Origin of the sequence: Alteromonas sp. McT4-15 (assembly GCF_020515205.1) — a bacterium.
Taxonomy (GTDB): domain Bacteria; phylum Pseudomonadota; class Gammaproteobacteria; order Enterobacterales; family Alteromonadaceae; genus Alteromonas.
Genome location: NZ_JAJALG010000032.1, coordinates 1 through 47,763, shown reverse-complemented (window position 1 = coordinate 47,763; position 47,763 = coordinate 1). Strand labels below are relative to the sequence as shown.

The window sequence follows — 47,763 nt, the reverse complement described above, 5'->3', positions numbered from 1 at the left end:
CGAGAGGATAGGTTATATCCACGATGTGTTAAACCCAAACCAAGTAAGTACCCCGCCAAAAAGAAAAATGCCAGTCAGCTTAACTGACTGGCATTAGCCCGAAGGCCCTTTTAAAAACTTAGCTTTTAAACGCTAGTTCAAACGCTTATACACGCTCGAATACGGTAGCAATACCTTGGCCTAAACCAATACACATTGTCGCTAAGCCTAGGCTTACGTCTTGTGATTCCATTAGGTTGATAAGCGTACCTGAGATACGTGAACCAGAACAACCTAGTGGGTGACCAAGTGCAATCGCACCACCGTTAAGGTTAATCTTAGTATCTAGGTGATCCATCCAACCTAGTTGCTTAATGCACGATAGTGCCTGTGCGGCGAACGCTTCGTTAAACTCAGCAAGTTCAATATCGTCCATAGTAAGGCCAGCGCGCTTAAGGGCTTTTTGTGTTGCTGGCACTGGGCCATAACCCATAATTGCCGCATCACAACCTGCCACTGCCATCGAGCGAATTTTCGCACGCGGCGTTAGGCCTAGCTCTTTCGCGCGGTCTGCTGACATAAGTAGCATAGCCGACGCACCGTCAGACAGCGCAGAAGACGTACCCGCAGTAACCGTACCATTTACTGGGTCAAACACAGGGCGAAGTGCCGCCATGCTCTCAGCAGTGCTTTCTGGGCGTACTACTTCATCGTAGTCAATTAGCTTTAATACGCCGTTCGCGTCGTGACCTTCAACAGGCACAATTTCGTTGGCCCAGCGGCCTTCAAGGTGTGCTTTATGCGCTAGTTGGTGCGAACGCGCGCCAAATGCGTCTTGTTGCTCACGAGTAATACCGTTTTGACGGCCAAGTAGTTCGGCTGTCATACCCATCATACCCGACGCTTTTGCCGTGTACTTAGCAAGACCAGGGTGGAAGTCGATGTTGTAGTTCATCGGTACGTGACCCATGTGCTCAACACCACCAATCATGTAAATGTCACCGCGACCGCTCATGATGCCGCTTGTTGCATCGTGAAGGGCTTGCATTGATGAACCACATAAACGGTTTACCGTTACCGCGCCAGTTGTGCGTGGAATTTGTGTTAATAGTTGCGCGTTACGTGCAACGTTGAAGCCTTGTTCTTTAGTTTGCTGAACACAGCCCCAAATGATGTCTTCAATTTCCGCTGGGTTTACGCCAGGGTTACGCTCTAGTAGCGCGGTCATTAGTGCTGCAGATAGGTCTTCTGCGCGCACATTTCTGAAAACACCGTTTTTTGAACGACCCATAGGGGTACGTACGCAATCGATTACGACCACTTCTTTCATTAGTTTTTCCTCCGGGTCTTATGCGAAATAGGATTTACCAGCAGCGGCCATTTCACGAACGCCGTCTGAGATCTGATAAATTGGACCAAGTTCAGCGTACTTGTCTGCCATCGCAACAAAGTTCGCCAAGCCAATGGTTTCAATCCAACGGAAAATACCACCGCGGAATGGAGGGAAACCTAAGCCGTAAAGTAGCGCCATATCTGCTTCAGCTGCGCTATCTACTATGCCTTCTTCTAGGCAGCGAATTGCTTCGTTTGCCATAGGGATCATAAGGCGTGCAATAATGTCGTCAGCGTCAAAGTCTGTCTTTTCAGCTACGTGTGGCGCCATTAGTGCGTAGGCTTCTTCAGCAGGTGTTTTAGACGGCTTACCGCGCTTATCAACACCGTAGTTGTAGAAACCTTTACCGTTCTTCTGACCTAAACGCTGCTCTTTGTAGAACAGTGTTACTGGGTCGTTGTCTAGGCGAGCCATACGCTCTGGAATGCCCGCTGCCATAACGTCTGCTGCGTGATCGCCTGTGTCGATACCTACAACGTCCATTAGGTAAGCTGGGCCCATTGGCCAGCCGAAGATTTTTTCCATTACTTTATCAACGGCAACAAAGTCAGCACCGTCGATAAGAAGCTTACTGAAGCCCGCAAAGTATGGGAACAATACGCGGTTTACCAAGAACCCTGGGCAGTCGTTAACCACAATGGGGGTTTTGCCCATTTTAAGGGTAGCGGCTACCACTGCATTAATGGTTTCTTCTGACGTTTTTTCGCCACGAATAATTTCAACTAGCGGCATGCGGTGCACTGGGTTAAAGAAGTGCATACCACAGAAGCGCTCTGGCTTGTCTAGGCTTTCAGCTAATTGGTTGATAGAGATAGTAGAAGTGTTTGAAGTGATAATAGCGTCGTCAGCTACATTGTCTTCTACTTCTTTAAGTACAATACCTTTTACTTTCGGGTTTTCTACAACCGCTTCAATCACAAGGTCTGCATCTTTAAGCGTGCTGTACTCAAGAGTAGGCGTGATAGCGTTAAGTGTTTGCGCCATTTTAGTCGCATCAACTTTACCGCGCTGCATGCCTTTACCAAGAATTTTCGCTGCTTCTGAAAGACCAAGGTCTAGCGCACCTTGGTTAATGTCTTTCATGATTACCGGCGTGCCTTTCACAGCGCTTTGGTATGCAATACCGCCACCCATGATGCCTGCACCGAGTACCGCGTTAAGCTTAGATTGCTTGGTTGCCGCTTTCGCTTGCTTCTTACCTTTGCTCTTAACCAGCTGGTCGGCAAGGAAAATACCAATTTGTGCTTTCGCAGCGTCGGTTTTCGCAAGCGCTACAAAACCTTCGTTTTCAAGCTTAAGTGCGCCGTCACGGTCTAGGCCCGCTGCTTTTTGAACAGTCTCAACCATTTTGTGCGGTGCTGGGTAATGTTTGCCAGCTTGTGCAAATACCATAGCTTGAGCAGTAGAGAAGCTCATCATAGCTTCGTTTTTGTTTAGCTGTAGTGGGGCTTTCTTAACCGCACGACGAGCTTGCCAGTCAAATTTACCGTCAGCTGCGTCTTTCACCATTGAAAGCGCACCTTCAACTAGCGCTTCTGGTGCTACTACTGCGTCAACCGCACCTTCAGCCAAGGCTTTCGCGCCTTTTCTGTCGCGGCCAGTGGTCATCCACTCAAGGGCGTTATCTGCACCAATTAGACGAGGTAGGCGAACGGTACCACCAAAACCAGGCATAAGGCCTAGCTTAACTTCTGGCAAACCAATTGAAGCCGTGGTGTCTGCAATACGCATGTCACATGCCAATGCCATTTCACAGCCGCCACCCAGCGCGAAACCGTTAACTGCAGCGATGGTAGGGAAAGGTAAGTCTTCGAAGCGGTCGAATACTTGTGAAGTATTGGCAACCCAATTTAGTACTTCTGCGTCGTCCATGGCGAATAGGCCAGTGAACTCGGTGATGTCTGCACCTACGATAAAAGCAGGTTTTGCGCTACGTACTACTAAGCCTTTTACGTCGCCTTTGGCAAGTAGGGCTTGTGTTGCTTCGTCAAGCTCTGTCACCGTTTGGCGGTCGAACTTGTTTACTGAACCTTGGGCGTCGAATACCAGCTCAGCAAAGCCGTCATCTAACAGGCTGACGGAAAGACTTTTGCCTGTGTATATCATTATCATCTCCTTCGGCATTGGCCAGGATGTTAGTGAATTAAACCAACAAGTTTGTAGGGTCGTACTCAAAACACTAACGCGTTAGGGTGGCTAGATTCTTTACAAAGCCACACAAAATTTCAACGAAAAATTCAAACAGCTGTTTCAATCTGTCTTAAGGTAGTGGTCCGATGACTTAAATTCAAGAGTAAATAGTGAATATAAGCTTCATTTCGGTTTTGGTGCTTGTATAATGAGCGTTATTGACGCAAAGCGCCAATCCAGCATAAGAATAATCTACAATCATTACAGGCTATGTTTGTAAAGCATAGCTAACGATAGCTGGCACAACATCTTTATTGGCAAGGAGCCACGTTGTGTTTTTCCGCCGGTCAGTGCGCTTACCGCGGATACAACCATTCATGCAACTGCGTAACGGTTTAACGTTATTCGGTGGGTGACGTTATTCGGTATGAAGGATAAGGTAGGAGTTTTATTGTGTCTGGTTTAGTCTTTAAGTTTCAATTGCGTAAAAACGCATTAGCATCGCGCGTTAAAAAGCGCCTTTTCACACCGTACCTTTGTCTGCGTACTCAGCGCAGCCTGCCTTTGCAGTCGTTTTTGTTATTGCCCTTTATCTTTGCTTTTTGCAATACGTCGCTGGCGAATGCCCAAGAAGCGTCATTGTTGAATTTACCCGCTGATAATTACGCCGATGAACGCGAACGATTTTTAACGCTTGAGACGAAATTGCGCACTTATTCAAAGCGTCGTGTTGACGACCTTGAAGGTGAAATACATAGCCTCGCTGAATACCCGTTATATCCTTATCTTTTGCGTCTTCAAATTGAACGCACTATGTCGCTTAAAACGAAGCGCGAGGTAAGACAGTTTCTAGATGATTATGCCGGGCAACCTGTAAGCTACGGATTGCGTTATCAGTGGCTAAATTACTTAGCGCGTCACAATCACCAGCAGACTTTTTTGGGCGACTATCGCGAGGGCATGGGAGCAAAGCTTACTTGTACTGCGCTTAATTATCGTTTGAATCAAGGTGAAGAGGCCGCCATTGTTTTAAAAGAAGTGGATGCGTTGTGGCTTCACGGTCAGTCACAACCTGATGAATGTGACCCACTATTCGCTAAATGGAAGAAAGCGGGCATGATGACGCCTGATAATGTTATTCAGCGCATTGAAATTGCCGCGAAAGAAGGTAATCGTTCAATTATAAATTATTTAAAGCGTCAGTTGCCTCGCGATAAGCAATATATCGCAGATGCATGGCTAGCGGTTACACGAGATGTGAGTCGTGTCAGTCGCGCCAATTTGTTCCCGCTTAAAAACAAAGCGCAAGAGGCCGAGGTAATTGTGTGGGCCCTTGAAAAATTAGCCTGGCGCAAACCAGAACTGGCAGCAGGTGTGTATACGCAATATTTGAATAAGGGGCTTTTTAGTCAAGCTCAACAACATGTTGCTCTGCGTTCGATAGCATTAAGCTTTACATTAGACAGGCTTCCTCAAGCACATGAATGGCTTGAAAAAGCCGATACAGACGGCGCCAGCGAGGACATTAAGTTGTGGCACGTTGCGCATTTACTTCGCACACAAAAATGGCAAGAAGTGGTTGACGTTATCAACAGTGCACCTATTCACCTTCAGCAAGAGGAAAATTACCGCTATTGGAAGGCACGCGCATTGGAAATGCTTGGGCAATCAATGCAAGCAACGGTGCTATACCAAGAGCTAGCTGAAGAGCGTCACTATTACGGGTTTATGGCCAGTGCTCACATTGGTGAAATACCTTCGCTTTCGCATTCTCCCGCGCCAAAAGATATATCAGCCATGTCTGCTGTGGCACGCACTCCTGCCACGCTAAGAGCGGTAGAGTTTTTCAGGCTAGGCCGAAGTACCAGTGCGCGCCGAGAATGGTATTATCTCCTTTCTCATATCCCAGATTCTCGCGTGACCGATGCGGGAATTTTGGCGTACGAATGGGGATTGTACGACCAAGCCATTACCAGTTTTGCGCGCAGCGGTTATTGGGACGACGTTGAGCGTCGTTTTCCGCTGGCATTCGACGATGTGTTTAGCCAGAAATCACAAGCTCACAATATTTCTAAATCGCTCGCGATGGCGATTGCTCGGCGAGAAAGTTCGTTTCGCACAGACGCCATTTCTTCTGTTGGCGCAGCAGGACTTATGCAATTAATGCCCGGAACAGCACGTTATGTGGCACAGGAAAAAGTTACTCGTAACGCCTTATTCAACGCCAACGACAACATTGAATATGGTATGCAATACTTGCGTTATCTAATGGATAAGTTAAACAATAATCCGGTTTTGGTATCGGCCTCTTATAACGCAGGCTGGCGAAAGGTACTTGAGTGGCTGCCAGCTAATGAAGCTTTGCCCGTGGATATTTGGATTGAGAATATTCCTTATAAAGAAACCCGTGCCTATGTAAAAGCGGTTATGGCATACCAACATATTTACGATATGCAGTTAGGCAGCAACGAAAATATCTTCCCTCAGCTTACGCGGGATATGATCCCATCTGCAGAGGCGGTCAGTACACATCCTGTCACAGGTACGTTGCAACTGGCACCAAAATAATCGATGCAGGTCGAACATTTTTACCGTGCGTTGGCGCGACTTGCGACAAGTTGACACTTTAATAAGTGCATTGTGTAGCACACCCATGCAACAGGCAAAGGTGGCGTGCTACACTCACACCATAAGGCTTAACATCTAACGACAAAAAAGATAAGAGGGGCTATGCCGCAACATAAAGCAACCTACCAACAGCATATCGATGAACTTCAAGCGCGCACTCGTGAAGCGCTACTGCGCGAGGGTTTAGACGGATTAGTCATTCACTCAGGCCAAGGCAAGCGTCTATTTTTAGATGATAACCACTATCCCTTTAAAGTGAATCCACAGTTTAAGGCGTGGGTGCCGGTTATCGATAATCCAAACTGCTGGCTGGTGGTAAACGGTGTTGATAAGCCTACATTGATTTTTTACCGTCCAGAAGACTTCTGGCATAAGGTACCGCCTGAGCCTAATGACTTTTGGACAGACAGTTTCAATATCAAACTACTACAGCAAGCTGATGCAGTAGAAAAGTTTTTGCCTTACGACAAAACACGATTTGCCTATATTGGTGAGTATATTGAAGTGGCCAAGGCACTGGGTTTTGAGAATGTAAATCCAGATAGAGTTCTGCATTACTTACATTATCAGCGTGCGTACAAAACCGATTACGAACTAGATTGCATGCGTGAAGCGAATAAACTCGCCGTTGCAGGGCATAAAGCCGCAGAGCAAGCGTTTCGAGAAGGCAAAAGCGAATTCGACATCAACCTTGCATACGCACAAGCTTGTCGACAGGGTGACAACGACGTGCCGTATACCAGTATTGTGGCGCTTAACGAGCACGCTGCGATTTTGCATTACATGCAATGCGATACAGTCGCACCAAGTGAAAACCGTTCGTTCCTTATCGACGCTGGTGCAAACTACCACGGTTATGCGGCAGACATTACCCGTACTTATAGTCAAAACTCAACACTGTTCAGCGATTTGATCAAAGCAGTCGACAAAGTAACGCTAACCCTTGCTGATAGCCTTAAGCCGGGCGTTGCCTACGCAGATATTCATTTGTTAGCGCACGATGGCATTGCACAAATTCTTCACGACACTGGGGTAGTTAACCTAACACCGCCAGACATTGTAGAAATGGGTATCACGCGTACTTTCTTCCCCCACGGAATAGGTCACTTCCTTGGGTTACAGGTGCACGATGTCGGTGGTCTAGTGAATGATGATAGGGGGACGCCGAAGCCAGCGCCTGAAGATCATCCGTTTCTTCGCTGTACACGCATTGTAGAGCCTCGCCAAGTATTTACTATTGAGCCTGGGCTTTACTTTATCGATAGTCTACTACGCGACTTAAAGGCAACGCCGGCATCTAAGTATATTAATTGGGATACCGTAGACGCATACAAGCCATTTGGTGGCATTCGTATTGAAGATAATATCATTGTGCATCGAGATAAGAATGAGAACATGACAAGGGATCTCGACTTAAACTAAATTTTAGTAAAAAGTGTATATTTAAAAGAGCAGCTTAGGCTGCTCTTTTCGTTAGGGCATCTGGCCTTAATGGCAGCAAAATAACCATTAACAAAAGGACTAGGCATGGCGCAAGGTGATATTGTAGGGTTACTTGTAATGGCGACCGTAGCAGGTTTGGCAATGCCACTCGGTGCTGTTTTAGCCACCTACCAAGGCATTCAGCCTAAATGGCTTGAAAAGGAACTACGTCATGGCATTTTGGCTCTGGGCGCTGGTGCTCTGGTTTCTGCCGTTGGGTTGGTGTTAGTGCCGGAAGGCGTAAAAGACGTATCGATAGTAACGGCGTTAGTTTGCTTTGTTTCAGGGGCGCTATCGTTTATGGCGCTTGACATCTATTTAGCGAAGAAGAAAACGGCCGGTAGTCAGTTGGCAGCAATGCTTAGTGATTTCGTACCAGAGTCAATTGCACTGGGTACAACGGCAGCGTTAGGTGGTGGTACAATGCTACTGGGTTTGCTCATAGCAGTTCAAAATTTGCCTGAAGGGTTCAATGCCTATCGCGAGATGACCCCAAAAAACAAACAGCGCAGTACAAAGCTCATCATACTTTTTGCGTTGATGGCATTGTTAGGGCCGCTGTTTAGTCTTATCGGGTTTTATTTTCTGGCGCAGTTTCCAGTGATAACAAGTGCCATCATGCTATTTGCTGCCGGAGGCATCCTGTATTCTGTGTTTCAAGACATCGCACCGCAAATTCGCATGGAAAATCACTGGTTACCACCGCTTGGCGGTATCATCGGTTTCTTGGTGGGAATGTTAGGCTACATGCTTGAAGGGTAGGGCCATGCTGCCCTACCGCGTGCTATTAAGCTACTGCTGAGAGATTTAGCTCGTGCGTTCAACTGAAATATGCGCTAGCGCAATCAAGGCGTCTTTGTGATCTGACTCGGGAATAATGGCTAAGCTATCTATTGCCATTTGCACTTCTTTATTTGCACACTCTCTTGTGTAGTCCAGCGCCCCGGTTTCTTCCATAATCCCCTGAATACGCGCTAGATGAGGCAAGCCATTACTCTGCTCAATGGCTTCTTGAATTAATGCGCGATCCTCATCGCTCTTGGCGTGCCACATAGCGTAAAGCAGCGGAAGCGTCGGTTTTCCCTCAGCAAGGTCGTCACCGGCGTTTTTACCCATTTCTTCACTGTCAGCCATGTAATCTAAGATATCGTCTGCTAGCTGAAAGGCAGTACCTAAATGCTTGCCATATTCTTGCATGGCTACTTCTACGTCATTGCTTTGGTCGGTGAGAACGGCAGACAGTTGTGTTGCGGCTTCAAACAAGCGAGCGGTTTTGCCATAAATAACATCGAAGTATCGCGCTTCAGTTGTACTAGCGTCGTTGCAATTCATTAACTGTAGCACTTCACCTTCGGCAATTTGATTGGTGGCTTCAGACAGTATTTCCATAACGCGCATACGTTTTAGGCTAACCATCATCTGGAAAGAACGCGTATATAAGAAATCACCGACCAGTACCGATGCTTGGTTACCGAAAATCGCATTGGCGGTTTCGCGACCGCGACGCATGGTCGACTCGTCTACTACATCGTCGTGCAACAAGGTTGCAGTGTGAATAAACTCAACAATAGCCGCAAGAGTATGATGGTCGTTATTGTCAATGCCCATAGCACGCGCACTTAGCACAGTGAGGAGCGGACGCAATCGCTTGCCGCCACTGTTTACTATGTAAAAGCCAAGCTGATTAATCAGTGCAACTTCTGAGTCCACTTGTTGTTGAATCAGTTGGTTAACCGCCTGCATATCTTCATTCGACAGGGCGCGGATTTGATCTATATCCATAGGCATGGCAATAAAAACTTACTCTAACGTCTGGCAATAATTGGGGGCGATTGTACCTTAATCACACGTACTATCCACCAAATTGTCTTAAAAAATGACGGCTTAACGCATTTACACTTACTATGCATCGTTAATATTTCCACTTTTTGATACACGACCTCTTTCTATGTGTAATGACAAGTGCGGCGAGAATAAAGCAACGGTGTAAGTTGTGTGACGCTAAAACGCTATTGAATAATGTAATTATAGGTATACATTGTGATTTTCACTTAAGATTGGTATTTGTCACATTTATTTAAACTACTTGGTAACAAGTTGCTGTTAATTAATAGGTTTTAACTGTGTATTTCTGGCACCGAAAAAAGTTTATCAATGTTGTATATAAACGCTGCTAAAACGCTAATGTAGTGACAAATGAAATAGTGATAAATGGCGATCTGATGTGTGATCCAAGCTTGGATCGCTTTGCATCTTTACATTAAGCCAGTACGATCCGAAACTGATCATTATCAATCGAAAAACGGCGGGATCCGCAAAAGTGATCGCGTCACAACGCAGCTTTTTATCTGTTAATGAGCAATTATGAAACAGTGAAAAACGCTATTTTCTTCAAATTTTTTCTCTATTTATTGCTTTTAAAGCTGCATCAAATGGGCAATTCAGGCATAATTCCACCCATGTTGGAAAAATAATCATTTTTTCTGCGAATCGGGCTTGTGATTTACGGATGTTTCACGTACAATTCGCGCCCTGTTTTTTGAATTGAAGCGTCAGTGGACGCAGAGCGGAGTTAACTATGTACGCGGTTTTCCAAAGTGGCGGTAAACAACACCGTGTGGCCGAAGGCCAAACCGTTCGTCTTGAAAAAATCGAAGTAGCCCCAGGCGAAACGGTTGAATTTGACAAAGTTTTAATGGTAAGCAACGGTGACGACGTAAAAATCGGCACACCAATCGTTGCTGGTGGTAAGGTGACTGCTGAGGTTGTTACACACGGTCGTGGCGATAAAGTAAAAATCGTTAAGTTCCGTCGTCGCAAGCACTCTCGTAAGCAAGCGGGTCACCGTCAGTGGTTCACAGAAGTGAAAATCACTGGTATCAACGCATAATAGGAGCACGAACACATGGCACACAAAAAAGCTGGTGGTAGTACCAAAAACGGTCGTGATTCAGAAAGTAAACGCCTAGGTGTTAAGCGCTTTGGTGGTGAATCTGTTCTTGCTGGTAACATCATTGTTCGTCAACGTGGTACTCGTTTCCACGCTGGTGACAACATGGGTATCGGTAAAGACCACACGTTGTTTGCACTAAAAGACGGTAAAGTTCAGTTCGACGTTAAAGGACCGAAGAACCGTAAATTTGTAAGCATCGTTGCTGAGTAAGCGCGAAAGCTTCTCGCCGAACAGGCTTAGAAAAACCCCGCGCTAGCGGGGTTTTTTGTTTTGTGAAACCTTTCTTTTTTTTTCTGTTCTTATACATAGCGTTTAAATTCCTTGATGAGTTAGCGTTAGACAAGGTTTTACTTCTTAATTATTTTCAATGCTGAGCAGACTAAAAAGCGCCGATGGTCAATTTGGTGTAAACTTAGTATTCGCATTAATAAGTTAATAACCCACGGCATTACAGCCCGGAGTGATAAATGAAATTTGTAGATGAAGCTGAAATTCGCGTTGAAGCCGGTGACGGCGGCAACGGTACCATTGGCTTTAGAAGGGAAAAATACGTACCTAAAGGTGGCCCGGATGGTGGCGACGGTGGTGACGGCGGCAGTGTATTTCTACAAGCCGATGAAAACCTGAATACATTGATCGATTATCGCTTCGAACGTTTTCATCGTGCAGAACGCGGTCAAAATGGTCAAGGCGGAAACTGTATTGGTAAGAAAGGTAAAGATCTTACCGTTATGGTGCCTGTGGGTACGCGAGCTACAGACAGCGATACTGGTGAAGTGTTAGGCGACTTAACGCGCCATGGCCAAAAACTCAAAGTGGCACAAGGTGGTTTTCACGGTTTGGGTAACGCACGTTTTAAAAGCAGTACTAACCGTGCCCCACGTCAAAAGACCAACGGTACACCGGGTGAAATTCGCAATCTTAAGCTAGAGCTTATGCTTCTAGCCGATGTTGGCTTACTTGGTATGCCTAACGCGGGTAAATCAACGTTTATTCGCTCTGTATCGGCAGCTAAGCCTAAAGTGGCTGACTATCCGTTTACCACGCTTGTACCTAACCTAGGTGTAGTGCGTCAAGATTCGCAACGAAGCTTTGTTGTAGCTGATATTCCTGGTCTTATCGAAGGTGCTGCTGACGGTGCCGGCTTGGGTATTCGTTTCTTGAAACACTTAGAGCGCTGTCGTATTTTGCTACATGTAGTAGACATCTTCCCTGTAGATGAAACTGATCCTGCTGAAAATGCGAAAGCCATTATTGAAGAGCTTGAAAAGTACAGTCCAAAACTTGCAGAGAAGCCACGTTGGTTGGTGTTCAATAAAGTAGATTTGCTGCTTGAAGAAGAAGCAGAGGAACGTTGCCAAGCGGTTATTGATGCGCTTGGTTGGGAAGGTCCAGTTTACCAAATCTCTGCGTTCCAAAAGATGAACCTTGACCCGCTATGCCATGACATCATGGACTTCATCGAAACACTCCCAGCAGAACTGGAAGTGGAAGAAGAGAAGAAAGAAGTGGAATTCAAGTGGGATACGTACCACAAGAACACACTCGAAGCCCATGATGAATTCGAAGATGACGATCTTGATGACGACGATTGGGACGAAGACGACTACGACGTAGAAGTTGAGTATCGTCGTTGAGAAACAATCGCTGAGAAACAGTCGCTGAGAAACAGTCGCTGAGAAACAGTCGTTGAGAAACAATCGCTGAGCGACATAAGTATCAACGAATAAACTCGTTCAAAAAGCACGGTTCAGCCGTGCTTTTTTGTTTCTATAGGGGAGACCATGGTAATAAATCAGCCCAACGATACAGTACATCCTGTATGATAAACGCCAGTAAACGTGAGGTAATAAGTAGATGAAGTTAGCAATGATAGCCGCAATGGCTAAGAATCGTATTATTGGTGCTGATAACGATATGCCATGGCATTTACCTGCAGACCTAAAGCATTTTAAATCAGTGACCATGGGAAAAGCCGTTATCATGGGGCGTAAAACCTATGAATCTATTGGTAGAGCTTTACCCGGGCGCCCTAACATTGTGATAACCAGTAACAAAGAATACAGTTTGTCTGATGCCACAGTGGTCGATTCGCCAGAGTCGGCAATCGAAGTCGCCAAAGCACTGACACAAAACGCCGAAGAGATCATGATTATTGGTGGCGGCACTATCTATCAGTCATTTTTAAACGATGCTGATACGCTGTATCTTACCCACATCGATCTTGAGGTAGAAGGTGACACTCAGTTTCCTGACTATGAGGCGGCAGCAACGTGGCATGAAGTAGAGCGCGCATCCTTTGATGCAGACGATAAGAACCCTAATGGGTACACGTTTGTCACACTAGCGCGAGCCTAATTTAGCTTAAACGTTAATTGCATGATCATCTAACAAAAAAGCCAGCGTAGTTGCTGGCTTTTTGCGTTCAGTCGGCGAGCTAGTTCTATTTCATTTGATCAAATAAACTCTCTAGCGACAAACCTTGGTGACCAAGCATATCGCGTAAGCGACGCAGTGCTTCTACTTGAATTTGACGAACTCTTTCGCGTGTCAGTCCAATTTCTGCACCTACATCTTCAAGCGTAGAAGGCTCATAACCCATTAGACCGAACCGACGTGCTAACACTTCGCGCTGTTTAGGGTTAAGTTCTTCTAACCAAGTAATGATGTTAGTTTTGATGTCAGAGTCCTGCAGGCTCTCTTCAGGGCTAAACTCTTTTTCATCAGCTATAATATCAAGCAGCGCTTTATCGTTTTCGCCACCAATGGGTGTATCAACCGAGGTGATTCGTTCATTTAAACGCAGCATCTTAGTGACATCTTCTACCGGCTTATCAAGTGCCATTGCAATTTCTTCTGCGGTAGGCTCATGATCTAGCTTTTGTGAAAGTTCACGAGATGCACGTAAATAAACATTTAGCTCTTTTACTACATGGATAGGCAAACGTATAGTACGCGTTTGATTCATGATCGCACGTTCAATAGTTTGACGAATCCACCAAGTGGCGTAGGTTGAAAATCTGAAACCTCTTTCGGGATCAAATTTTTCTACCGCCCGGATCAAGCCCAAGTTGCCTTCTTCAATAAGATCAAGCAGTGCTAGACCACGGTTGTTGTATCGGCGAGCAATCTTCACTACTAGGCGAAGATTACTTACTATCATGCGTTTGCGCGAGGCTTCACAGCCTTTCAGTGAGCGGCGTGCAAAATAAACTTCTTCTTCTGCGGTAAGTAGCGGCGAAAAGCCAATCTCACCAAGATAAAGCTGTGTTGCATCCAAATTTTTAGGTTGGTCATCCTGACTGAAAATAGCATCATCGCTTTCCAGTTCAGCGTCGTTTTCTAAGGTTTCGCCGGCTTTCATATCAGCTGGCATATCGATGACTTCTATATCATCTTGAGGTTTTGATTCTAAGGCTTTCGTTGACTTACCCATCGTGAATCTCCTGCTACAAGGTTTACCTTATGACGTATCTCCTTTCTGCGTTCTTATTATTATTTATTGTTATTATTATCGTGGTGGCAGGTATTTCATCGGGTCTAACGATTTCCCTCGATACCTCACTTCAAAATGAAGCTTAACCGAACTCGTGCCGCTGTTACCCATGGTGGCAATTGTTTGGCCTGCTGACACCCACTGTCGTTCTTTAACAAGTATGGTGTCGTTATAGGCATAAGCACTTAAGAAGGTATCGGTGTGTTTTATAATTACTAAGTTACCGTAACCTCGAAGTGCGCTCCCCGAGTAAACAACTTTCCCATCTGCTGCGGCAACCACATTGCTGCCTCTTGCCCCAGCGATATCAATTCCTTTGTTGCCAGACTCTGCGTTACTGAAGGTCTCAACCAGCTTACCTTGAGCAGGCCACACCCACTTGTTAACTTTGCTTGGGAAGCTAGTCGGCGTTTTATTTTTGACGCTCGGTGTCGGCTTCTTGACAGTGGTAACATTTTGTGGGTTAACAACTTTTTCACTTTCACGATACGCCTGTGTTTTTTTGCGGTCAACCAAACTTTTGTCTATAGGGGGTGAGGTCGGATCTGTTGACTGTTTAGTCTTGATCTCAGGTTTTACGGGGGTTCTAGCGATTCGAGGCGGTGGTGAGATCCGCAAAGTCTGACCCGGATGGATCACATAAGGCGCTGATAAGTCGTTGTATTTTGCCAGATCCCGGTAGTCATTTCCGGTATACCATGCTACGGCAAAAAGAGTGTCACCACGCTGTACTTTATAGGTATCTTGGGTAAATTCTTCGCTACCATCTGCAACCTGGCTATTAAGCAGTACCACGGGAGCAGGGGCACTTCGTCCTGCACAGCCGTGCAAGAAGACGAAAACGAGTCCAAGTAACGCTATTGAACGTGGCGACGCTGACATATCATCGCAGGATTATGTATGCCGCAATGGCAAGAAGTACAACGCCCCATCCAAGAATTTCGACGTATTGACGAAGTTTTTGCTCCATTGCCGCACCGCCCCAACGCATTAATGCTGCAACTAGAAAGAAGCGTGCGCCTCGTCCAATAGCAGACGCGATAACAAAGGGCAAAAATGCCATCTGCAAAAAACCGGCGCTAACCGTAAATATTTTATAGGGAATAGGTGAAAAGCCAGCAAGAAAGACAACCCAAATGCCATACTCTTCAAACCACGCCATGGTGGTTTCTATTTTGTGTGTGTAGCCCCAGCTATCAATAAGTGGCGAAAGCCATGCATCAAATGCAAAGTAACCTAGCCAGTAGCCTGCAATACCGCCTAAGATAGAGGCGATAGTTGTGATAAGGGCAAACTGCCAAGCTCTATGCGGCTGAGATAATGCCATTGGCGCTAGCATGACATCCGGTGGAATAGGAAAAAAAACTGACTCTGAGAAGCTTAACCCACCTAAATATTTGGTCGCGTGACGATGTCTCGCCCAGCGCAATGCCATGTCATAGCATGGCTCAAAAAGCTTCACATTAGCTCTCCTGCAACAAGGGGAACAAACCTGACAGACTCTATCGTCGTGGTTTTTAGTTCACCCTCAATCCTATCAATACACAGTAACGACTGTTGTTCGTTACCTACGGGAATAATTAATCTTCCGCCTTCTTTAAGCTGGTCACATAAATCTTGAGGAAGGCTTGCCGCAGCAGCGGTGACGATAATGGCGTCGTATGGCCCTTTTGACGACCAACCTTTCCAACCATCACCGTGTTTCATTGCAATATTATGAAGATCAAGCTGATTCATACGGCGCTTAGCTTGAAACTGCAATGATTTTATACGCTCAACACTAAATACTTTCGAAAATAGTTGCGCCAATATAGCCGTTTGATAACCCGATCCTGTACCAATCTCTAGTACTTTCTCGGGTTTATTAGGGCTATCAAGAAGCAGCTCTGTCATTTTGGCAACGATATAAGGTTGCGAGATAGTCTGGCCTTGTCCAATGGGTAAGGCGGTATTCTGATAGGCTTTGTGCTTTAGCGCATCGGGCAAAAAGCCCTCTCGCGGTGTACCCGCAATGGCGTTTAATACTGCCTGTGAACGTATTCCTTCGTTGTAAAGCAGTTCTGCTAACGCGTCTCCTTTTCTAGAAGCTCTCATGATGTTGCGTACTTTCCTTTATTCTTATTTCCAGCTTCGCTAGTCAATTATGTGGCGAGCCACGCTTTCATAGTATCTAAACTTTAACATGCCGTCATCTCTGTGCGTATTGTTCAACAGCACAATACCCATTAGCAATAGCATGAAAGGCAGTATAAGGGCTAGTATCACTAACCCCAATAAGGCCAGCTAAGCCAGCTAGGGCAATGCAAATTACACGCGATTTATTGGCGACAAGGTCTCAACACACTCACGCAGTACCGATGTAGCAAAACAGCCACTTGGCAGTGAAAATGAGACGGTAAAGGTATCACCTTTGCTTTGCCACTGTAGCTGAGAAGGCCATATTTTAATTGCTCGGCGCTCTTGCTCGAAGCCGCATTGACTCAGAAAATCGATGACTTCACTATGATCAGACGCGACGCTTTGCTCTAAAGCCAATGCCTGATTTTTTGTAGCAAGTTCTCCCTTTCCCCACAGTGGTGCTGAAGGACAAACATCCTTCTCAGCATAGCGCTCTTGAGCGCGTAAATGGCGCTCATCAGCACTCGCTTTATCGTACATAAAAAAGCTATTTGAGCCTGATAACACTAGCGCGTCACCATCAATGACGGTGTCGAATTGTTCAGTTTCAAGCCGTGTAGAGAGCATTTCATTAAATAGCCAGCTACGCAATGCTGATAGTGCCATCGAGCGCTTGTTTCTGTGTCTAATAGCTTCACCGTTTACCATACGCTCAGCCATAACGAGATTACCGCCTCGTTGCACCTCACCCATGTCGTTTAAACGCATAACACCAAAGCGCTGCTCACCGTAATAATTTGGTACGCCATGCTTTGCTATCTCTTGCAAGCGTTCTTCAATGGCTTCTGGATGCATAACTTGTCGTAGGGTTATGGTGAAGTGATTACCTTTTAGTTGGCCAGTGCGCAATTTCTTATTGTGACGAACCTGCTTAAGTACGCGCACTCCTTCAAGCTCAAATGTACTGAAGTCAAAGTCAGGCTTACCGGGTGCATGAATACCGAACCACTGTTGTGTGACGGCATATTTGTCTTTTCGTCCTGCATAGGTAATTTGACGTAGGGGAAGCTTCACGAAGCGAGCCAGCTGTTCGGCAACAAATGCGGTGTTTGTATTCGTTTTTTCAACAAAAACGAACTGGTGTTCGCCTTCGCCACAGGGCTCATACCCAAGGTCTTCTACAACTTGGAAGTCGTCGGCTTGAAACTTGAAAATACCTGTCGATACAGGTTTGTCGAAATAGTAATGCCAGTGATCGGTGTGTAACGGCTTCATAATTTTTCCAGCAGCGCCACAGCGTGCGCAGCAATGCCTTCTTTGCGCCCTGTGTATCCCAGTTTTTCTGTAGTAGTGGCTTTTACGTTAATAGCATCAATATCAACACCACAGTCTTTAGCTATAATTTCGCGCATGGTACTGATATGGGGAGCCATCTTTGGCGCTTGGGCAACAATTGTCATATCCGCATTACCCAGTTTGTAGCCTTTATCGTTCACTACCGATACAACATGTCTTAGTAATACTCGACTATCAGCACCCGCATAGGCATCATCAGTATCAGGAAAATGTTTACCAATGTCGCCTAGGGCCGCGGCACCTAACAGCGCATCACAAAGTGCGTGCAGTAATACGTCGCCGTCAGAATGAGCAACTAAGCCTTGCTCATAATCAATCTTTACACCACCAATGGTAATGGGGCCGTTGCCACCAAATTTATGTACGTCGAATCCATGTCCTATTCGCATTATGGTTGTGCCTTTTTTTATCGTGGCGCGTTAGCGCTCGCGTAACTTTTGTTGTAAATAAAATTCTGCCAAGGGTAAATCTGCTGGATGAGTAATTTTTATATTCGCAGGGCTACCGTTAATCATGGCAACTTTGTGACCCGCCAGCTCCATCGCCGACGCTTCATCAGTAATATTTGCACCAGCGGCGAGACCTGTTTTAAGAGCGTGCTTTAATAATCCCGCAGGAAACAGTTGTGGCGTTAGGGCGTGCCACAAATCGGTTCGCTCTTCTGTATGTGAAATTGTTCTCATGGTTGCCAAGGTGTTAGGCGATGCTGTTGCTCGCTTCATTGTATCGCGCACTGGCGTGGCCAATATGCCGCCCGCTACCGACTTGTCTTTCATCACATCTAGTAGCGAGGATATATCCTCTTCATCAACACAAGGGCGAGCTGCGTCATGAACCAATGCCCAGTCTGTTGGTGCTAATGTGGCGATACCGTTAAGCACACTGTCAGCGCGTTCCTTGCCACCTTCAACCACGCGAATTGCTTTACCGTTAAGTTCCAATTCGGCGAAATACGCGTCGCCCGCACTAATCGCAACGACAACGTCGTCTATCTTAGGATGGTTAACAAGGGCGTCAATGGTGTGTTCCAGAATGGTTTTAGTTCCCAGCATGAGATACTGTTTGGGGCGATCGGCTTGCATTCTGCTGCCAACGCCTGCGGCGGGAATGACCGCAACAACGCGAGGGGTAGTCATGTTATTCACTTCGATTCTGCTGGTAAAATGCGGTAAAAAGTTTCACCTTTTTTGATGAGACCAAGCTCATTTCTCGCCCGTTCTTCAATAGCTTCTAGCCCAATCTTTAAATCGCTGATATCGGCTTTTAAGAGGGCGTTGCGCTGCGCGAGGTTGGCATTTTGAAGTGCTTGTGTGTGAACTTCTTGCTTGCGATTGAAGTAATCGGGAATACTGTTTTTGCCAAACCATAGGCGATATTGCAAAAGTGACAACAGCACTAACAATACAATAGGAAGCCATTTACCTTGCAACACAAATCCACCTGAATATTGGTTGAGCATAAAAACACAGAGGCATTATTGCCTCTGCTCTGTGTCACATTATGCCGCGAACGCGCGCTGAGTCAAAGGCGTATTAGTCACCTTGGCCAAATTTGCCCTTAAGTTTATCTAGCAGTTTGTTTTTCTGTTGATCAACCACGTTATCAAGTTGTGCTTGTAGAAGCTCCTGTAATGCTGCGCTGTCACCTTGCGCCGCGCTTAACATGCTGCTCACATCAACAAGCTCGCCGGATAACACCGTTTGCTGGTTGCTAACCATGGCGTTGAGTTTAGTGTTTAGCTCATCCAATTTATCTTTTTGACTATCGGTTAACTGCGATAGTGCAGCTTGCGCTAGTTTATTGTCTAAATCTGACTTAATGTTGAAGCCTGGGTTTGAAAGTGTACCGTCTAGCAGCATTGTCATGTTTAAGCTACTTAGGCCTTGAAGCGCCTTGGCAATAGCGCTGGTAACATCACTCGTACCAGTGGCCTCCATAACCAGTTGCTGCAGGTCAACTTCACCCTTGCCTGATAGCAGGTTATCAGTAACTTCCATCGAACCGTTGGTTCTCATTAAGGCCGACTTTAATACGGCGTTCAAGGTTTCATTTTGGCTGAAGGAAATCTCAGACATGTTAACACCAGCTAGTTCCCATACCTGGCTGGCGTCAACGCCGTTACCATCTATCCAAAATTCGCCGCTAGAGGTAAATGACTTCAGTAAGTCACCCGCCGCTTCAATGGTAAAAGTAGTTGGGTTACCAAACACTTCGTGCACATTAGTAATGTTGTTCCATGTACTGGTAATCGCCTCATTTTGCCAAAGTACAGAGACGTTGGCTTCTTTAACCAATATAGAAGGTATGTCTGCTGGCGCTTCGCTTTTTTCCTCACCTTGAATGAGGGGCATGACAATTTGCATCGCAGCCATTAGGTATTCAGTGTATTCGGCTGCTTTGTCACCGAAAACGAAATAAGTAACTTGAGAAAGGGCGGCCTCATCCCCTGCAATTACACCTTTTAGCAACGCATAGTCTTCTTTGGGGGCATTTTTCAGTGCTTCTACACTGCTACTTAATGCCACTTTGGCGTCAGAAGCTTTTTCTGTGAAGCGACTAATAAGCGCTCTGTCTGCTTGCATCTCTTCTTTAAGTTTATCAAACGCAGACTTTGCTTGAACAAGCGCTTGCGGGTCTTTGTAATTTGTCTCTTTTAGCTGCGCCACTTGCGTTTTATAGTAATCGATACGCGATTTATCTGGCAGATTTTCATAGTCAGATTTCAAGTCTACCCCATAACTCTGATAAGCCTCTTTCGCTTGCTCGATGGCTGCCGTGGTTTTCAGTGGGTTACGGGCAAGTAGCTCATCAACAGTAGGTACCGCTTCTTTAGCTTTTGCCTTTATTTCATCGAAAGACAATGAACGCTCTGGTACGCGATACACTTCACCGGGCGCTGCACGTTCAGTATCAAATTGTACTTTCAGTAGGTTTAAGTTATTTACAATGACTTGATCATCTAGAAGGGGAGCCAACTCTACATCTGCATTTGCGTGCCCAATGAAAACTTGGTTGTGTGAGGGCTTAGTCGGGTTCGTTAACGCAATGCCTTTTAGCGTAACGGTAGTAGGGAATAACGAGTGATCAAATTCATCAATGTTAACTTCTGCGCCGTATGACTCACCAAGCTTAGACTCAAGAATTGATTTGATAATGGTGTTAGCAAAAAGGAAGTACACCAAAAACAATAGAACAAAAAAACCAACAACCCACAGTAATATAGGTTTGCCCTTGCTTTCACTACTCATTTCCCACTCCTTGACTTGATGTGTGTTTGGTGACGCCAATTACGCTTTTTCGCTACGCCACATGGGCATAATTAGATTGAAATTAAGCGTAAGCTTGGAACACTTTCTCTCGAAAATTCAGTGTAATGCACTGGCTCATAATCTTCCATAGTTTGCCATACAAATAAAAAATTCTACGCCTTATAAAAAAGGGCACGTGGAGAACGTGCCCTAGGTTATACATTCAGTGCTACTGCATTGCTGGCATCTACAATTTGAAGCGGTTCGCAATATCCATAATGGCCAAACAGCTCGCGCGAAGTGCTTGGCTTGCTGAGGCCAGTTCATCTGCAGTGCGCAAGCTATTATCAGCCGCGCCAGAAAGCGCATTAATTCGCACGTTTGCTTCATTAGCAGCTTCTGCTTGTTGTTCAGTTGCACGTGCAATTTCACTGCTCATATCGGCAATTTCTGTCATCAGCCTGTCTGCTTCTTGTAAGTTTTGGTTGGCCTGAATAGCGTTATCAACGGTTTTCGTAGATGCAGACTGGCTTACTTTCACGGCATCGACCGCAGCTTTCGCATTGCTTTGTAATTTCTCAATCATCGCTTGAATTTCATCAGTGCTTTGACCGGTGCGACTGGCAAGGGTACGCACTTCGTCAGCAACTACGGCAAAGCCGCGACCCTGTTCACCTGCTCGGGCGGCCTCTATTGCCGCATTTAACGCAAGCAAGTTAGTTTGTTCGGCAATACCGCGAATGACATCCAGTACCGCACCAATGCTATCAGTCTGCGCTGCAAGTTCAGTTACAACGCTGCTTACACTTTCAATATCTGATGTAAGAGAGCGAATGTCTTTAACGGTATTATCAACCACCGTAGCACCATGCTGTACATTACTGCGTGCGCTGCTGGTACTTTTTTCAGCAGAATCTGCATTGTTGCTTACTTCATTAATTTGCGACGTCATTTGTTCCATCGCGGCGGCGACTTGAAGCATGTTTTCATTCTGGTCGTGCGCTTGCTGATTACTGTTTTTACTCGAGTTTTCAACTAGCTCTGCTTGTTGGCTAAGCGAGTTGATATTTTCTCTAATACCCAGCAGTGACTGTCGCATTTTTTCAGTGTATTGGTTAAAGTACCTTGCCAGTCGAGTGACTTCGTCTTGTCCTTTTTCAGGTAGTGAGCGGGTGAGGTCGCCTTCGCCTTGCGAGATATCTTTCATGCGCTCAGTTACTTCCTGAACGGGCTTAACAATGCTTCCGCCAATCACGTAGATAAGTAACACCACTAACAAAACACTTACAACGCAAAAACCAATCATTACGTTGCGCATGTGGGCGTATTCTGCTTCCAAGTTCGTCAGATAAATGCCTGAACCCACTGTCCAACCCCATGGCTTAAACTCTTTAACATAGGATATTTTATCTGTGGGCTCTGTCTCGCCAGGAAGCGGCCACACATAGTCAACAAAGCCATCACCCTGAGATTTCACAAGCCTTGCCATGTCGACAAAAAATGCCTTGCCACTACCATCTTTAAATGTGCGTAAATCATTGCCATCGAGTGCGGGTTTTATGGGGTGCATTACCATGGTCGGCGTTTGATCTTGGATCCAAAAGTAATTGCTACCATCGTAACGCAGTGCTCTAACCGCATCTAGCGCGAGCTGTTTGGCCGTTTCTTCGCTCACGTCAGTGCGTGCAGCAAAGCTGCCAAGCATGGTATGAACGACCTCTACCAAGTGCTGGTTTTCTTCGTAAGACTTTTGCTTGAGTGCTTCAAAGTGCCGGTTTAGCACCAGCCCCGTGAGCACAACAAACAACAGAATTATTAAGGCAATAATAATACCCAATCGTTGGATAAGGCTGAAGTTTCGTAACCACATAAACACACACCTACTTATCGTGATTTTTATTTTTTTACTAAGTGTAGACGCTTTTTTTTAGTCCACACCGATTGGTGCGTGATTTTGTGAAAATGATAAAAGCTATTTTAAGTTTTCGTTGTTTTAAGGAGTGGAAATTGCCTAAATTTATGTTTTTCAACGCCTACATTCATTAGCCGTTAAATCACTTAGACATCGTGTAAACGTGAGTGGACTGCCTACTTAGGCTTGTTTGCAAAAACTTTGCTGGTAAGAGCTTGGCAGGAGTTTTTTGTGTGCTAACATCCGCGCGAATTTGGCGTCATCGTGATCTTCATCCATAAGTATAAAGTTAAAAAGAAGACTGATGCGTAATTGTGGAGTTTCGACTTCGCTTGTTTTTTAGCCGCTTCCATGACACCGTGGCGCATCAAACCACGGCGGGAACGCTTTTTTATTACAGCTATTTCTATGAAAGGGTTGCAATGCTCATTAACGACACACTTCATACAACATCACCCCTACGCCAGCGCATAAGAGACTATTATCGCATTAGCGAATCAGTCGCGGTGGATCAAATTCTTCCTATTGCAGAGGTGAATCCTCGAGCGCGAAGTCGTGCTTGGGAGCGCGCGCGTAAAATGGTGCTTCAAATTCGTCGTGAACAAGAGGGCCACGGTGGTGTAGATGCGCTGCTAAATGAATACTCACTGTCTACCGCCGAAGGTGTGGTATTGATGTGTTTGGCCGAAGCATTACTTCGCGTACCTGATAAAGCAACGCAAGATGAGCTTATTCGAGACAAATTATCACAAGGCCAGTGGACGCCGCACCTTGGTAATTCAGAGTCGCTGTTTGTAAATGCATCTGCATGGGGCTTATTGTTCACCGGCAACATGGTGAACTATGCCGACAAACGTAAAAAAGAACAGTTTGGTTTATTGAAGAAAACCCTTGGTCGTTTAGGTGAACCTGTTATTCGCCGCGCAATGAACATCGCAATGCGTGTCATGGGCCGCCAGTTTGTTATGGGCGAGACCATTGAAGATGCGGTAGAGCGCGCCAAAGAAAAAGAAACCAAAGGATATGTCTATTCTTACGATATGCTTGGTGAAGGCGCGCGTACCATGCGTGATGCTGACCGCTATTATGACGCATACGTAAAAGCAATTAAGGTGATAGGTAAAGCGGCCAATGGTCGCGGTCCAAAACGTTCGCCAGGTATTTCGGTTAAGTTATCAGCAATACATCCACGTTTTGAGTTTTCGCACCGCGAACGCGCTATGGCAGATATTCCACCGCGTCTAAAAGCCCTGTGCATAATGGCGAAAGAATACGACATCGGCCTAACAGTTGATGCAGAAGAGGCGGATCGCCTTGAGCTATCACTCGATATCATCGAAGCCGTATTCCGCGACGAAGATCTCAATGGCTGGGAAGGCTTTGGTCTTGCGGTTCAGGCATACCAAAAACGTGCTATTCACGTTATTGAACACCTACGAGAACTAACTTTGGAAGTAGGCCGTCCGTTAATGGTACGCCTGGTAAAAGGTGCTTATTGGGATACGGAAATTAAGCTTACTCAGCAAGCTGGCTTGGAAGAATTTCCAGTATTTACACGCAAGTCATCAACCGACGTGTCGTATCACGCGTGTGCTAACCGCTTACTCGAGTATCGCGATACCATTTATCCGCAGTTTGCGACGCACAACGCTTACACCGCGTCTGTGATTGTTGAACTAGCAGGAGATGATAAAGAAGGATTTGAGTTCCAGTGTCTTCACGGCATGGGCGATACGCTTTACGACCAAGTGGTAACGCAAGATAAAATTCAGTGTCGTGTATATGCACCAGTGGGTGAGCACGAAGACTTGCTGGCCTATCTTGTGCGCCGTCTTCTTGAAAACGGTGCAAACTCTTCGTTCGTCAATGCCATTGTTGATGACGAAAAGCCGGTAGAGTCTTTACTTGAAGATCCTGTTGAGAAAACGCAGCGCTTGAAAGTACGCTATAACAAGCTGATAAAGACGCCTCGTGGTTTGTACGCGCCTGAACGCGACAACTCGCGTGGACTTGACCTTACCGATACCAATGCGGTGACTGCGCTTAAACACGAGCTGGAGCGTTGGCAGGACTACTACAAAGTAACAGGTGATGTGCCTGAAGGCGCAACGCCAGTGCTTAGCCCCACAAATCACGAAGATATTGTGGGTTATCATCACTACGCCACACCAGAGCAAATGCTGTCGGCACTAGATGAAGCACAAGCAGGGTTTGACGCTTGGTCGAAACGCGATGTGAAAGAGCGTGCTGAAATTCTAAATCGCACTGCAGACGCATTAGAGCGTCACATGGCGGAGCTTATCGCGATTTGTATGCGTGAAGCTGGAAAAGTAGCACAAGACAGTATTGACGAAGTGCGCGAAGCCGTGGACTTTTGCCGTTACTACGCCGTTCGCGCCGAAGAACTGGCAGAAGATCAGCGTTTACTTCCTCGTGGTGTGGTGCTGTGTATCAGCCCTTGGAACTTCCCACTTGCCATTTTCTTGGGGCAAGTAGCCGCCGCTTTAGTAACGGGCAATACTGTCATCGCTAAGCCAGCTGAGCAAACCAGCATTATCGCCAAGCGCGCTGTGGATATTATGCATTCGGTTGGTTTACCTGAAGATGCGTTAAAACTCATTGTGTCACCGGGTAAAGCAGTTGGCGACACCTTGCTACCAGATGAACGCATCAAAGCGGTAATGTTCACAGGGTCGACCCAAACGGGTACGTTGATCTCTCAAGTTCTTGCTGAGCGAGGTGGCGAGCAGGTGCCTCTTATTGCAGAGACAGGTGGTCAAAACTGTATGATTGTCGACTCTACTGCATTGCCAGAGCAGGTGGTAGACGACGTCATTCATTCTGGTTTCCAAAGTGCGGGTCAACGCTGTTCAGCACTACGTGTACTTTTCGTACAAGAGGAAATCGCAGACGATCTTACCGATATGCTTATCGGCGCGATGAAAGAGCTTACCGTAGGCGACCCTACACAGCTTGCTACCGATGTAGGTCCAGTGATTGACGAAAAAGCCCTTAAAAGCTTAACTGATCATCAGAAATATATGGAAGATAAAGGTAAGTTACTTTATCGCAATGAAATGCCGGCAGGTTTTGATAGCGGTACTTTCTTTACGCCAACACTCTATGAAATTGAAAACATCAATGTGCTTGAAAAAGAGGTATTTGGGCCTGTCGTTCACATGGTGCGCTTTAAGTCAAAAGACTTAGACTCGGTGTTAGCGCAAATTAATGGTACTGGCTATGGCCTTACTATGGGGATCCACTCGCGTATTGAAGAGCGTGCTAACGAATTAGCCGCAAAGAGTCGTGCGGGTAACGTTTACATTAACCGTAACATGATTGGTGCGATTGTTGGTGTTCAGCCGTTTGGTGGCCGTGGCTTGTCTGGTACAGGCCCTAAAGCGGGTGGTCCAAACTACTTATCTCGTCTGATGGTAGAACGTGCAACACCTAAGCCATCGCATATTGATGATGTTGATGCCACAGATGCAGCTCTGGTGGGCGATGAGAAAATTGCAGAACGCGCTCACGTGATGATGGATAAAGCGAAAGCGGTTGAAGTGCAGTGGCGTCACACACCACTAAACGACCGCATATCAATGGTGCGTCAGCTACTCGCGAAAATAGCGAAAGTAGACATTGTTGATGAGTTAGCCGATGACTTAAATCGTACGCTGGCCACGGCTCGTCAACAGCTTACCAGCGTTGAGCGAAAACTCGCGAAACCACAAACGCTACCTGGCCCAACGGGCGAGTCGAACAAGTTATATCTTGAGCCGCGCGGTATTCTGGTGTGCTTTGCTGATAAAGACGTAACCTTTGAATATTGGTTGCTTTCTATCGTAACGGCGCTATCTACTGGTAACCCAGTCGTGTCAGTAGTCTCTGAAATTTTCTACGACGAAGCGGTAGAAATTCAGAATAAGTTCGAGTCCACAGGTGCGCCAAAAGGCTTATTCCAAGTCGCACGTCTGGCACATCTTGATACGTTATTGATGGACGAAGACCTATCTGGCGTTGTGGTTGATTCTAATACAGAACGCACGGCACGTATTACCGCTATGTTGTCATCACGTGAAGGCGCAATTTTGCCTGTGATCACCGCAGAGTATAACGATAATCTTATTCAGCGACTGATGACTGAGAAAACGATTAGTATTGATACGACTGCCTCTGGCGGCAATACCTCACTGATGACATTGGTTGAAGACGACGAGTAAGCGTCTAACGCCTATAACGACAAAAAAGGCCAGCATTTATGCTGGCCTTTTTATTACATCCATTCGCTATTTCTGCGCTTTCGCTTGGGTAAGTAGGTTAGCAGCACACCCAGTAAAATACCTGCGCCTGCCACCATACCGCCTCGGGTAAACCAGGTTACAAGCTCATCTTTGTTAGCACTGTCAACTTTTGCAGCAAGGCGAGTGACCTCAGCTGCTTGCTCTTCATTAGTTGTCGTCAATGTAGACACTTGCTGGCGCGCATCGTTGAGTTGTTGGCGCAGTCGTGCGTTCTCAGATTGTGCAGATTGTAAACTGCGCTGACTATCCGCTAGCTGCTCACTTATAATCGGTAATTGCTCTGCTTGTGACATGGTATTTGACACAAATCGGCTTTCTACCCAACCAGTGCGGCCTTCGTTGTCGGTAATCTTGGTAAACTCAGCATCATTGTCTCTGTCTAAAACGGTAATAGGGGTGCCCGCTTCTATTGAGCCCAATATGCGATAGTTTCGGCCTGCGCCTGTGTGCATGAAAACAAACAAGTCATCTCTTATATAGTGTGATGACGATGCTTCTAAATCAGCGATGTCCTGTAGCGAAAATGCTTGAAAAGAGCATGCAACAAGGGCTGCTGCTAACCACTTTCGTATCATATGAAGTCCAATTCTGAGTTTAAAACAACAAGATGGTATTGGTTGACCGCAATAAAGGCAAGTGTGTTCCACTTTTGTCTTAAAGGTACGAGCACTATTGTCGAGTAAAAAACACCTGCCAACACGAATACATCGGTGTATCGCGATTGCGTAAAGCTATTATCGAAGGTAAGGTGTCAGCATCTAAAGCTGTGCTTAGCGCAACCATGTCAGAAATAGAATTAAAATTTGTCACCGGTGAACATGCTCATGAAGCATTTTCTCAACGTGTATTACCGCTTTTTGAAAAGCACCAAATCAATGTGAAATCGCATAAAGAGATGCGGTTGGAAAATGATTACTACGATACGAGTAAACTGGATTTTCAACAACATAAAATGGGTTTTAGAGTACGTGGAAACAATGGACAGTACGAGCAAACTCTCAAAACCAATGGTGTGGTGAGTGGTGGCTTACATAAACGCTCAGAGTTCAACGTACCGCTTGATAACGCCAGTCCTGATTTAACGCTGTTTGAGCCATCTGTGTGGCCACAAGATTGGGATATCGCCACCAAAAATGACAGTTTATCAAAGCAGTTTAGTACGCACTTTACCCGTCACGCCTATGTCGTGGACCTAGGGGAAAGTACCGTAGAAATTGTATTGGACTGTGGTGAAGCTACTACAGATAAAGCAAGTTCGCCTATCAATGAAATTGAGCTGGAATTAATGTCAGGCGACATTAATAGCCTATTCACGCTGGCAGTCCTAATCAATGACAATATGCCAGTTAGGCTAAGTGATGTGTCTAAGGCGGCTCAAGGTTATCAATTGCTCCATGGTTTTAATGCCAAAGTGAGGTACTTGCCTGATTTTCTGGCGCTTGAAGATTCGATATCAACCGAAGAGGCGTTTTGCCTTGCTGTGCAAACTGCCTTAGCGCATTGGCAGCACCATGAGCACGTTTTTTGTGAAAGCGGGGCCATAAAAATGCTTGCCGAAGTGGAAAAGAGTATCCGCTTGTTACTGCAAAGCGTGTCGCTTTATTTACCCGTATTACAATGCCCTGAGTTGTTATCGTTGCACAAAAAATTAGTCGAACACGCTCAGAAGTGGAGTTGGCAAGACGATTTACAGAGTTTGCGCTATTTATTGTCTAAAAAAAGCCTGTTCAACAAAACCTTAAGTAAACAACCTGCTATTGTGAGCTATTTGCAAGGGCGTCAGGCTGGCTTAATGCACGCCCATGAACCCGAAAAATTACTGTTTGATAATGACGCTACAGACATTAAACTGCTCGCGATAAAGCTAATTCAGAATAAGCCTTGGCAGAAAGTCGCTACAGGGTATGATCACCCTGTACTCGACCACGCCAAAGGGTGGTTGTCACAGGGCTGGCAAACCGTACAGCAAAGTATGCCCTTGAGTAAAACCATGGGCCCAGCAAATTATGCCGCGGTAGAAATATTACTGCGTCAAACCCTGTGGAGCGGTTTTTTACTCGGTGATTTGTTTGTAGAAGAGCGTGGTAACTTTCGTGCGCCGTGGCTAGACTTACTGACCGGAATAGACGAGTTGAATGCGCTTCTGATGCTTAAGCAGTCAATTGACGATGCAGAAGTGGAATCTCATGATGAGCTTCGCAAGTGGACGGCCGAAAAACTGACCACGCTAATTAAAGTTATGGAACGTACGCGCACAGTAGCAATGCAGCGCGATATTTATTGGTAGTAAGACACAGTTTCAAGGACGGGCAGTGTCAATGACGGCAACGATGTATAATTATCTTCTTTATATGCTTGTAGCACTGTATTGCACGGGGCTACTTAGGCTTATTTCTCTTAAAGTGAACTTAACAAGCCGACGCTACCTAGTAGGGGCTTTTGTATGTTGGCCATTATTCATGTTTGATGAGTGGCTAAGATTGGCTAATGCCATTGATTATGCCTACCTTTATGGCTTGTCTGAAGTATTTGCAGTGATTGCTGTCACGTGCTGCTATCGCGCCATCAAGCCAATGCTAGTCGATAAGCCGAGCGCACGGCGCCGCCTTTGGTGGCCTGCGGCAGTAACGGGGCTATTACAGTTAAGCGTGTTACTTATCAGCACACAAGAAAAACAACAGTGGTTTGTTAATTCGCCTACCGGAGACCCTCTATTTTTGTGGCCCGCGTATATCGCGTCGTTACTGGCCGGATTTAGTGTGCTGCTTATCGGTATACTCATCACTGAGCAAATCCAGTTGTACCATCGTCATCTGCCTGAACAAGCCGTTGACATTAAAAAGCTTAAAGCGCCACGCCTTGCTGGCGTAATGGGTAGCCTTGTAGGGGTTGCTTTTATGAGTATTTTGCTTGTAACTGCCGCCACTTTTGGCTTTCTGTCTGTGCCATTTTGGGAGAGTTTTCATCACCTAATGTTAGGTGGAGCGATCTTAGTGGTGCTATTTTCACTTACGTTTGTACGTCGAACATCGCCATCTCCCCTCGATTATGAGCGGTTAGATGCTGAGAAGTCGAACCCTTATGAAATCAGCAGTTTAATATCCAAGGCAGAGCGTTACACTATTGAGTCGAAAGTGTACAAGGAACGTTTTGTCACCATAGCGCAATTTTGTCAGGGAGCCGATATGGACCCTACTGCGCTTGCTCTGGCGTTGCGCCTTTCTGATAAGAAAAACTTTCGACGTTTTATTTTTCACTACCGGCTAGAGTATGCCAAAAACGTGTTACTACGCAGCGATGCAAAAGTGGCGGCAGTGGCTAAACGCGTAGGGATTAATTCGGAAAAATTCTTAAGTGATTATCTGGTGAAGCACCTTCGCCATCGATAGCGCTCTAGTGTTCAAGCAAAAAAGGCATTCATCATTATACGGTGGGTGAATGTCTTTCTAAGGTAAAAGCCGCGTGGGCGTGTTTTTATTCTTTCGCCATCAGGGTTAAGCGCGTCGGTCAGTACTTTCCCGTTTGCTGCCTTAGGGCGAATATGCAGTGCATTGCCTTGTCTTGAGGTTATTGACTCGACATGGCCTGTAATGATCTGTTCGGTCAACTCTTCCCAATCCTCTTTTAATAGTTGATCTTCTTCTTCGCTCGGGCGCCAGTAAAAGCCCGTAGCTACACGTCGCTCAGCCAGTGGAATATGTCTCGCGCCCTCAACGGGTAACCACAGTACTTGCTGTAACTTATTGCGCACATTTGACGTCTCCCACGTGATGCCGGGTGTCATGAGTAGTGGGGCGAAACACACATACGTTGTCTCTAATGGCGCAAATTGACCATCAATGGGTATGGTTTTTAATTCAATGCCAAGCTCTGGAAAGTCTTGCTGTGGCTTAGAACCCGCGCTCGCGCCAAGCCATTTTTCAATCAGCATACCTGGCCACCCTTTATGGCGCTGCAAGTTAGCTGGAATCGCCACATTGGCCATATCTGCCAACTCGCCAAGAGTAAGCCCAGCAATGGCATGACAACGGGCAAGTAAGTCATCTGGCGAAGTGGGGGGAGACACTGGAGGTTGCATAAACTACGTTATTTTCCTAATTGAACATCGACGATGAATATTAACACTATGATTGGAGCATAGTTTGTGGAAGAATGAAAACATATAACAGTATAGTGTGCCCGGGAGTCTATGTGATAGATGCCGATGGATTCCGTGCGAATGTGGGCATAGTGATTTGCAACAAAATGGGTCAAGTATTTTGGGCAAGACGTTATGGTCAACATTCATGGCAGTTCCCTCAAGGCGGAATTGATGAAGGGGAATCTGCTGAACAAGCTATGTACCGCGAGCTTCACGAAGAAGTAGGGCTGACACCGAAAGATGTCACTATTTTAAGTGTTACCCGTAACTGGCTTAGATACAAACTGCCAAAGCGATTAATTCGACAAGGTAGTAATCCTGTTTGTATAGGACAAAAGCAAAAATGGTTCTTGTTGCAACTCGATTGTAACGAGAGAGATGTTAATGTACTTAAAACCGGTCATCCTGAATTTGATGATTGGCGGTGGGTTAGCTATTGGTATCCCATTCGCAACGTTGTGTCGTTCAAGCGTGATGTGTATAGGCGGGTGATGAAAGAGTTTTCACCGGTCGTGTTATCTGCACAACACCGAACTCAGCAACGCAGCAGCCCCATGCCTAGCAAGCGTGGTAAAAAGCGCAGGCGAGGTTGATTGCATGGACGGCGGCCTTCACAGGCTTAACCAACTCGCGAAAGATGTATGAGCAAGGATTAACGGGTGAGTACTCAACGTAACACAGGCACAATGCTAACCACATTAAAGCGGATAGTGCAGGAAATGAATCAAATTCCTGCGCTAGACACTGCCTTATTTCGTTTAGCTTCTCGCGTCAAACAAACGCTAGATGTCGACTCGTGTTCAATCTATCTTGCCGATTATGACGCCCAAGAGTTTATCTTAAAGGCCACTGACGGCTTACATCCTGATGCGGTTGAGCAAGTGCGCATTGGCTTCTCAGAAGGCCTTATTGGTTTAGTGGGTCAACGCGAAGAACCACTCAACATTGTTAATGCACACAGCCATCCTCGCTTTAAACACTACCCCGAAGTTAAAGAAGAAAATTACAATGCGTTTTTAGGCACGCCAATTATCAATCAGCGTCGCGTGTTAGGGGTAATAACGCTACAACAATCAGAAATGCGCCGTTTCAGTGAAGACGAAGAGGCATTTCTCGTTACTCTTGCAGCTCAGCTTGCCCTTGAAATCACAAACGCAGATATTCGAGGGGCCTTAACGCTTTCATCTTCACCCGATAGCATCGCACAGCAGAAAAATGTGCGGGGGATAGCGGGTTCGCCAGGACTCGCTATTGGTAAGGGCGTGTCGCCGGACAAGTCGGTTAACTTGAAAAACTGGGTTGTTAAGCGCACTCAGTCGCCCGCCGACCAGATTCAGTTGTACCGCAAAGGTGTGGAGGTAACGCGAGGCCATGTAGACGCGTTATCTAAACGTCTCGATGACGGTATTCCCGATGACGTAAAATCAATATTTCAGCTGTATCACCATTTGCTTGATGCCAATAGTTTAGGGCGTGAAGTCGAAGAGAAGATCCGCCAAGGGTGGGATGCCGCTTCCTCATTGAAGATGGTTGTAGAAAGCTATGCAGCGCGTTTTCAGGCAATGGACGACCCCTACATGCAGGAGCGTGCTATTGATATTATTGACCTGTCTGACCGTATTTTGGCGAATATTTTATTTGAAGCTAACGGTCAACAAGTAGAAGAGAAAACAATTACCGTCCCCAGTATTCTAATAGCAGATGAAGTGTCTGCGCCTATGCTGGCCGAATTTCCCAGAGACAAGCTAAAAGGCATTATTTCAATTAGAGGGTCAAACAACTCTCACGCAGCAATTCTTGCCAGAGCAATGGGTGTACCTGCAGTAATGGGGTGTCAGAATGTCACGCCAGCACTGCTTGAAGACAAAGAAATCCTGCTTGATGGTTACTCTGGTGAAGTCATTGTTTCACCAGAGCGCAATATTAAAGCTGAGTTTATTCAGCTCATTGAAGAAGAGTCGGCAATTGCCGAGAAAATTGATGCTGAGGCCGATAAGCCGTGCGAGAGTATTGATGGCTGCCGTATGTCGCTCTATATCAACGCTGGATTATCCGCCGAAGTTGAGCTTAACGCGGGTCAAATAGGCGCAGGCGTCGGTCTTTATAGAACCGAAATTCCATTTATGCTGCGCGAGCGATTCCCTTCTGAGCAAGAGCAGGTGAGTTTATACCGTCAGATTTTAGAATCTGCGCCTGAGCTCCCGATTACGATGCGTACGCTCGACGTCGGTGGTGATAAACCGCTCCCTTATTTCCCTATTAACGAGGAAAATCCGTTTCTTGGTTGGCGAGGCATTAGACTTACCTTAGACCATCCTGAAATTTTTCTCGTGCAAGTTAGGGCTATGCTGCGGGCGAGCATAGGTTTGAGCAACCTGCAAATTATGCTGCCAATGATCTCTACCGTGTCAGAAGTGCAAGAAGCAAAACGTTTAATTAACCAAGCATTTTACGAAATATCAGACGAGATTGCGCCAGAGAATAAAACAATACACAAGCCCAAGCTAGGTATCATGTTAGAAGTACCTTCAGTGCTGTATCAATTGCCACAATTGGCAAAGCATGTTGACTTCTTTTCGGTGGGAAGCAACGACTTAACCCAGTACCTCTTGGCCGTTGATCGAAATAACACCCGTGTCGCGGGTCTTTATAACAGCTATCACCCAGCGGTGTTAGGGGCGCTATATGACGTGGTGCAAAAGGCTAATCAAAGCCAGGTGCCAGTTACCATTTGCGGCGAAATAGCGGGTGAGCCTGCTGGCGCATTGTTACTGATGGGAATGGGATATCGCCGTTTAAGTATGAATGGCTTTAACTTGCGAAAGATAAATTGGTTAATTCGCAAAGTTACCTTAGATGAGTGTAAGCAATTACTTTCTTTGGCACTCACATCGGTAAGTCAAGAAGAGGTATTTACGCATTTAAATGAATACCTTGAAACGAAAGGGTTAGGCGGACTTATACGCGCTGGCGCATAGGTGTACAACGCGTAAACTGTAAATACAACCAAGTGGTCACCTGAATTCGTGTAAGCGGTGCATGCTCTCCTTAGCAGTGTGTGTTACGCTTGTGCGCGACATTTCAAAGGAACAAAACATGGAACCTATGGTTGTTATCCTAGTAAGTTGCTTATTACTAGGCTCCATTGTGGGTATATTGGCGGGCATGTTAGGTATTGGCGGCGGACTCATCATTGTGCCCGCACTCTCATACTTGCTTGTGCATTTTTTAGGAATGACAACCGAAGCGGTTATGCCAGTGGCTATCGCAACATCGCTTTCAACGATTATTTTCACCGGTATGTCGTCAGCTTTTGCGCATTATCGGCTTGGCAATATTCAGCCAAATGTTGTGTTATATACTGGTATGGGAATAGCGGTGGGGGCTGTTGGCGGTGCCCAGATTGCCAGCCATATTTCAGGTGAAATGTTAAAAGATGTGTTCGCGGTACTCGTTATGCTTATCGCCGCACAAATGATTTTTGGAAAGCAAAAAGCATCAGATAATGAAGCCTCAAAAGCAACACTAGGCGCAGTGGGGACCGTAGCTGGCACCCTAAGTGCACTGATGGGCATTGGTGGGGGCGCACTATTAGTGCCTGCATTGGTATGGTTTAAAGTAAATATCCGAGCTGCAATTGGGTGCGCTGCATTTTGTGGTTTGGTAATTGCGGTTTTGGGTACCGCCAGTTTTATCGTTGCGGGTCTCAATGAGACAGACGTACCGAACCATAGTTTAGGGTATGTTTATTTGCCGGCAACAGCGGGTATTGTAGCGACCTCTATGTTCACGGCGAACATTGGTGCTAAATTAGGTCAGAAAGTGAATGTGCGTGTATTAAAGTCAATGCTTGCGTGCTTGCTAGTACTTGTCAGTATAAGAATGATTTTAGGAATTGAATAACATAATGGAACAGAGCAGTTATCTGGTTTTTCCCAGTATCGACCCCGTTATTTTTAGTGTAGGTCCACTTAGCGTTCGCTGGTATGGGCTTATGTACCTAGTGGGCTTTATCGCCGCTTATCTATTGGCACAGAAGCGACTGTCTCAGACTGACTGGAGTCGAGAGCAGCTCAGTGACTTACTTTTCTGGAGTTTTGTCGGCGTTATTTTAGGTGGCCGTATTGGCTATGTATTCTTCTACCAATTTGGTATGTTTCTCGACAATCCGCTTTATCTATTCAAGATTTGGGCGGGTGGGATGTCATTCCATGGCGGTTTGCTGGGCGTATTGGCTGCCTTGTTCTGGCAAGCTAAGCGCATGAATACCACGTTTTTACAGTTGGGCGATTTTGTTGCGCCCCTCGTGCCAATTGGATTAGGGGCTGGGCGTATCGGTAACTTTTTAAATGCTGAGTTGTGGGGACGTACTACTGATGTGCCGTGGGCCGTCATTTTCCCTAATGCTGGCAATGTGCCCAGACACCCTTCTCAACTATACGAATTTGCACTTGAAGGCGTACTGTTATTCATAATTTTGTGGCTGTTTTCGTCTAAGAAACGCCCCGTTGGTGCGGTAAGTGGCTTGTTTTTATTAGGGTATGGCAGCTTCCGCTTTATTGTGGAGTATTTTAGAGAGCCCGACGCACATATTGGCTTATATCAAATGGGACTAAGCCAAGGGCAACTTCTTTGTTTACCTATGATTGCTTTAGGAATAGGATTAATAGTGCGTGCGTATACGCTCAAGAAAGACCGTGTTGAACAGTAAAAAAATATAAGAATAACGATGAAAGAATATCTCGCTCTAATGCGCCATGTACGTGATACGGGTGTGAAAAAGGAAGATCGAACCGGTACTGGAACACTGAGTGTTTTCGGTTACCAAATGCGCTTTAACCTCCAGGAAGGATTCCCGCTGGTGACCACCAAAAAGTGTCACCTTAAATCCATCATTCATGAGCTATTGTGGTTTCTAAAAGGTGAAACTAATATTGCGTATTTGAAAGAAAATGGCGTAAGTATTTGGGACGAGTGGGCCACTGACGAGGGCGAGTTGGGCCCAGTGTACGGCCATCAATGGCGAAGCTGGGACAGAGGAGATGGTACTTCTGTCGATCAAATAGCTGAAGTCGTCGAGCAGATAAAAACGAATCCAGACTCAAGACGATTAATTGTTAGCGGCTGGAACCCCGCAGTGCTACCGGATACCAATTACTCACCAAAAGAAAATGCGGCCATGGGTAAACAAGCATTACCGCCATGCCATACGCTTTTTCAATTTTATGTTTTAGATGGGAAGCTTAGCTGTCAGCTGTATCAGCGCAGTGGCGACATTTTCTTAGGTGTGCCTTTTAATATTGCAAGTTATGCACTGTTAACCATGATGATGGCACAGGTTTGTGACTTAGAGCCGGGTGATTTCATCCACACGCTAGGTGATGCACACTTGTATTCGAACCATCTTGAACAAGTGGAGTTGCAGTTAAGCCGCGAGCCATTTGAACGCCCCACTATGGTTATTAACCCAGAAGTAAAAGATATTTTTGGGTTTAAATTTGAAGATTTCGAACTCAAAAATTACCAGTCACATCCGCATATCAAAGCACCCGTTGCGATATAAGGAGCTACTATGAGTACTCCTATTTTAATTTGCGACGATTCGGGCTTCGCAAGACGCCAAATGGCGCGCAGTATACCCGATGGTTGGGATGTGGATATTTCATTTGCCGAAGATGGCAATCAAGCGCTTACGCTCATTCGTGAAGGTAAGGGCGACGTTGTGTTCTTGGACTTAAATATGCCCGTGATGGATGGCTACCAAACGATGGAAGTTATCCGAGAGGAAGACCTGCCGTGTTTAGTCATTGTGGTATCAGGTGATGTTCAGGCGCAAGCGCGAGAGCGCATGCTTGCGTTGGGGGCACTCGACTTTATACGCAAGCCAATAGACAACGAAAAACTGACCCATATTTTATCGTCGTACGGTATTTATAGCGGAAAGGCTGACTCAACGGCGGCTCATACACAAGACAGCGCCACATCGGATGAAGACAAGTTAGATGCTTGCCGTGAAATGGTAAATATTGCCATGGGGCGCGCAGGGGAGAGTCTTGCCGAGCTACTCGGCGAGTTTATCGACTTACCCATTCCCAATGTTAACTTAATTGAAAGTAATGAACTTTCAATGGCTGTGGCAGAGATAAATCGCAACGACAGTGTGTCAGCGGTATCAAAAGGGTTTGTCAGTGAAGGTATCAGTGGCGAAGCACTGGTGATTTTCAATGATACAAACTCGCAAAATATTGTAGAGTTACTGAAGTATCCTCCCTCTGAGTCTCCCGCCAGCCTTGCGCTTGAGGCGTTGATGGATGTATCGAATATCCTGATAGGGGCATGCTTAAATGGGTTGTCTGAACAGCTAAACGTTGAGTTTAGTCACACGCACCCTGTGTTATTAGGGCAGCACAAAGGCTTGTCGACGTTGTTAAGTGATAACGTGCATCGATGGGGAAAGCTTATGGCCATCGAAATAGGATATGCAATAAAGGCAAGAGATATCTCGTTTGACTTGCTGTTGTTGTTTCCCGGTGACGCCATTAATCAACTGTACTCTCGACTTCTCAACGACGACAAGGACAGTCTATGAGCATCCCAACAGATTCATTTAACTCGGCGACTTTATTTGATTCAACGGCATTGCCTAGTGAGCTCTTAAATTCTATTGAGGTCGGCGTTGTGATCCTCGACCGCACTTTTGAGGTGAAAGTGTGGAACAAATTCATGGAAAACCATGGGGGCATGCGCAGTGTCGATATGGTTGGAAAGAGCTTGTTTAGTCAATTTTCAGAAATTGATGAGCAATGGCTACGTACCAAGGTTGACCCCGTATTTAACCTTAAAAGCCCCGTATTTATCATTTGGGAGCAGCGCCCATATTTGTTTAAGTTTGGATGTAATCGCCCAGTAACCTGTGCTGCAGATCATATGTACCAGAACGTGACTATGTTCCCTATTGTCGATAAAGCGGGCCATGTCGAGCAGTTTTGCATGTTGGTTTACGATGTGACAGAGCAGGCGTTGGGGAAACTCGGCATGGAGCACTTAAACGAAGAGTTAAAAACGGCAAGTCGCGTCGATGGCCTAACTGGGTTGTACAATCGCCGCTATTGGCAAGAACGCTTCGATGAAGTGTTCAAGTTGAGTAAACGCCGCGGAAAGCCAAGCACAGCAATGATGCTGGATATAGACCACTTTAAACGTATTAATGATACCTATGGTCACCAAGCCGGCGATAAAGTAATTAAAATGCTCGCTGCGCTGATCAAGCGTTGCATCCGCGAGACAGATTTAGCAGGTCGTTACGGTGGTGAAGAGTTTGCCATCATCTTGACCGACTCGGCGTTGGACAATGCAAAAGTAGTGGCTGAACGCATTCGTCAGTTCGCTCAGCGCTTAGAAGTAGAGCATGAAGGAAAAACCATTCGATTTACCATCAGTTTAGGCTTGGCGGAGTTTGATTCCAACATTAAAGGTGCAATGGGCTGGCTTGAACTGGCTGACCAAGCCCTTTATGAAGCCAAGCAAAACGGCAGAAATCAGCACCGCGTATTTGAATCGGTAACGCTTTAACTAAACATCAAAACACCAAAAATGCGCTTAAATGGTAAGTTTAAGCGTATTTTTGAGCTCTTGAAAAGTAATGGGTTTGACGAGGTGATAGCGCATTCCAGCCCTTAATGAGGCTTCCTTATCGTCTCGCTGTGCATTGGCAGTAAGTGCAATAATAGGGAGGTCTGGATTGCGTTCCCGTAATATTTTTGCCACTTCTAAACCGCTTAAATCGGGCAAATTGATGTCGAGCAGAACACAATCATACGCGCTTTCATTTGCGCGAATAATGGCATCGTCACCGTTGTAGCAGATAGTCACGGCATGCCCCATACATGTCAACATGTGCTCCACCATTTCCGCATTAATTGGCTCGTCTTCAACAACCAGTATGTTTGCTCGTGTAACGGGGGCCATTATCTTCGTTTTATTCATGGCTAAATTATGCAGCGTGTCGACAAGTCTCTGTTTATCAATGGGCTTCACGAAACTTTGATAAATGGGTAAATCGGAGTTAGCAATGATATTGGCAATATCGGGAGTAGCAGAGAGTACGACGACAGGGGGGACGCGCTCGCCGTAAATCGCTGAGAGGGTTTTAACTAACTCAAGGCCTGTCATACCCGGCATGTATAAATCGGCAATGATAGCGCTGAACTGCAGTACTTCATCGTGAAGGTTAATCAATTCAGCACCAGATGAAAAGGTACGTGCGCTGAAGCCTTGCGAGGTAATGATTGATTGTAAATGAAGACGTGAGATCTCCAGATCATCGACTACAGCAAATTTTGCATTAGACGGAGAAGATACCTCAATGATAGGTGTTTCCAACGGTTTGATAGGAATATGCACCTTGAATTCACTACCGATCCCTACAGTGCTATTTACACTCAATGAACCACCTAGCTTATCAAGACTGCGCTTGGCCACCGATAAGCCAATACCCGCGCCAGGATAACGATGCGTAGTAGCATGTTTTCCGCGGTAGAAGCGATCAAACATTTTCATTTGCGTGTCGTCGTCAATACCAATACCAGTATCACTGATAATAACAACAAGGAAAATACCTTGGTGTTTTACCAGCGTTGTAATGGTGACGTCGATTAGGCCAGATGAAGTGAATTTTACCGCGTTGTCTAAAATGGCGGTAACGACTTTAGTAATAGCAACAGGGTCAGATTCGATAAAATGCGGCACACTATGGCTGCAGTGCATATTCAACTCTACTTTCTTGTCTTTCACTTGAATTGAAAAGGGGGAAATACACTCATCTAATAGTGCTATCAAATCAATTGATTGAAGCTGTAAGTCGTCCTCTATGTTGTCTGAAAGTAACTCGGTCAAATTATTGGTCAGGCTGAGTAACCGATAGCTTGATTGCTCAGCTTGCTGAATAAGTCGACTGCGCTGTGCTTCCATATTGGGAATAAGCTCTAGTGCACTGATAATTACGCTAATAGGTGCACGAAACTCATGACTAATAAGTTGAATAAACTCTTTTTGATGATGCTGCTCTTTATCAGCAAAAGACACGCGAAGCGCTGAACGATGTAACTGCGAAGCAGGTTTATGAGGCTGGTTTTTGCTAAACAGCCACGCCATCACTTGAATCAATGCTAAAGTAATAACCGAAAAAATGAGTACAAGCAGCATCTGTTGCCTAATTGTCGATACTTGGTTTTGAAGTGCGCTCTCTTGAATTTGAATAGCATCGATTAACGGTGTAAGCGTAAATACTGTGTTAAGCAATTGGGCGGCTTGTTCAGAGGGAAGTACAGCCAAAGTGTAGAGTTGAAGCATAGTATCTTGAATAACACTATGGTTTACTTCTCGCATTAAGCTGCGTTGCTTGCTCTCAAAGTCTTCAAAAGAGAGTTCATTTTCAACGAACATAATTTTCTGTTCTTGAGCAAAATGCACTGCTATCCGTTGGTAAGTGGCTAGTAAGTTTTCCTGTAAAGGCGCTACAAGGTCAAAATTCTGGCTGTACTGGTAACGATTGATCTGTTGCTCAGTTGAAATTAGCGCATCTTCGAACGCACTGTGTTCTTTCAACGCTGAAATCGCGCGCTGTTGTTGGTTCAGTATGTGAGTAAGTGAGGCGAGCGTGACAAGTGCAATGATAATTAACGCAACCTTTACTTTCGACAGAGCACGCTCGTGGCGGGTGTTTTTGACCCTTTTGTGTGAATAACTAAGCTTCTCCGTTTCCAAAGTACTTCCTTGCAGTGGCATTGCTATATCAACGAGTTAACAGAACATGAATATTTCTTTCTTCATTAACTGTAGATAACTTATGTTTACTTGCAAGGTTATGAGTAAAAAATTAACACTTAGTTATTTGAATATTCGACTTTTTTTATATTTTCGCGAATGCTATATAGAAAGCACAAGCTGGGTATGACCATGAGGGCCGTAGCAATAAAAAACAGGCTCCAATTACCGTCCAGGGCATCAACAACAAATCCACTGCCTGAGGCCACCAGTGTGCGTCCAGCGACACTTAATGAGGCCATAAGCGCATACTGCGTCGCGCTAAACGCACGATTGCAAAGTAACGATATAAACGCCACCATAGCGACTGTGCTCCACGCACCTGTAAAACCATCCACTATCACGGTTATTGCTAATAAGCCCGTTGATGGACCTGTCTGTGCAATTAGCGCAAACATGAGGTTAGAGGCCGCCATGGCAATGCCCGCAATCATTAGCCCTTTGTAAATGCCGTAACGGATATTAACCAGGCCGCCCAAAAGCGAAAATACAATAGTAACCCACCAATTGAGCAGTTTTGAGTACGTACCTATATCGCTATTTGAAAAGCCAATCTCCTTGTAAAAGACGATACTCATACGTCCCAAAAATGCTTCACCAATCTTGAACAAAAATATAAATAACAGGAAAGAGGCGGCTAGTTTTACGCCGTTTCGACTAAAAAACTCTGAGAAAGGCGTTATTAATGTCGCTCGAAACCAATATAGAACGCCACTGCCAGTTTCGTGCATTATCTGGCTTAAAAGTGCTTTTCTATCAATCTCTGGCTCGTTGGTCAGTAATGTCGCAACCATTAGCAGAAGCATCATAACCGCTAAAAGTAGATAGATATCAGGCCACGTGTAAGCGGTATAGTCAGCAAGATAAAAAGGAATCGCACCTAAGCCGCCGTAACCTGTCCACCATCCTGCTGTGGCGACAGAAGAAGCCGCTGACATACCATCTTTGTCATTCTCTGCAATGGTATCTATGCGAAAGCCATCAATGGCTATATCTTGTGTGGAAGAGGCAATTGCGATGAAAAGGCCTACAAGTGCAATATAAAATAAATCAGTAGTAGCACTCAGTTGAGACATAACAAGGCAGCACACAACAATTGCGCCTTGCATGGCCATTATCCAGCCTCGGCGTTGCCCTAAAAAAGGTGGCTTTAGTTTGTCCAGTAAAGGCGACCATATAAAGTTAAACGAATAAGTGGCAAAGATAATGCCGAATAGCCCAATTGCAGAACGTGATAAGTTTTCGTCTTTGAGCCAAGCAGAGAGCACAGAGCCAATCATTATCAATGGAAAGCCACTGGATATTCCGAAACAAAAAATACTCAGAAAGCGTTTGTCTTTATAGGTGTTTAATGCAGAGAACAAATAAGTTAGCCCTTGGCGAGTATGCAAAAATGCCATTGAGCCATGAACATTGATGATAAGCAACCTAGAGAATGGTTTTTATTGCGGCAAGAGAGGGGAACGTGTGGGTTAGGGGCGAACACCCACACAATCTAAAGGACAATGCCCCAATCCTTCAAGAAAGTTAACGCAGTTGCTTAATTCGTCGAAGAGGTATTTGTCGTTTTCAAGTTTATCACCATTCCAATAATGCACTTGGTGTAATAGATGCCAAAAAACACGTTCTTTTGGCGTGTATGGCTGTGTTAATGTGTAATCAATCTGGCCCCACTCTTCCATGCTGTCCCAAAAAAAGAGTTCGAGTTCTTCTGCGGGAAGTTCCCCTTGCCAGAATGCTTTCAAATAAAAACACAGTTGCTTCGCTTTACTATCTACGAAATCTTGAACAGTCACGAGGTGCCCAACCGTATTTGCGTTATACAAGTATTATAGTTCATAACAATCTTACTGCTCGTCAGCAGGCCATTGCGTAGTGCGTTTACTCTTTAGGTAATTGTTTTCTAGATTAATTTAGCGTAATCCCTAGAACAGAGATTTACCAGCCTAGATGACGTGTCCAGCCAATAGTGGTGTTTGTAAGTGTATGAATATAAGAGCTTTCTTGTTCTGACTTTATACTAAAGACTAATGGTGAGCCCGATATTTCAACCTGCCGATAATGCAGTTTTAGTGCATTTTTTGCACTTACTCGTCTCTGTGCTGCGGTACTTGATGCCCACTTACTGTAGTTGCCCACAGCAAGATCTAGGATCGGAAAGTCTGATTGGGCAATATTATCAACGACTAAGTCGTTAATTGTGGAATCTGGCCAAAATGGGGAAATAGCGACAAATGTGTCAGGGTGAAGTGCCGGTTGTGTGCTTGCTAGTGACAAAAAGCTCGCTGCCAGCATGCCTTGCGCGATAACCAGTCGGTAACCTTGTCGCTCTTGAAGATAGTTGTTAAGTGCGTTTAGTTGCATGGACAACTTATTTTTTGTGTCGTCAAAATCGAGATGCTGAGTAAGCTGATTACTTCGAGGATGGATGTCTGTGCTCGTCGTCATTACATCGTCAGATTGAGCTGGCGAATTCTCGCCTTCTACCTGCGAAGTGGTTTGAGCGTCATTGTGTAACGGTTGCTCAAATGGGCTGATAACCACATTCCAGCCTTTTTCGGCCAGTTTTTCAGCCAACAGGTCGCCCTGTCCCATCGTTAATCCCGCTGGAGACAATTCACTAATGATAATAGCAGTTCCCAACGGCAAGGGGGTATGAGCGTCAACTTCGACAATGGGCAAAATAGTGTCGCCAGCAATAATTTCTTTCACCTGACCGGGTAAGTATGCATGGCTAATATCGGTAAAAAAGTCGCCTACAGCGGCAGATGAATACACGGAGGGTATCATCAAAAATAGAAGCGAGCATAAATGCTTAGTCATTGTTTGCGAACCAGTCCTAACGAAAAAAGCGCGTTAACTAAATTAGTCTACATACGGTGTATCGGCCTAATGATAAATATCTGCAATACAAATATCGCGAATAGTTCGCTGCCCAACGTTTATTCCTAGCGTGATTTAGTCTTGAGAAAGTGGCTGGGCGCGAACATGACTAAACGGCGCTGGGCATTGAAAATTGAGCCATTGCTTGGTAGATGGATGCGTAAAGCATAAGCTCTCGGCATGCAACTGCAAGCGTGAAGCCATAGCCAAAGCGCTGTCATGTGCATAAAGCCTATCACCCAAAATAGGGTGACCAAGTTCTAGCATATGTACCCGCAGCTGATGTGAGCGCCCGGTAATGGGGTAAAGCGCAACAAGTGAAAAAGGATGCCCGTTTGTATCATATGTGCGTTCAACTACTTCAAAGTGTGTTAACGCGTGTTTGCCCCGTTCAAAATCAACCATCTGCTTTGGTCTATTAGGCCAGTCACAAATTAACGGCAAATCTACTTCGCCGCTATCTTGAGCGATATGGCCATAGACGCTGGCAAAGTAACGCTTTTTTGTTTTTCTAAGCTCAAATTGCTTGGAGATATGGCGATGGCTATCTTTGTTCAATGCCATCACCATAATGCCCGATGTGGCCATATCGAGTCGATGTACCACCGTTGCAGTAGGTAATACCGCGTTGACCCGAGTGATTAACGCATCTTTGTGCTCAGCTGCTTTGCCCGGTACGCTTAATAGTCCACTGGGTTTATGTGCCACAACGATGTCCTCATCTCGATAAAGGAAATCGAGATAAGGCATCATGGGTGGTTTGTACACAAAACTTGGATTTGCCATTAAGGGTTATTCACCACTATGCGCAGTGCGTCTAGCTGGACATCAGCTTCTTGAATAACTTTATCTAACGCATTCATTTGGGTTTCGATAAATTCTATTTCACTGTCGCGCACTGCCGGGTTGCGTTTTTTAAGGTCTCTTAATCGCTGAATCTCGTCATTTAGCGTATTGTGCATAGTTGCTAGCGCATCGTGCTGCTTTTGGTTTGCTTCTTGATGTGCAAGTTTACGCGCTTTTTCTATCGCTAATTCAAGCGGCTGTTGTAGCGCTTTAATTAGCTGTGCTGATATTTTTCGGCCTACTTTGCGTTTTACATCAAAACTTAAATCAGACGGTTTGCCTTGCGCATCTAGACACACTCTTACTGGTGTTTGCGGTAAAAAGCGACCTAATTGAAGTGCTTTTGGTGCTTGCGCGTGCAATACAAAAAGCGCTTCTATCCAATAGGCCCCCTTAGGCAGCGAAGGTTCAGCGATGAAGCCCATACTACTCTTGCCGTGCACATCGGTAAGCACCACATCAATTGCAGTATGCACTAGCGGATGGTCCCAGCTTAAGAACTGCACGTTCTCTAGTGTAGTAGCCACACGGCGCTTGTACGTCACTGTCATGCCCTCAGGATCGAGTCCTGGTAACTGGCTAACCATGGATTCCGTTGGCATAAGGATGAAGCAGTCGTTACCTTTTTCGTCCTGTTGAACGCCTATGGCGTCGAAAACACGCCCCATAAAGCGCGATAAATCTTGCTCACTATCCAACGTAATTATATCTTCAAGCAATTGTTCGACACGTCCTTCACCCGAGGCATTAAGCTCAAGCAAACGGTCTCGTCCGGCTTCAAGTTGTGCTACCAGCTGGCTGTTAAGCGTAATACTCATGTTGACAAGTTCGTCGCGGGCGGCCATATCATCAGGGTGTAAGCATGCACCAATCAACAGTGGCTTCACATCGTCAAATACGCCTGAGCCTGTCGGACAGGTTTTTTCAAAGGCATTGAGCCCCTCATGGTACCAGTCAAGCAACACGTGTTGTGCGGTTTTGGCTAAATATGGCACGTGAATTTGTACCGTCTGGGTCTGGCCAATTCGGTCTAGTCGACCAATACGCTGTTCAAGTAAGTCCGGTGTTATAGGTAAATCAAACAGTACTAAGTGATGTGCAAATTGAAAGTTACGACCTTCACTACCTATTTCGCTACACAACAGTATTTGCGCCCCTTCTTCTTCATCTGCAAAGTAGTGCGCCGCTTTGTCGCGCTCTACAATACTCATGCCTTCATGGAAAACGCTATGACGAATGCCAGTTTGAGTTCTAATCACTTCACCTAGCTCTTGTGCGGTGCGGGCGCTAGCACAGATAAGTAGGATCTTTTCTGGCTTAACGTCTTGCATGAAGTCGAGTAGCCACGCAACTCGCGGATCGTGCTTGGTCCAACTGTTAACGACACTAGCCATTCGCTCTGGATAGAGCGAGTAAGTAAGGTCGCCGCCAAAAACGGCATCTGAGTATACTTCAGGGAGAGCAAGCTCGTAGGCGATTAATTTACGTTCTGGGAATCCTTCGATATTGGCGCGACGGTTTCTAAATAGCATTCGCCCCGTGCCATGGCAGTCAATGAGTTGATGCAAAAGCGCGTGTCGATTGTTTGAATCAGACAAATCACCTGCGTGTTCCATAACATCAGGCGCGAATTCAGCAAGCTTGTTGCGCTGTTTATCATTCGGCTCTGCATCAGATAAAAGTGGTGCTACGGCATCGGCGAGTTGGCTGTATTTAGATTCTTCTTCTAAGAAAGCATCGTAACTATGAAAGCGAGCAGGGTCGAGTAGTCTAAGACGTGCAAAATGACTTTCGTGGCCTAGTTGGTCGGGCGTTGCAGTAAGCAGTAATACCCCTGGGGTTTTATTCGCCAAGGCTTCTACACACACGTATTCTGCAGAAGGAGCATCGCTTGACCATGCAAGGTGGTGCGCCTCATCGACAACCATTAGGTCCCAGCTAGCGGCTTGAATTTGCTGTTGTCGCTTTTCACTTTGGCTCAAGAAATCGATACTGCATAACACAAGCTGATCGTTTTCAAAGGGGTTAACGTCGCCTTCGTCAGACGCCTCACTGGCTTCTAATGCCTCGCAGCGACTTTCATCGTAAATTGAAAATGGCAGATTAACGCGACGCAGCATTTCTACCAGCCATTGGTGTACCAATGAATCTGGTACCAGTATTAGCACGCGTTCTGCACGGCCTGTTTTTAATTGCTGGTGGATAATGAGTGCTGCTTCAATGGTTTTACCTAAGCCTACTTCGTCGGCTAGCAATACACGTGGCGCATGGCGACCACCCACTTCAGAGGCAATATGAAGCTGGTGCGGAATAAGTGATATACGCGCGCCAGCTAGGCCAATAGTACTTGAGCGAAGGTAATCGTATTGGTAATCCAAAGCGCGCTCGCGCAAGTCGAACCACTTCGGGTGGTCAAGCTGTTGACTGAATAGTCGCTTTTCTGGTTGGTTCAAACGAATGTGGTGATCAAGCATGGTTTCGGGTAAACGTGCTTGAGCCTTAGTATCTTCACGTAGACCGTGATATATAAAAACACCTTGGCTTTCTTCTTTTTCGGTAATGGTCATTTCCCAGCCATCTTGGCTTTTTACCGTGTCGCCAATTTCAAAGATAAGTCGTGTTAATGGCGCTTCTTGCTTGGTATACATTCGCGCATCGCCAGTGGCTGGATAAAGCACTTCTACAGAACGAAAATCGACACCGATAATGGCGCCTAAACCTAGCTCTGTTTCGGTATTACTTAACCAACGTTGACCTACTGAAAATTGACTGTCTGAACTCATAAATCACCAACCTTTTTTGCGGGGGCGGTATTGTACGCATTGCGTTGTGATAAGTCATTAATACTAGCTTATTTGATTATCTGTTGCTTAGAGAGAGTGGTTGGGCACAACTGGCACGCATGAACTCATCCATGAGGCTCTCAAACGGCATCCTTGCCGTTTGAAGGCCAGCGGTGCCCAACCACTCTCCCTGCCAATCGCACTTCGCAAGGATTTTTGACTACACTGCACAATGCTTCTTGAAGAGAAAGTTGTCGTAGCATAACCATAAGGCTCTCAAACGGCGTCC

Annotated in this window: 38 protein-coding genes; 17 read left to right on the top strand and 21 right to left on the bottom strand. The window is 45.7% G+C overall.

Annotated features, from left to right (window positions below; genetic code table 11):
* Positions 1 to 145: 145 nt before the first annotated feature.
* Together fadA and fadB are read right to left on the bottom strand one after the other, a co-directional pair.
* A complete protein-coding gene (gene fadA / locus LHL20_RS17175) occupies positions 146 to 1,309 on the bottom strand; it encodes an acetyl-CoA C-acyltransferase FadA (protein WP_071816941.1) in 1,164 nt (387 codons plus the stop codon).
* Between the two features lie 18 nt (positions 1,310 to 1,327).
* A complete protein-coding gene (gene fadB, locus LHL20_RS17170; protein WP_159624216.1) occupies positions 1,328 to 3,478 on the bottom strand; it encodes a fatty acid oxidation complex subunit alpha FadB in 2,151 nt (716 codons plus the stop codon).
* Between the two features lie 477 nt (positions 3,479 to 3,955).
* Between fadB and LHL20_RS17165 the strand changes: the two genes are divergently transcribed.
* The 3 genes from LHL20_RS17165 to LHL20_RS17155 all read left to right on the top strand — a co-directional run bounded on the left by LHL20_RS17165 (position 3,956) and on the right by LHL20_RS17155 (position 8,374).
* Entirely contained in the window at positions 3,956 to 6,070 is a 2,115-nt protein-coding gene (locus tag LHL20_RS17165; RefSeq protein ID WP_226434173.1) for a transglycosylase SLT domain-containing protein, read from the top strand.
* A 162-nt stretch (positions 6,071 to 6,232) separates the two neighbouring features.
* Positions 6,233 to 7,552 (top strand): Xaa-Pro dipeptidase, encoded by a 1,320-nt coding sequence (gene pepQ / locus LHL20_RS17160; protein ID WP_226434172.1) that lies wholly within the window; start codon positions 6,233 to 6,235, stop codon positions 7,550 to 7,552.
* Positions 7,553 to 7,657: 105 nt separating this feature from the next.
* Positions 7,658 to 8,374, top strand: a complete 717-nt coding sequence (locus LHL20_RS17155) for a ZIP family metal transporter (RefSeq protein WP_226434171.1) — start codon at positions 7,658 to 7,660, stop codon at positions 8,372 to 8,374.
* A gap of 45 nt (positions 8,375 to 8,419) precedes the next feature.
* Here LHL20_RS17155 and ispB read toward each other — a convergent pair whose 3' ends face one another.
* Positions 8,420 to 9,394 carry an octaprenyl diphosphate synthase gene (ispB, locus tag LHL20_RS17150; RefSeq protein ID WP_226434170.1) on the bottom strand — a complete coding sequence of 325 codons (975 nt, stop codon included), beginning with the start codon at positions 9,392 to 9,394 and terminating at the stop codon, positions 8,420 to 8,422.
* A 796-nt stretch (positions 9,395 to 10,190) separates the two neighbouring features.
* Between ispB and rplU the strand changes: the two genes are divergently transcribed.
* The 4 genes from rplU (at position 10,191) to folA (ending at position 12,923) form a co-directional block, all read left to right on the top strand.
* The gene (rplU, locus tag LHL20_RS17145) at positions 10,191 to 10,502 is read left to right on the top strand and encodes a 50S ribosomal protein L21 (RefSeq protein WP_012517169.1); all 312 of its coding nucleotides are present in this window, start codon (positions 10,191 to 10,193) and stop codon (positions 10,500 to 10,502) included.
* 15 nt (positions 10,503 to 10,517) lie between these two features.
* Positions 10,518 to 10,775, top strand: coding sequence for a 50S ribosomal protein L27 (rpmA, locus tag LHL20_RS17140; protein WP_012517170.1), 258 nt, complete (start codon positions 10,518 to 10,520; stop codon positions 10,773 to 10,775).
* 257 nt (positions 10,776 to 11,032) lie between these two features.
* Positions 11,033 to 12,202 (top strand): Obg family GTPase CgtA, encoded by a 1,170-nt coding sequence (gene cgtA / locus LHL20_RS17135; protein ID WP_159624208.1) that lies wholly within the window; start codon positions 11,033 to 11,035, stop codon positions 12,200 to 12,202.
* Positions 12,203 to 12,434: 232 nt separating this feature from the next.
* Positions 12,435 to 12,923, top strand: coding sequence for a type 3 dihydrofolate reductase (gene folA / locus LHL20_RS17130; RefSeq protein WP_226434177.1), 489 nt, complete (start codon positions 12,435 to 12,437; stop codon positions 12,921 to 12,923).
* Positions 12,924 to 13,008: 85 nt separating this feature from the next.
* Here folA and rpoS read toward each other — a convergent pair whose 3' ends face one another.
* The 10 genes from rpoS to LHL20_RS17080 all read right to left on the bottom strand — a co-directional run bounded on the left by rpoS (position 13,009) and on the right by LHL20_RS17080 (position 22,653).
* Positions 13,009 to 14,001: an RNA polymerase sigma factor RpoS gene (rpoS, locus tag LHL20_RS17125; protein ID WP_226434169.1), complete on the bottom strand. Its 993-nt coding sequence runs from the start codon at positions 13,999 to 14,001 to the stop codon at positions 13,009 to 13,011.
* 75 nt (positions 14,002 to 14,076) lie between these two features.
* A complete protein-coding gene (locus tag LHL20_RS17120; protein WP_226434168.1) occupies positions 14,077 to 14,943 on the bottom strand; it encodes a peptidoglycan DD-metalloendopeptidase family protein in 867 nt (288 codons plus the stop codon).
* Between the two features lies 1 nt (position 14,944).
* Positions 14,945 to 15,523: a YqaA family protein gene (locus LHL20_RS17115; RefSeq protein WP_159624203.1), complete on the bottom strand. Its 579-nt coding sequence runs from the start codon at positions 15,521 to 15,523 to the stop codon at positions 14,945 to 14,947.
* On the bottom strand, positions 15,520 to 16,155 hold the full coding sequence (locus LHL20_RS17110; RefSeq protein ID WP_159624201.1) for a protein-L-isoaspartate(D-aspartate) O-methyltransferase: 636 nt from the start codon (positions 16,153 to 16,155) through the stop codon (positions 15,520 to 15,522). The genes LHL20_RS17115 and LHL20_RS17110 overlap by 4 nt, the downstream gene beginning before the upstream one ends.
* 213 nt (positions 16,156 to 16,368) lie before the next feature.
* A complete protein-coding gene (truD, locus tag LHL20_RS17105) occupies positions 16,369 to 17,454 on the bottom strand; it encodes a tRNA pseudouridine(13) synthase TruD (RefSeq protein ID WP_226434167.1) in 1,086 nt (361 codons plus the stop codon).
* On the bottom strand, positions 17,451 to 17,924 hold the full coding sequence (gene ispF, locus LHL20_RS17100) for a 2-C-methyl-D-erythritol 2,4-cyclodiphosphate synthase (protein WP_264180983.1): 474 nt from the start codon (positions 17,922 to 17,924) through the stop codon (positions 17,451 to 17,453). The genes truD and ispF overlap by 4 nt, the downstream gene beginning before the upstream one ends.
* Before the next feature lie 30 nt (positions 17,925 to 17,954).
* The gene (gene ispD, locus LHL20_RS17095; protein ID WP_226434166.1) at positions 17,955 to 18,671 is read right to left on the bottom strand and encodes a 2-C-methyl-D-erythritol 4-phosphate cytidylyltransferase; all 717 of its coding nucleotides are present in this window, start codon (positions 18,669 to 18,671) and stop codon (positions 17,955 to 17,957) included.
* 5 nt (positions 18,672 to 18,676) lie between these two features.
* Entirely contained in the window at positions 18,677 to 18,967 is a 291-nt protein-coding gene (ftsB, locus tag LHL20_RS17090; protein WP_159624193.1) for a cell division protein FtsB, read from the bottom strand.
* A gap of 100 nt (positions 18,968 to 19,067) precedes the next feature.
* The gene (locus LHL20_RS17085) at positions 19,068 to 20,783 is read right to left on the bottom strand and encodes a TIGR03545 family protein (protein WP_226434165.1); all 1,716 of its coding nucleotides are present in this window, start codon (positions 20,781 to 20,783) and stop codon (positions 19,068 to 19,070) included.
* Between the two features lie 247 nt (positions 20,784 to 21,030).
* Positions 21,031 to 22,653 (bottom strand): methyl-accepting chemotaxis protein, encoded by a 1,623-nt coding sequence (locus LHL20_RS17080; protein WP_226434164.1) that lies wholly within the window; start codon positions 22,651 to 22,653, stop codon positions 21,031 to 21,033.
* Between the two features lie 464 nt (positions 22,654 to 23,117).
* Here LHL20_RS17080 and putA point away from each other — a divergent pair, with 464 nt between their 5' ends.
* Positions 23,118 to 26,915 carry a bifunctional proline dehydrogenase/L-glutamate gamma-semialdehyde dehydrogenase PutA gene (gene putA, locus LHL20_RS17075; RefSeq protein WP_226434175.1) on the top strand — a complete coding sequence of 1,266 codons (3,798 nt, stop codon included), beginning with the start codon at positions 23,118 to 23,120 and terminating at the stop codon, positions 26,913 to 26,915.
* Positions 26,916 to 26,968: 53 nt separating this feature from the next.
* Here putA and LHL20_RS17070 read toward each other — a convergent pair whose 3' ends face one another.
* Positions 26,969 to 27,571 carry a TIGR04211 family SH3 domain-containing protein gene (locus LHL20_RS17070; protein WP_226434163.1) on the bottom strand — a complete coding sequence of 201 codons (603 nt, stop codon included), beginning with the start codon at positions 27,569 to 27,571 and terminating at the stop codon, positions 26,969 to 26,971.
* Between the two features lie 206 nt (positions 27,572 to 27,777).
* Between LHL20_RS17070 and LHL20_RS17065 the strand changes: the two genes are divergently transcribed.
* Both LHL20_RS17065 and LHL20_RS17060 read left to right on the top strand, forming a co-directional pair.
* Entirely contained in the window at positions 27,778 to 29,283 is a 1,506-nt protein-coding gene (locus LHL20_RS17065; protein ID WP_202263431.1) for a CYTH domain-containing protein, read from the top strand.
* Positions 29,284 to 29,314: 31 nt separating this feature from the next.
* Positions 29,315 to 30,385, top strand: a complete 1,071-nt coding sequence (locus tag LHL20_RS17060; protein ID WP_226434162.1) for a DNA mismatch repair protein — start codon at positions 29,315 to 29,317, stop codon at positions 30,383 to 30,385.
* 11 nt (positions 30,386 to 30,396) lie between these two features.
* On the opposite strand, the gene mutH is transcribed toward LHL20_RS17060, so the two are convergent.
* Positions 30,397 to 31,074, bottom strand: coding sequence for a DNA mismatch repair endonuclease MutH (gene mutH, locus LHL20_RS17055; protein ID WP_226434161.1), 678 nt, complete (start codon positions 31,072 to 31,074; stop codon positions 30,397 to 30,399).
* Positions 31,075 to 31,187: 113 nt separating this feature from the next.
* On the opposite strand from mutH, the gene rppH reads away from it, so the two are divergent.
* The 7 genes from rppH to LHL20_RS17020 all read left to right on the top strand — a co-directional run bounded on the left by rppH (position 31,188) and on the right by LHL20_RS17020 (position 38,709).
* On the top strand, positions 31,188 to 31,730 hold the full coding sequence (rppH, locus tag LHL20_RS17050; RefSeq protein ID WP_159624226.1) for an RNA pyrophosphohydrolase: 543 nt from the start codon (positions 31,188 to 31,190) through the stop codon (positions 31,728 to 31,730).
* A 93-nt stretch (positions 31,731 to 31,823) separates the two neighbouring features.
* On the top strand, positions 31,824 to 34,115 hold the full coding sequence (gene ptsP / locus LHL20_RS17045; protein WP_226434174.1) for a phosphoenolpyruvate--protein phosphotransferase: 2,292 nt from the start codon (positions 31,824 to 31,826) through the stop codon (positions 34,113 to 34,115).
* Between the two features lie 118 nt (positions 34,116 to 34,233).
* A complete protein-coding gene (locus LHL20_RS17040; protein ID WP_226434160.1) occupies positions 34,234 to 35,040 on the top strand; it encodes a sulfite exporter TauE/SafE family protein in 807 nt (268 codons plus the stop codon).
* A 4-nt stretch (positions 35,041 to 35,044) separates the two neighbouring features.
* Positions 35,045 to 35,848, top strand: coding sequence for a prolipoprotein diacylglyceryl transferase (gene lgt, locus LHL20_RS17035; RefSeq protein WP_226434159.1), 804 nt, complete (start codon positions 35,045 to 35,047; stop codon positions 35,846 to 35,848).
* Positions 35,849 to 35,866: 18 nt separating this feature from the next.
* Positions 35,867 to 36,700, top strand: a complete 834-nt coding sequence (locus LHL20_RS17030; RefSeq protein ID WP_159624177.1) for a thymidylate synthase — start codon at positions 35,867 to 35,869, stop codon at positions 36,698 to 36,700.
* Positions 36,701 to 36,709: 9 nt separating this feature from the next.
* Positions 36,710 to 37,726: a response regulator gene (locus LHL20_RS17025; RefSeq protein WP_226434158.1), complete on the top strand. Its 1,017-nt coding sequence runs from the start codon at positions 36,710 to 36,712 to the stop codon at positions 37,724 to 37,726.
* Positions 37,723 to 38,709, top strand: a complete 987-nt coding sequence (locus LHL20_RS17020; RefSeq protein ID WP_226434157.1) for a sensor domain-containing diguanylate cyclase — start codon at positions 37,723 to 37,725, stop codon at positions 38,707 to 38,709. The genes LHL20_RS17025 and LHL20_RS17020 overlap by 4 nt, the downstream gene beginning before the upstream one ends.
* A 27-nt stretch (positions 38,710 to 38,736) precedes the next feature.
* Here the strand turns inward: LHL20_RS17020 and LHL20_RS17015 are convergent, their stop codons facing one another.
* From LHL20_RS17015 to rapA, 6 genes are all read right to left on the bottom strand, one after another.
* A complete protein-coding gene (locus LHL20_RS17015) occupies positions 38,737 to 40,902 on the bottom strand; it encodes a response regulator (RefSeq protein ID WP_226434156.1) in 2,166 nt (721 codons plus the stop codon).
* Positions 40,903 to 41,021: 119 nt separating this feature from the next.
* Positions 41,022 to 42,362, bottom strand: a complete 1,341-nt coding sequence (locus tag LHL20_RS17010) for an AmpG family muropeptide MFS transporter (protein ID WP_226434155.1) — start codon at positions 42,360 to 42,362, stop codon at positions 41,022 to 41,024.
* Positions 42,363 to 42,434: 72 nt separating this feature from the next.
* Positions 42,435 to 42,758, bottom strand: a complete 324-nt coding sequence (locus LHL20_RS17005) for a hypothetical protein (protein WP_159624169.1) — start codon at positions 42,756 to 42,758, stop codon at positions 42,435 to 42,437.
* Between the two features lie 142 nt (positions 42,759 to 42,900).
* A complete protein-coding gene (locus LHL20_RS17000; protein ID WP_226434154.1) occupies positions 42,901 to 43,785 on the bottom strand; it encodes a DUF3530 family protein in 885 nt (294 codons plus the stop codon).
* Between the two features lie 135 nt (positions 43,786 to 43,920).
* Positions 43,921 to 44,631, bottom strand: coding sequence for a pseudouridine synthase (locus tag LHL20_RS16995; protein ID WP_226434153.1), 711 nt, complete (start codon positions 44,629 to 44,631; stop codon positions 43,921 to 43,923).
* On the bottom strand, positions 44,631 to 47,474 hold the full coding sequence (rapA, locus tag LHL20_RS16990) for an RNA polymerase-associated protein RapA (protein WP_226434152.1): 2,844 nt from the start codon (positions 47,472 to 47,474) through the stop codon (positions 44,631 to 44,633). Before rapA ends, LHL20_RS16995 begins: the two co-directional genes overlap by 1 nt.
* Positions 47,475 to 47,763 lie beyond the last annotated feature (289 nt).

Coding starts and splice junctions, on each gene's coding strand:
- fadA (WP_071816941.1), bottom strand. CDS start 1,309: ATGAAAGAAGTGGTCGTAATCGATTGCGTACGTACCCCTATGGGTCGT.
- LHL20_RS17025 (WP_226434158.1), top strand. CDS start 36,710: ATGAGTACTCCTATTTTAATTTGCGACGATTCGGGCTTCGCAAGACGC.
- cgtA (WP_159624208.1), top strand. CDS start 11,033: ATGAAATTTGTAGATGAAGCTGAAATTCGCGTTGAAGCCGGTGACGGC.
- rapA (WP_226434152.1), bottom strand. CDS start 47,474: ATGAGTTCAGACAGTCAATTTTCAGTAGGTCAACGTTGGTTAAGTAAT.
- mutH (WP_226434161.1), bottom strand. CDS start 31,074: ATGCAACCTCCAGTGTCTCCCCCCACTTCGCCAGATGACTTACTTGCC.
- LHL20_RS17065 (WP_202263431.1), top strand. CDS start 27,778: ATGTCAGAAATAGAATTAAAATTTGTCACCGGTGAACATGCTCATGAA.
- ispF (WP_264180983.1), bottom strand. CDS start 17,924: ATGCGAATAGGACATGGATTCGACGTACATAAATTTGGTGGCAACGGC.
- LHL20_RS17085 (WP_226434165.1), bottom strand. CDS start 20,783: ATGAGTAGTGAAAGCAAGGGCAAACCTATATTACTGTGGGTTGTTGGT.
- LHL20_RS17080 (WP_226434164.1), bottom strand. CDS start 22,653: ATGTGGTTACGAAACTTCAGCCTTATCCAACGATTGGGTATTATTATT.
- ispB (WP_226434170.1), bottom strand. CDS start 9,394: ATGGATATAGATCAAATCCGCGCCCTGTCGAATGAAGATATGCAGGCG.
- LHL20_RS17110 (WP_159624201.1), bottom strand. CDS start 16,155: ATGAGAGCTTCTAGAAAAGGAGACGCGTTAGCAGAACTGCTTTACAAC.
- LHL20_RS17030 (WP_159624177.1), top strand. CDS start 35,867: ATGAAAGAATATCTCGCTCTAATGCGCCATGTACGTGATACGGGTGTG.
- truD (WP_226434167.1), bottom strand. CDS start 17,454: ATGAAGCCGTTACACACCGATCACTGGCATTACTATTTCGACAAACCT.
- LHL20_RS17060 (WP_226434162.1), top strand. CDS start 29,315: ATGACGGCAACGATGTATAATTATCTTCTTTATATGCTTGTAGCACTG.
- lgt (WP_226434159.1), top strand. CDS start 35,045: ATGGAACAGAGCAGTTATCTGGTTTTTCCCAGTATCGACCCCGTTATT.
- ptsP (WP_226434174.1), top strand. CDS start 31,824: ATGCTAACCACATTAAAGCGGATAGTGCAGGAAATGAATCAAATTCCT.
- LHL20_RS17070 (WP_226434163.1), bottom strand. CDS start 27,571: ATGATACGAAAGTGGTTAGCAGCAGCCCTTGTTGCATGCTCTTTTCAA.
- rplU (WP_012517169.1), top strand. CDS start 10,191: ATGTACGCGGTTTTCCAAAGTGGCGGTAAACAACACCGTGTGGCCGAA.
- putA (WP_226434175.1), top strand. CDS start 23,118: ATGCTCATTAACGACACACTTCATACAACATCACCCCTACGCCAGCGC.
- LHL20_RS17010 (WP_226434155.1), bottom strand. CDS start 42,362: ATGGCATTTTTGCATACTCGCCAAGGGCTAACTTATTTGTTCTCTGCA.
- ispD (WP_226434166.1), bottom strand. CDS start 18,671: ATGACTACCCCTCGCGTTGTTGCGGTCATTCCCGCCGCAGGCGTTGGC.
- rpmA (WP_012517170.1), top strand. CDS start 10,518: ATGGCACACAAAAAAGCTGGTGGTAGTACCAAAAACGGTCGTGATTCA.
- LHL20_RS16995 (WP_226434153.1), bottom strand. CDS start 44,631: ATGGCAAATCCAAGTTTTGTGTACAAACCACCCATGATGCCTTATCTC.
- LHL20_RS17120 (WP_226434168.1), bottom strand. CDS start 14,943: ATGTCAGCGTCGCCACGTTCAATAGCGTTACTTGGACTCGTTTTCGTC.
- LHL20_RS17155 (WP_226434171.1), top strand. CDS start 7,658: ATGGCGCAAGGTGATATTGTAGGGTTACTTGTAATGGCGACCGTAGCA.
- folA (WP_226434177.1), top strand. CDS start 12,435: ATGATAGCCGCAATGGCTAAGAATCGTATTATTGGTGCTGATAACGAT.
- rpoS (WP_226434169.1), bottom strand. CDS start 14,001: ATGGGTAAGTCAACGAAAGCCTTAGAATCAAAACCTCAAGATGATATA.
- LHL20_RS17020 (WP_226434157.1), top strand. CDS start 37,723: ATGAGCATCCCAACAGATTCATTTAACTCGGCGACTTTATTTGATTCA.
- pepQ (WP_226434172.1), top strand. CDS start 6,233: ATGCCGCAACATAAAGCAACCTACCAACAGCATATCGATGAACTTCAA.
- fadB (WP_159624216.1), bottom strand. CDS start 3,478: ATGATATACACAGGCAAAAGTCTTTCCGTCAGCCTGTTAGATGACGGC.
- LHL20_RS17000 (WP_226434154.1), bottom strand. CDS start 43,785: ATGACTAAGCATTTATGCTCGCTTCTATTTTTGATGATACCCTCCGTG.
- LHL20_RS17040 (WP_226434160.1), top strand. CDS start 34,234: ATGGAACCTATGGTTGTTATCCTAGTAAGTTGCTTATTACTAGGCTCC.